We start from the raw sequence: 48,102 nt of genomic DNA on the forward strand, positions 1-48,102 counted from the left end.
TCTTTCCCAGCAGGCTCTGGTCTAGTTGCATTTGCTGCGGCTACGGGCGTTATGCCACTGGATATGCCTGAGTCTATCTTGGTACGCTTTAAAGGCGAGATGCAACCGGGTATCACGCTACGTGACCTTGTTCATGCCATCCCTTACTACGGCATCAAGCAAGGCCTGTTGACGGTTGAGAAGGCAGGTAAGATCAACGAATTCTCTGGTCGTATTCTAGAGATTGAAGGTGTTGAGCACCTAACAGTTGAGCAAGCGTTTGAGCTATCGGACGCATCCGCTGAACGTAGTGCAGCGGGTTGTACGGTCAAGCTGTCTCAAGACTCTATTTCTGAGTACCTAAGCTCGAACATCACTATGCTTAAGTGGATGATCTCTGAAGGCTATGGCGACCGCCGTACCATCGAGCGTCGTATCACTGGCATGGAAGAGTGGCTAGCAAACCCTGAGCTCATGACGGCTGACGGTGATGCAGAATACGCTCACGTGATTGAAATCGACTTGGCTGATGTGACAGAACCAATTCTGTGTGCGCCAAACGACCCAGATGATGCTCGTCTACTATCTGACGTTCAAGGTACTGAAATCAGTGAAGTATTCATTGGTTCATGTATGACGAACATCGGTCACTTCCGTGCGGCTGGGAAACTGTTAGAGAAGTACAACGGACAGCTTGATACCCGTCTATGGGTTGCACCTCCAACGAAGATGGACCGAGACCAGCTCACAGCAGAAGGTTACTACGGTATCTTCGGTCGTGCGGGAGTTCGTATTGAGACCCCGGGCTGTTCACTATGTATGGGTAATCAAGCTCGCGTAGCGGATGAAGCGACGGTTATGTCGACATCAACCCGTAACTTCCCGAACCGTCTAGGTACAGGTGCAAATGTATACCTAGCGTCTGCAGAGTTGTCTTCAGTCGGTGCGATTCTTGGTAAGATCCCAACGAAGGAAGAATACCTAGAATACATGAAGCAGATTGACCCAACAGCAGCGGATACTTACCGTTACCTAAACTTCCATCGCATGGCAGAGTACACGGAAAAAGCTGACACGGTGATTTTCCAAGAGCCTGCGTAATTTAGCTAGCAGTAAGCAATAAGCAATAAGCAGTAAAAAACCACGGTGATGACCGTGGTTTTTTTATGGCTTGAGTAACTGGCTTAGGCTCGGATTTGAGCGTAGCTAGCTGGTGAGAAGGCGCTGTAGTTTATCGCGCAGACTGATAATGTAGTCACGCTCTGGCCCTTGTTTATGGCAATGCTCTAGGATGTATTCTACTGAGCTTAAGACAGTGCGCCATCGTGGCGTTTTCGGCAGCGTCTCAAGGCGCAGGTACTTATCTAGTGTTCGAGTTTGAAGTGTGCTTCGGTCTAAGTAGACGCGCCACAATCCACTTTGCTCTGCAAAGGCAAACTTGCTTTGACCTGTGACACTTTCCCAGTAAGTTAGTGAAGTAGTCATGGTTTCGACAAGGATCTCGCGCATGATTTCCGGACGCGACTTTTCTTCACCTTCCGCTTTATCGGCTAAGCGAGTGAACTCACCACCGAGCTCTTTGAGTTCTTTAAGCTTGGCTTTGTCACCTTCAATAGCATAGGTAGATAGGGCGTCAATGGCCGTTTCGAGGTTCTTCACTCTGCTGGCATCGAGTGATACACCTTGTTCAAAGATATAAATACTTTTCAATCCAGAGCCTTCTGGCAGCATTAAGATGTCCGCATTGATATGCTTTCGGACATCGTCTACAAAGGTGTCAATCTCACCGAAGTAGTGCTCTTGGTTTAGATGAATAAACTTGGGAGCGACCAACTCTTCGATACTGACGCGTTTTAGCTGCTCAACCGAGCGCTTGAACAGTCGTCCGGCACTTTGGTTGGCAAACTGTACCTTGAGATCTTCTCGAATACATAAAATGGCCTCAGGGGCATTATCGAGTTGTTCAATCAAGCGACCTTGCGTTTCAAGCAAGCTAGCTTCAACCATGGCCCGTTGTTTGAGTTCGTACTTGAGGTTTTGGTTCTCTGCGCGGCGCTCTTCGGCTTTACTCGCCTGTAAGTGCGCAGCAATACGAGCCGCCAACTCTGGTTTACTAAATGGTTTTGCTAGATAGTCATTGGCACCCAGTTCAAAACCTCGTACTCGGTCTTCTGGTTGGTTAAGTGCGGTTAGCATGATGATAGGTAAAGCGGCATGATCATAAGTTTCACGTACTGACTCACACACTTCAAAGCCGCTCATACCCGGCATCATTATGTCGAGCAGTAGCAGTTCAGGTTTCTCTTTTTCTATCTGCTCTAACGCTTCAATGCCGTCTTTGGCCAGTCGCACCTGATAGCCTTCTAGTCGCAGGAAGCTTTCGAGGATACGCAGGTTCACTGGTTCATCGTCAGCAATAAGCAGAACTGGACCGTCGGGGTTTTCAGGAAGTACTTCGTCTTCGTCCAGCGCCAGTTCCACCGATTCAGAAATTTGAAAATGACTGACCGAACTTGTTTTTGATTGAGCTTCGATTTCTTGTTGGGTTGCCAGTGGCAATGTAAAGCTGAACGTTGTGCCGACGTGTGTCTGACTGCTGACGTAAAGCGAGCCGCCCATAAGTTCAATAAGCTGTCGACTAATTGAAAGACCCAGCCCTGCGCCTTGTCGATAATGACCAGAATCGTGACCAGCTTGTATCAGCGGCTCAAAAATATGTTCAAGCTGCTGAGCAGGGATGCCTTGGCCGGTATCAACTACCTGAACACGAATATGGTCGCTCATGGCGGTAGCGGAGAGCACAATTTTACCTTCGTTGGTGTACTTAATCGCGTTGCCAAGTAAGTTGTAAAGTACTTGCTCAAGGCGCTGCGGATCGGCAGAAATCAAAGGTAGTGGCTCTAACACTTGGTTAATAATGCGGATTTTTTTATCGCCAAGTAGATGGTTAGAGAGTTCGATCACCAATTGAGTCGTGCTGGTTAGGCTAAGAGCTTGACGTTCTATGTCTAGGCTGCCGTAGCGCATCTTGTGGTAATCGAGTAGATCATCGACCAAGCTCGCAAGGCGCTGGCCGCTATTGACGATGATATCCAATTGGTACTTGTGATTAGCGCCGATAGGTCCATTGGCGCCTGAGATCATCGCTTCGGCAATCCCTATCATGCCGTGCAGCGGCGTACGAAGCTCATGTGAAGTAGTAGCAAGAAACTCATCTTTGAGTTTATCGGCCAGCTGTAACTCTTCATTCTGCTTTTTAATGATGGCTAGGCTCTCTTCGAGCTCTTGGTTTTGGGTTTTGATAAGCTCAATTTTATCTTTAATCGAGCGGCGCATGCGTTCAAAGCTAAGAGCAAGGCGGCCTATTTCATCGGAACGTTCCAAACTAATAATCGAAGGGTCAAGATCGCCGCCAGAAGCGCGCTCCGCTGCCCAAGTGAGTTTGAGTAGCGGTGAGGTAATAAAGTTGGATAGGTAGTGTGAAGCGATAACTACGACGACAATCGCCGTCAGCATAGCGATGACAAACAGAGTCTCTAGTTGATTGACACTGGCAAACGCGATGGCTTCTGGGGTTTCTACAACCAGTGCCCAATGAGTTGTGTTAAGTTCGATTGGTGAAAATGCGGCGAAGTACTTTTCACCCAATGCACTTTGGTAGCGACTGACATCGGTGATGCCTGATAAGGCTTCGGAGATCGCGGTGTCACTATTGGCAATGGCTTCAGTGGTTAATCCAAGAATTTTTGCTGAGTGGTCGCTTCCGACTAAGAGTACGTTGATGTCTTGGGGTGTGCCATCGGAAATCAGTTTAGTGATGCCGCTAATTGGCAGCCGGAACATTGCGTAGCTGTGTAAGTAACCTTGCTGGATGATTGGCGCGCCCACCCATGCATATTGCTTACCTTCATATTCGGCAAAGTCTGAAACGATGACTGGTGTGTATTCCTCGTTTTCTTTGCGTTTTAGTTTTACTTCAGAGGCAAGGCGCGCAAAGGTCTCGCCTAATACGCGAGTTGAGTAGCTGCCTGTCTCGAGGTTAGTGCCGAAGTAATCATACTTATACACCGAGTAAGTTACGTTACCTGTTAAGTCGACCAAGATAATATCGTCGAAATCAGAACGCTTTAGATGTTCCATAAAGGCTCGATGATAACGCTTGTGGAGTAAGCGATAGCGTTCACTTCCCACGTAACTGCTCGAGTCTGGGAGGATAGTCGTCTTTACTTGGTCACCTGAACCATGGATGTAACGTTCTTGTGCATGTCGGCGAGCTTGTTCAATATCATCGCCGAGGCTTTGGAATGCATTGACTAGACCGTAGAAACGGCCGCCACTGGCATAAGCAAGCTCGGAGCGAACAAAGCCCATGACTTCGGACTCTTGGGCATTAAAATAATCGACGATCTGCTGCTTTTTAGTATCGCGCAGTGAAACAAGGTGAGAGGTGCTTTGGTCGCGAAGATCTTGGCTGTGTGCATTGAGAAAGAAAAGCGCAATGATAGTGAGTGGCGTGATGCTGAGCACCAAAAACGCCATCATTAGGGTATTTTGCAATCGTTTAAATTTCTGTTTGCGACGCAGCTTTAACATGGGGGAAAGATTCTCTCACTCAATCAACTAGACATTCTTAACCTTGCCAATTTATAGACTTATTTTTTATTGGCAAGTAAGTGACAGATAAAGCGTGTGTAGACACACAAAATTACCGTTTATTGGTTAGCTTTGTAAGAGGTTACCGAGACTTTAGCGAATTTTCGCGCTATTCAGTGCCCATTATTGAGGCTGAATGGCGCGATGAAACCTAATTGAGAGGGTTATTTTTCGGCGTGATAAATGGCAAATTTACGGTTTTTAGCCACCGTCTCACAATGACCAAACTTCTGCTCAATAATCGGTGGATATTTGAGGAAGCTGTTGGCGACAATCCAAAGTTGACCCTGTTTATTCAGATGGTTAGGGGCATCAGATAGCAGAGTTTCTGTCGCTGAATAGCTGGTGTCAAGCCCTGCATGAAAAGGCGGGTTGCTGACGATAAAATCAAAATCGCTGTCGATATCGGAATACACATCAGAGGCAAACACCTCACCCGATAATCCATTGGCAGCGAGGGTCTGCTTACTTGATTCAATCGCGAAAGCGTTGATATCACATAGGTTAAGCTTACTCGTTGGGTTCTTCAGCCCCATATAAGCGCCAATGATGCCCGCGCCACAACCAAAGTCGAGCACTTTGCCTGTTAGTTCTGGCAGGTTATTGAGTAGCAGTTGAGTGCCGTGGTCGAACTCACCGTGGCTAAATACCCCAGGTAGGCTCTTCACCGTGATGGCAATGCCATTGAGCTCCACATGGTAAGTTTTGAACTGACTTTGTAAATCAAACGAATCAGGAGCTTGTTGGCAAATTCCCCAATAAAATGAGCAGCGTCTAGCAGAGTCGTATTTGTTGATAGGGCCGTAGTCAGCAAACATCTTTTCAATGCTTTTTACGCCCGAGCGATTCTCACCTACCACCACTATTTCGGTCTCATTGCCAAGTGTTGCCAATGACATATGCAGTAGCATTCGAGCTTCAGCTTTCGCCTTTGGCCAATAGAGCAAGATCATATCGGCATCAATATCAGCAGGTAGCGACGCGCCGAACAGGGTGTCGACTTTCGAGGAAGATTGCAGTGAACGATAGGTAATATAGTTACTGGTGAACACCGTTACTTTGTCGCAATGGCGACTCAGTTCAATCGGGAAGCTATCTTCAATTTCGCCAATGACCAACACTCGTTTTCCGGCAAAATACTCTAGTTGTCGTTGTGCAATTTGACTGGGTGCGATGTAGCTTGCCATGGCGATGTTTCTCTCGAAATAAAAAGGGAGGCGATTCTCTCACAAACCCCTCCCTGAAAAAAGACTCTAGCTTCTATCTTGGCCATCGAGGAAATCTTTAAACTCCTCTTCATACATGTTGAACAGCACCATGGTAATCGCGAAGATCAGTGGGCCGTATATTAGGCCGATAAGACCAAACAAATGAATACCACCAAGTAGCGAGAAGAAGATCATCAGTGTGTTCATGCCTGCACTGCCTTGCATTAGCAATGGACGCAGTACGTTATCAATCGATCCAACGACGGCGATACTCCAGATAGCCAAGAATAAGCCCCAACCGGTCTCACCGGTGATCAGAAGATAAGCGGTAGCTGGGATCCAAATTAGCGCAGTACCAACAACAGGAATAAACGACGCAAAGCCCATCATAGTGCCCCAGAATAGCCCGGGGAAGCCGGCCATCCACATACCAAAACCGCCAGCAGCGCCTTGTGCAATTGCGGTTAAGAACGAGCCCATAACTGCTGACTTGGATACTTTTTCAATCTCACTTAGTAGTCGGTCTTCTTGGCTACGAGAAAAAGGCAAAATATGACGGATTGCTGAGATAAGTTTGTCGTGATCGCGCAGTAGGAAAAACAACACAAACAACATCAAGAAGAAGTTCATCAAGAAGTTAGTGGCATCGCCCAGTATTTTAGCGCTCATAGCGACGAGATTGGAGCCAAGAGACGTCGCAAATTCTGCCGCTTTTTGAGCAATGTCTTGTGGGTTTATCGCATCGAAAGGCAAGTACTCGTTGACGAAATCAAGGCCAGTAACGACCCACGGATGGGCGATAACTTCTTGGATGCCGCCACCTGTCACCCATTGGTACATGTTCTGGGAGAAGACTGAGCCCTGCTGAACGATAGCGCTAAAGACCAACATGAGTGGCATGACAATAATAAAGGTCAGTACGATACATGAGAGCAGGGCGACAACATTCTTGTGTTTAGGTAGCTTTCGTTCGATCCACTCATGGATAGGAAACATCAGCAGTGACAAGATAAATGCCATGACGATGGAGTTGATGTAAGGCTCCACCAAGAGATAGCAGGCAAACGCGGCAAAGAGCAGGGCGACAATCAGTACCCAATGGCTGGCCGTTACGTTCATTTTGTTGTTCACGAAGTTTCCTTTTCACTGGAAGTGTTGATAGTACATCGTCAATGTTCGACAAACGCTGACAGACATAAGCAGTGTTGGTCATATAATGGACGTAAATCCTTGACTGATCAATTTTAAATCGTGTCAGTTTAGGTGCGCTAGGAGAGTGAAATGGGCTGTTGCAACGGTGATAAAAACTGTGAGAAAAATAAGAAAAAAACACGACCAATCCCTTGGTTCTCAATCACTATTGGGGTTTTAGTGTTGCTGGTGATGTTTAACTGGCAGGCATAAAAAAGGGCTGATATGTTCAGCCCTATACAATATAACGTGAGACGTTAAAGCTTGATTATGCTTCTTGTGCAAGCATTGCGAAGCAGCGTTCTGCCGCTTCAAGTGTCGCATCGATCTCTTTCGAGCCGTGTGCTAGTGAGGTAAAGCTCGCTTCAAATGCTGAAGGCGCAAGGTACACACCGTGGTCTAGCATTAGGTGGAAGAAGCGCTTAAATCGCTCAACGTCGCACTTCGCGACATCTTCGTAACACGTGATGCTCTTTTGCTCAGTAAAGAAGAAGCCGAACATGCCGCCTACTTGGTTAACGACCAGTGGAATGCCGTGCTTGTCTGCTAGTGACTTGAAGCCATCGGCGAGCTGTTTAGTTTTTTGTGCAAGGCGTTTTTCGTTGCCTTCTTCTGACAATAGTGTCAGGCAAGCGTATCCCGCTGCCATTGCAATTGGGTTGCCAGACAAAGTGCCTGCTTGGTATACAGGACCCGTAGGTGCAATGTGTTGCATCACTTCCTTGCGGCCACCGAAGGCGCCCACCGGCATACCGCCACCAATGACTTTACCTAGTGTCGTTAGGTCTGGTTTGATGTTGTAGTAAGCCTGTGCGCCGCCTTGTGCAACACGGAAACCCGTCATCACTTCATCAAAAATAAGCAGTGCGCCTTCATCATCACAAATCTGACGTAGACCTTCGTGGAAGCCTTCGACCGGTGGGATGCAATTCATGTTGCCCGCGACAGGCTCAACGATGATACACGCGATTTCACCTTTGTTTGCTTCAAACAGCGCTTTTACAGACTCTAGGTCGTTGAAGCGTGCAGTTAATGTGTACTTAGCAAAGTCAGCTGGTACGCCTGGTGAGCTTGGCTGACCAAGTGTTAGTGCGCCAGAGCCTGCTTTTACTAGTAAGCTGTCAGCGTGGCCGTGGTAGCAACCTTCGAATTTGATGATCTTGTCACGACCTGTGTAGCCACGAGCGAGACGAATAGCACTCATGGTTGCTTCCGTACCTGAGCTCACCATGCGTAGCTGTTCCATGGAAGGCACCAGTTTGCGAACGAGCTCTGCCATGTTGATTTCCATTTCGGTTGGCGCACCGAAGCTAAGGCCGCGCTGAGCTGCATCGATCACAGCATCACGGATCACTGCGTGGTTGTGACCAAGGATCATCGGACCCCATGAACCTACGTAGTCGATGTAGGCTTTACCATCAGCATCAAACATCAATGGACCATCGGCACGTTCAACGAAAATAGGTGAGCCACCTACGCCGTTAAAGGCACGAACCGGAGAGTTAACACCACCAGGGATGGTCTGTTGCGCTTTTTCATACAGCTCTGCTGATTTGGTCATGGAAAGTTCCTCTTTGCTTGTTCGGACCAAGTGTGCTGCATTGTACATCTACAAATCGAATCGAGAAGTGTTTTGAGCACATTTTCTCATATTGATACGAGTTTTAGGTACATCTCTATTAATTTGGGTTTGTCTAATACTTGAACGAAGCACTCAGGTATTAGATAATCACCGACAATAACTTTACAAAATACAATGATGCTCGGCTAAGTATTGAGCGCTGTTAATTCATCGCCGCTTGTTTTGAACACTAGGGTTTGCAATGCTCTTGGTTGGAGCAAACAGGCGTGTGCGGCAGAGTAGCAAGAGAGGTTCCCGTGAGTGATGTAGCTATTCCATTAAATTTTTCTGAAGCAGCGGCGACGCGTGTTAATGCGTTGATCGCGGAAGAGGAAAACCCAGAGCTTAAGCTTCGTGTATACATCACCGGTGGTGGCTGTAGTGGTTTTCAGTACGGTTTTACCTTTGATGAGAGTGTTAACGACGGTGATACTACCATCGAAAAGTGTGGTGTGACTCTGGTTGTCGATCCAATGAGTTTGCAATACCTGGTTGGCGGTACCGTTGACTATACCGAAGGTCTTGAAGGTTCACGCTTCTTCGTTGATAACCCGAATGCGACCACAACCTGTGGTTGTGGTGCATCGTTCAGCGTGTAGCTTGAAACAGACACATAGAGAAAAAGGCGAACATTAGGTTCGCCTTTTTTAGATCTAAAGCACTAATGAAGTTAAAAAAACTTCACAGATAAGCAAAAACAATGTTATTTACCAAGGGGGTTTTTGTTACACTCAAATCGGTAGTCAGCGCGTAGTACCTGGCAGGAGATTGTCTTTTAGCGATTGATTATTAGTGGTTTTTAAACCGAATGCTGCACCTCCTCGTAGAAGGGTGGCAGTCTCAAATTACTATAATAGGGAAATTATTATGCCAACTACGCAACGTGGCAACTTTCTATCAAAACGTCCTTGGTTAATATCATTGGTGTGCGTTATCGCGCTATCCACTTGGCTTGGTCTGGGCGCATTAAAAGCCGAAGAAGCACCAAACCAGAAAGAAGAACAAACCATTCCTCTCGCTCGAGTCGTTTATCAAGAGTTCACCGCAGAAACGGTAGACAAGAAAATCGATCTATACGGCCGCACCGCACCTGATCGTACCGCAAAGCTAGGCGCAGAAATCGCAGGTAAGATCATTAACCTGAACGTCGAAAAAGGCGATGAGGTAAAGAAAGGCCAAGCTATTGCTCAAATTGATAAAGGCGATCTTAACATTCAGTTGGAACGCGCTCAGGCAATGCTTAATGTTAGACAGCAAGAGTTTAACGCTTCCAAATCGTTGAAAAGCAGAGGGCTGCAAGGAGAGGTAGCCTACTCAACAGCAGCAGCAAATTTGACGGAAGCGAAGGCGATGGTCAGTGCTGCGAAACTCGCCCTACGAAATACAACCGTCACGGCACCTTTTACTGGTATTGTTGACCACCTGTCGATCGAACTCGGCGATTTTGTTAGCGTCGGCGACCCAGTGGCAACGCTTATCGATTTAGACACGCTAGTGATTGAAGCGGATGTCAGTGAACGTCATATTCAGAAACTCACACTAAACCAAACCTCTACGATCCGTTTTGTTGGTGGTGAAGAGGTGACGGGGACACTGCGTTACATCTCTCGTGTCTCATCCTTTTCGACCAATACGTTTCCGATAGAAATTTCTGTGCCAAATCCAAATCAGCGTATCCCAGCTGGTGTCAGTGCTGAGGTAGAGTTAGCACTGGATGAGCAGCTTGCAATTAAAATTACACCGGCGATGCTGGCTTTGGATGAAATCGGAAATTTAGGCGTGAAAACACTTAAAAATGACCATGTGGACTTTGTACCGATACAGCTAGTAAAAGCAGAGCAAGACGGGGTTTGGCTGACTGGACTTGGCAGCAAGAGTAACATCATTGTCCTAGGGCAAGGGTTCGTTCGCCATGGCGATCAAGTCGAGGCCATCAGTGTGGCCGAGGCCAACCAAATCGCCGAACAGCAGCAATAGGGAGGTCGCATGTTTGCATTAATTGATGCGGCGCTGTCGCGCTCAAGGACCATGCTCAGCTTATTGGTTCTAGTGCTTATTGCCGGTGTTGTGACTTACAACACTATTCCTAAAGAATCGAGTCCAGATATCACCATCCCAATTATCTATGTGTCTGTTGGGCACCAAGGTATCTCGCCGGATGATAGTGAACGACTGCTTGTTAGACCGCTGGAAAAAGAGCTGCGCTCGATTGAAGGTGTTAAAGAAATGACGGCAGTAGCGTCGGAAGGCCATGCCTCGGTGACGCTTGAGTTTAATGTTGGAGTTGACCTCACTAAAGCGATGGCAGATGTCCGCGATGCGGTGGATCTGGCAAAGCCTAAGTTACCAGAAGACAGTGATGAGCCGACGGTCAACGAAGTGACCTTCGCCTCGCAGCAGCCGGTATTGTCTGTGGTGCTGTACGGTACCGTTCCTGAGCGCACTATCGTGCAGCTTGCTAGACAGCTTCGCGATAAGCTAGAAAGCTACCGTCAAGTATTGGAAGTAGACATAGCGGGTGATCGTGAAGACATCGTTGAGATTGTTGTCGACCCATTATTGATGGAAAGCTACGGCCTTGACCAAGGCGATATCTATAACTTGATTGCACTAAACAACCGTGTTGTAGCGGCGGGCTTTGTGGATACTGGTTATGGACGCTTCTCTGTGAAAGTCCCTTCGGTGTTCGATAGCCTAAAAGATGTATTGGAGCTGCCAGTTAAGGTTGATGGTAAGCAAGTCATCACCTTTGGGGACGTCGCAACGGTGCGTCGTGCTTTCCGTGATCCTGACAGTTTCGCTCGACTTGATGGTCGCTCTGCTGTGGTTCTTGACGTGAAAAAGCGTGCAGGTGAGAACATCATCGAAACGGTTTCTTTAGTCAAAGAAGTTTTGAGACAGGCTCAACTCCGTGATGAGTGGCCTAACAATCTTCAAGTGAAGTTCACTAAGGATGAGTCGAAAGATGTCAAGATCATGCTCAATGATCTGCAGAACAACATCCTATCGGCCATCATTTTGGTTGTCATTGTTATCATCGCCATTCTTGGTGTTCGCACTGCACTTTTGGTGGGTATTTCGATCCCAGGCTCATTCTTAACTGGCTTGCTTGTACTGTCGGTGTTTGGATTGACCGTCAACATTATTGTTCTGTTCTCGCTAATTATGGCGGTGGGCATGTTGGTGGATGGGGCCATCGTAGTGACAGAATTCGCCGATAGACGCATGCAAGAAGGGATGGAGAGAAAAGAGGCATATCGAGATGCCGCCAAACGCATGGCGTGGCCTATTACGGCATCGACCGCGACAACCTTAGCAGCGTTTGCCCCGCTATTGTTCTGGCCTGATATAACCGGTGAGTTTATGAAGTACTTACCGATGACGCTGATAGCAACATTGACGGCGTCACTAGTGATGGCACTGTTGTTTGTCCCAGTACTGGGTGGCTTGATTGGTAAACCGCAATATGTCTCTCCGGCTAAGCAAAAGAAAATGGTAGCGCTGCATGAAGGCGAGTTTGATAAAGCGACCGGTATAACCAAACTTTACTATCACACTTTAGATATTGCCCTAGGTCACCCGCTGAAAGTGCTTCTGCTGGCGATTGCGATGGCGATCGGTGTCGGTGTGGCGTACAACAAAGCCGGCCTTGGCGCCGAATTCTTCCCAGAGGTTGATCCGCCGTATTTCAACGTGAAGGTGCGCTCTCATGGTGACTTGTCTATTAATGAAAAAGACGAGGTGATGCGTGTCGTTGAAAAGGTGATGCTGGGTCATGATGAGTTTGAAAGCGTCTACACCAAAACCGGTGGTAAAGACGAAATCGGTGTGATTCAGGTGACTCCAGTCGACTGGCAGTATCGTCGCAAGGTGCCTGCAATTATCGAAGAGCTCAAGCAAACCACGGATAAGTTTGCCGGGGTAGAGATTGAGTACAAGTTTCCAGATGCTGGTCCACCGGTTGAGCACGATTTGGTGGTTGAGCTATCTGCTCGGATCCCTGACGGCTTGGATGCAGCGGCAAAAGAAATACGCCGATGGGCCGATGGCAATGAAAAGCTGACCAATGTCAGTGATACATCCAACAAACCCGGTATTGATTGGCAAATCGATATCAGCCGCGATGATGCTGCTCGCTTTGGTGCGGATGCGACATTGGTAGGTAACACGGTTCAGTTTGTCACAAACGGCCTGAAAATTGGTGACTATCTCCCCGATGATTCTACAGAAGAGGTCGATATCCTAGTGCGATTCCCAGAAGAGCATCGTGATATTGGACGCTTCGATGAGCTTCGTGTGAAAACGCCAGCTGGCTTGGTTCCAATTACCAACTTTGCTGAAATCACGCCAGAGCAGAAGCAAGACACAATCAACCGTTTAGACGGTGTCCGTGTTATCAATGTCAAAGCCGATATGGCTGATGGCTACAACTTAGCCGTCGAGCTACCGGGCTTTATTGAACAGTTGAGTCAGATAGAGCTGCCAAGCGGAGTTGAATTTGTTATCAAAGGTCAAAACGAAGAGCAGAAGAACTCATCAGAGTTCCTGCAAAGCGCCTTTATGGTCGCTCTCGCTGTTATGGCACTCATCTTGATTACTCAGTTCAATAGCTTCTATCAAGCCCTGTTGATTCTAAGTGCTGTTATTTTCTCAACCGTAGGCGTGTTTGCTGGTCTGTTGGTCTTCCAGCGTCCGTTTGGCATCATTATGTCGGGCATTGGCGTGATTGCACTGGCGGGAATAGTCGTCAACAACAACATCGTACTGATTGATACCTACAATCAGCTGATAAAGCGCGGTTTGGATAAACGTGAAGCGATCTTAAGAACTGGCGTACAGCGTTTGCGTCCGGTTATGCTCACAACGGTCACGACGATTTTAGGCTTAATGCCAATGGTGTTGGAGATGAACGTCGATCTTATCAATCAAAAAATAGAGTTTGGCGCACCAAGTACTCAATGGTGGTCGCAGTTGGCAACTGCGGTAGCGGGCGGCTTGGCCTTTGCCACAGTGCTGACTTTGGTATTAACGCCCTGTCTGTTGATGTTAGGTAAAACTGAACAGCAAAAACAACAACCTTCAATGTTGCGGCGCACGTTACGACGATTGAGGTCGAAACCTGTAAAAAAGCCCGTTAAAGCGGCCTAGCGAATCAAAGCCCCATTATTTATTAAAATATGGGGCTTTTTGATTATTTCTTCCTAGTGATTTCGAGTGACTAATCAGAATTGCTGATACGTTTTTGCCAGCTTTATGTAATTAATGCAGAATTTAACTCTGAATTTACAATAATGTTGGGTGATTGGTTTGGTTTTGTTTCTCTGAGTAAAACAAATGTTGGTAAACCTATCATTTCGAAGCTAAGTGTGTTTTTTGCAGCCTTTGTCGGGTTAGATCTTGTGCAAAGAAAGCGTTACAGTTGTTGCGTAAACATATTGCTTGTTATGACAAGCTATGTGACATAGCTGAAAAGTGAGTAGTTTCGATTTAGGCTACGAATAAGACCTAACTATGTAATGCCAGCTCAGCGACCACCTGTTTGCTGAGGTAACTGGTAAGGAGACAATATGGCAGATTCAACCCCAGAAATGCTATCTGGTGCAGAGATGATCGTTCAATCTTTGATTGACGAAGGTGTACAACAAATCTTTGGTTACCCAGGTGGTTCCGTTCTAGATATCTACGATGCGCTGCATGAAAAGCGCGAGAATATCCAACACGTCCTCGTTCGTCATGAACAAGCCGCGACACACATGGCTGATGGTTACGCACGTGCTACCGGTAAACCGGGTGTGGTACTTGTGTGTTCAGGCCCTGGTGCGACTAACACCATTACCGGTATCGCTACCGCTTACATGGACTCGATCCCTATGGTGGTGCTCTCTGGTAACGTACCGAACAATCTAATCGGTAATGATGCGTTCCAAGAGTGTGACATGGTCGGTGTGTCTCGTCCTGTGGTTAAGCACAGCTTCCTATTGCAACGTGCAGAAGATATCCCTGAAACGCTGAAAAAAGCCTTCTATATCGCATCGACTGGCCGACCTGGCCCGGTTGTGGTTGATATTCCGAAGGATGTCATGAATCCGCAGATCAAATTCCCTTATGAGTACCCTGAAACGGTTAAGATGCGCTCATACAACCCGACGACTTCGGGTCATAAAGGCCAAATTAAAAAAGCGCTAAAAGCGATTTTAGAAGCTAAGAAACCCGTTCTGTATGTGGGTGGTGGTGCCATCATGTCTGAGGCAGACCAACACATCATTAAGCTGGCCGAAACGTTGAACCTACCCGTCGTTAGCACGTTGATGGGTTTGGGTGCATTTCCTGGCACACATAAAAACGCATTAGGTATGCTGGGTATGCATGGTACTTACGAAGCCAACCTTGCGATGCATAATGCTGACCTTATTTTTGGTGTTGGTGTTCGCTTTGACGATCGTACTACCAATAACCTCGAGAAGTACTGCCCAGACGCAAAGGTTGTACACATAGATATCGATCCTTCTTCTATCTCGAAAAACGTGCGCGCTGATTTACCGATTGTTGGCTCTGCGGATGTGATTCTGGAGACCATGTTGAAACTTCTGGTAGAGCAGGGTGGCACCAATGACGAAGCAGCGCTCAATACTTGGTGGGATGATATTGCTTCTTGGAAAGAGCGTAACTGTCTTGGTTACGAAACTTCGGAAGAGCGTATTAAGCCACAGCAGGTCATTGAAGTGCTGCACAAGCTGACGGGCGGTGATGCGTTTGTGGCATCCGATGTGGGTCAGCACCAAATGTTTGCTGCGCTCTACTATCCGTTTAACAAGCCACGCCGCTGGATCAACTCAGGTGGCCTAGGCACTATGGGCTTTGGTTTCCCAGCAGCAATTGGGGTGAAATTTGCTTACCCAGATGAAGAGGTGGTGTGTGTCACTGGTGATGGCAGTATTCAGATGAATATTCAAGAACTGTCGACGGCGATGCAGTACGATGTGCCGGTTAAAATTATCAACCTCAACAACCGTTTCTTAGGGATGGTAAAACAGTGGCAGGATATTATTTACCAAGGCCGTCACTCAAACTCCTACATGGATTCGGTGCCTGACTTTGCTGCTATTGCTGAAGCTTATGGCCACGTAGGTGTTCGCATTTCTAACCCAAGTGAGCTTGAATCTGGCTTGAAAAAAGCGTTAGAGATGAAAGATCGCCTCGTGTTCGTTGATATCAATGTTGACGAAACAGAGCACGTTTACCCGATGCAAATCAAAGGGGAAGGCATGGACAAGATGTGGCTAAGCAAGACGGAGAGAACCTAATATGAGACATATCATTTCGCTACTTATGGAAAACCAACCGGGTGCTCTTTCTCGCGTGGTTGGCCTGTTCTCTCAGCGTGGCTACAACATCGAATCACTCAACGTGTCACCAACAGATGATGAGACGTTATCACGCCTTAATATCACCACAGAATCGGATGAAATGGAGCTTGAGCAGATCCAGAAGCAGCTTCACAAGCTGATTGATGTCCTCAAGGTTCAGGAAGTGACTGAGTTTGAGCACATTGAGCGTGAGCTGATGATGGTGAAAGTCAAAGCGAGCGGCTTTGCGCGTGCGGAAGTGAAACGCACAGCCGATATCTTCCGTGGTCAGATTGTTGATGTCACATCATCACAATACACCGTTCAACTCGCAGGTACAGCTGAAAAGCTTGACGCGTTTGTGTCAGCGCTCTCAGAAGTGACGGATGTGGTTGAAGTGGCGCGAAGCGGTATTGTGGGTATTGCTCGTGGTGAGCGTGCACTTAAGCCATAAGCCAATCGAGCTATTGATACAATTAGGCCAGTCAAGTGACTGGCCTTTTAGTTTTTACATGTATTTTTGACCTAGTTAGCCTTCGATTTCCACAAAAGGAGCTGGCTCTTCAATGATTGGCTTCATCTCCGCTTCTTGTTGAAGTTCTTCTGCTGTCGCTGGCTGCTCAGGTTCGACTTCTGTATTGAGCTTTTCTTGTTGTTCGCTGAATTGGAACGCACGGATAACCTGTTTTACGCCGGATACATTTCTGGCAATCTCTGTTGCCACATCGGCGTGCTCTTTAGACACATAACCAAGCAGAAACACTTCACTGTCTTCAGTGATCACTTTGACTTTTACGCCGTTGAGTCTCTCGTCGGTTAAAAGTGCTGACTTCACCTTAGTCGTCAACCAGCTGTCATTGCTGATTTGTGTGAAGCTAAGTGGCTGTTTTACGCGAACTTGGTTGTAGACAATTTTTACGCCACTAAGACCTTGAACTTGGTTTTCCAGCTGGCTACGAAGTGCTTCCGTATTCGCCTGTCCCATTAGGACGACGGTACCACGCTGTGAGCTGGCAACAACGCGAACATTGCCGACATAAGGGGCTTTGTTGCCCATGCCAGCTACTTCCGACTCCAGTGCACTGTCATTCCAAATCTCTTTTGCACTGCGCGTATCGGTGACTAGATTTACCGTCGTCGCCGCACCTGCCACAAATAGACCAGCACAGCCAGAAAGGAACATACTAGACATGAGCAGTGCCATTACTCTATACATTTTCATAATGTTACTCTTCGTGAGATGGGAATAGCACTTGGTCGATGAGATCGCATAAGCAGTGGAGTGTCACCATGTGTACTTCATGGATGCGTGCGGTGCGTTGTGAGGGAATGCGTATTTCCACATCGTTTTCGCCCAATAGGCCCGCCATTTCGCCGCCATCTTTGCCGGTAAAGGCGATAATGGTCATATCTCGAGTCACAGCTGCTTCCATCGCTTTAATCACGTTTTTGCTGTTGCCGCTGGTTGAAATCGCTAACAAGATATCGTTAGTTTGGCCGAAGGCACGCACTTGTTTAGCGAAGATGTCTTCAAAGTTGTAGTCGTTCGCCACGGCTGTCATGGTGGTGCTATCAGCCGTCAGTGTCATTGCTGGAAGACTTGGACGTTCGGTTTCAAACCGGTTCAGTAGGCATGAGACAAATTGCTGAGCGTTAGATGCTGATCCACCGTTACCACAGCAAAGAATTTTATTGCCATTGAGCAGTGTTGCGACCATTGCTTGTGCAGCGTGAGTGATGGCGTCCGGCAGCGCTTCCGCTGCAGCGATTTGAATTTGGATGCTTTCAGTAAAACTTTCTTTGATGCTATCGCGCATGGTTATCCTTGAGTGATGGCGTTTTTTATCCAGTTGATGTCATTGCCTTGTTCGTGAATGGCAACGACATCAAATCGAAATTCGGTCTCGTATGGCGATAGGCCATTTTTGAGAAGCCACAGTGTGGCGGCTTTTTCGAGCTTCTTAGCTTTGGCTCGCGTCACCATTTCTTGGGCGCTACCATAACATTGATTGCGTCGGTATTTGACCTCTACAAACACAATGCTCGACTTATCTTGCATGATCAGGTCAACTTCACCGCATTTTGCCGTAAAGTTTTCTGATAGAGGAACCAACCCCTGACGACCGAGATAGTCTTTGGCCAGCTCCTCATAACGTTTGCCAACGGCGCGTTTACTCGCTGATTGGCGCTTCCACGGCAGTAGTGTCATCGCTTGTCTCATCCTGAGTTTCGCTCGCTTCCTGATCTGTCACAGGCGGGTTTGCCGGTTGCTCACCGTATACACCCCAAGCAATCTGACGTTGAACCACACAGTTAGGGTCAATAGTCAGTGCACCTGTTTGCCCATCGACAGAGTAACCTTGTACCGCTTTCAGCTGAGGTAGTTCTTTTGTCAGCGTGTAAGCATCCATCCCCAGTGCTTGCAGACGTTTTTCGGCGTTAGAGCTCTTAGGCCAGAACTTGGTCATTTGCGCATCGAGTTCTGCATTCTGCTCTACTAGTAGCGGAATATCGCTGTAAACCACGCCGGTTAGGTCTTCATATTGACGTTTTTCTGTGTGGCTGTGGGAGTCAGCAAACAATTGAGGCTGTTTGGCATCTGGATTGATTGCTACTTCAATAAACGGCTTAATAAGTGTTAGATCGGCATTATTCGCGACGATGTATACAGAATCAATATCACGGCGGCTACGTGGTTGATTTTCAAGCTTCATGCCAGTAAGTGTTTCCATTTGTGCAATGCGCTGCTGACTTTCTTGCAGGCCAAACACATTGTTGATGGTTTTCTGTAACTGTGCTCGGTTGGCGTATTGTGCCACAGCAACTTTATTGTCACTCACTTTTGCCCACTCTGCTTCAAACGCTTTCGCTACGCGGTTACCCAGTGAGCCTTGCGGCGCAATGATGAGCGGATAAGCATATTGCTTAGCTGACAGGTGTTGGGCTGCTTGGGCAACTTCTTGCTCTGGAGATAGAGTGAGGTAACACATCATTTGTGTTGGCTCTATCTCATTGGGAATGTTCAATGCCAAGGCTGGAATTGGTGTCTTTGAGTCACGCTGAGCTTGTTGCAGCTTCTCGACGTTTTCTTTGACCAGTGGGCCAACGATGAAATCGACACCATTGGCTACGAGCTTCGCTTTGATATCTGCTGGGCTCGCTTCATTGGTGTCAATCACGGTGAAAATGGCTTCTGGGTCGCGCACCTCATCGTCCATCATCGCCATCATAAAGCCGTCGCGCACCAGTTGAGCTTGTTTTGCATATTTGCCAGAAAGTGGCAGCAGCAGTGCTGTGCTGTGTGGTGACGCGATCTCTAGGTTGAGAATATCGTAAATGCTTTGCGGCGTATAAATTGCTGCAGGGTGATTCGGGTTTTCAGCTAGCCAGTTGTTTAGCGTGTTTTGTAGCTGTGGCAAGCTGGCCGACATGCCTTTCATGTAGGTGGCAAGTTGTAACCAGCCATCCAGTACTTCTTCATTTGGCTGGGCAACCAAGGTTGATAGGTCTTGCGCGGAGTACTGGTTCATGTACTGCCAAATTTGCGCGTTGATCACCTCTTGCAGGTCTCTAGCACTAAAGCCTGCCTGAGCAATCAGTTCGCGGCTGGCGTCAAAGTAGTTACCCATGGCGGCAAGGCTTTGTGCGCGTAATTGATGGTAACGCTGCCATTGTTGTTGCGCCAGCGGCCACTCAACAGGGAAGCTCAGTTGGAGATACGCCTCTTCCGCTTTATTTTGCGCAAGGTTTAGCTCGGCGCGTGCAAGTTGCCACTCCGCTTGCTGAACCGTAGTGAGATTTTGTTTGGCGAGTCGATTAGAGAGTCTTTGAGCCTGCTCGTAGTTCCCTTCTTGAATCGATGCCTTAAATGCCAAGATCAACCATTCGTTTGCAAATCCATCTTGACCTGCGTCCGCACGCATCAAATAGGTTTCGGAGGAGGCACTCGGCGCTAGGGTGATATCAACGCTCGCCGGGGCGCTTGGTTGCGAAGAACAGGCGGCAATGGACAAAGCCAATGCAATTGGAGTCAGTAGGCGTGTTACACTATTTCTCTTTGGGTTCATCATTGCCATGAGCTCTTTAATCACTATTCGTGTAAAATCATTATATTAATCGTTGAAGTGCTGGTAAACAAATGACAAGCAACAAAACTACTTATATTGAGCAACCAACGCTCTTTATTGTACCGACACCGATTGGAAATCTCGGTGATATCACACAAAGAGCGCTGGATGTACTCCATAGCGTCGACATTATTGCTGCTGAAGATACGCGCCATACGGGTAAGCTTCTGTCTCACTTCAATATTCAAACTAGAACATTTGCGTTGCATGATCACAATGAACAGCAAAAAGCGCAAGTTTTAGTCGATAAACTGCTTGCGGGTGAATCCATCGCATTGGTCTCTGATGCTGGCACACCGCTTATCAGCGATCCAGGGTATCATTTGGTGACTCAATGTCGTCAGGCAGGCGTTAAAGTTGTGCCATTACCAGGGGCGTGTGCCGTGATTACAGCGCTTAGCGCATCTGGTTTACCCTCTGACCGATTTAGCTTTGAGGGCTTTTTGCCAGCGAAAAGCAAAGGCCGTAAAGATAAGTTCATGGAGATCGCGAAAGCTGAACGCACCTGTATCTTCTACGAATCACCACATCGAATTACCGAGTCTCTTGCCGATATGCTTGAAGTGCTGGGGCCTGAACGTGAGGTGGTATTGGCGCGCGAGCTGACCAAGACCTATGAAACCATTCAAGGTTTGCCACTCGGTGAGTTGATTGCGTGGATTGAAGAAGATGATAACCGCAAGCGCGGTGAGATGGTGCTATTGATTCACGGCCATCGCGAGCCTGTGAATGAAGAATTGCCAGATGAGGCGACACGTACACTGGCTATTTTGGTGAAAGATTTACCACTGAAAAAAGCGGCAGCAGCGACGGCTGAAATCTATAACCTCAAAAAGAATGCCCTGTATAAATGGGGTCTAGAAAACTTATCCTAGAAAAACATTGAGTAATCACGCTCGCTTAGTTACAATCCGCGCCCTGAAGTTGACTGGATAGTCGCTGCTTCGTTGACGTCCCCTTGAGCTTGTCTTGGGGGAGACTGACGGAGGGGAGGAACGTCCGGGCTCCACAGAGCAGGGTGCCAGGTAACGCCTGGGGGGCGCGAGCCCACGACAAGTGCAGCAGAGAGAAGACCGCCGATGGCTCCATTTCTTCGGAAGGAGCACAGGTAAGGGTGAAAGGGTGCGGTAAGAGCGCACCGGGCGACTAGCAATAGTTCGTTGCAAGGTAAACTCCACCCGGAGCAAGACCAAATAGGCCTCCACATTGCGTTGCTCGCGTATGGAGGCGGGTAGGTTGCTCGAGCCAGTGAGCGATTGCTGGCCTAGACGAATGGCTATCACCGCTTCGGCGGATACAGAACCCGGCGTACAGGTCAACTTCACCTATTATAGAAAAACCCATTACAAATTGATTTTGTGATGGGTTTTTTGCTTTTTTATCACCTATCTTTACGATAGGCTGAACTTAACCAGATGACGTTACTGAAGGAAATCAGTAAACTTGTCGTCTTTGCTAAGCAACTCTCGAGATCACCCATGAGCGAATCCTTTCAACACATTTCGGTACTACTTCACGAATCCATTGATGGTCTAGCGATCAAACCGGATGGAACTTACATTGATGGAACGTTCGGCCGCGGTGGTCACAGTCGTCAAATTCTTTCACAACTGGGTGAAAACGGTCGCCTATTTAGTATTGACCGCGATCCGACGGCGATTGAGGAAGCAAAAAAGATCGATGATCCGCGTTTTACCATCATCCATGGCCCATTTTCTGGCATGGCAGAATACGCAGAGCGTTATGATCTCGTAGGTAAAGTGGACGGTGTGTTGCTTGATTTAGGCGTTTCTTCGCCACAGCTTGATGATGCTGAGCGTGGCTTTAGCTTCATGAAAGATGGCCCGCTTGATATGCGTATGGATCCAACATCTGGAATGCCTGTCTCTGAGTGGTTAGCGCAAGCCGATCTTGATGACATTACTTGGGTGATCCGCGAGTTTGGTGAAGACAAACATGCTCGCCGTATTGCTAAAGCGATCGTGGCGCATCGTGAAGATGAAGAAAAAGAGCCGCTTACGCGTACCGGCCAGTTGGCAAAGCTGATCTCTGAAGCCGCACCTAAGAGCTTTAAAGAGAAAAAGCACCCAGCGACACGTGCTTTCCAAGCATTTCGAATCTACATCAACAGTGAGCTTGAAGAGATCGATACGGCGCTAAAAGGCGCGGCCAGTATTCTTGCCCCACAAGGTCGACTGTCAGTGATCAGCTTCCACTCGCTCGAAGATCGCATGGTGAAACACTTTATGCGTAAAGAGAGCAAAGGACCGCAAGTGCCACATGGGATCCCGATGACCGAAGATCAAATTCGAGCTCTGGGTAGTGCAAATCTAAAGACTATTGGTAAGGCGCTCAAGCCTTCGGGTCAAGAAGTGGAAATGAACGCTCGCTCACGCAGCTCAGTACTTCGTGTAGCGGAAAAACTGTAACGGATGACGGGATGTCTAACCAACCGACTCATAATCTCGCGAAACTGATTGCCTTAGATATCATCACGGTAGGCCGTATTCCGCTTATCGTGTTTTTGATGATATTTGCAACGGCGATGGGGGTGGTGTTTGCAACGCATCACACCCGCGAGGCTATCAATGAGAAAGATATCGCGCTTCAAGAGCGCGAACGACTTGATAATGAGTGGCGTAACCTGTTGCTTGAGGAAAATGCGCTGTCGGAACATAGCCGTGTTCAGGCTATGGCCAAACAAGAGTTAGAAATGACGCGCCCAGACGCAGACAAGGAAGTAGTGGTTTCCCTGAAATGAAAGGCAAAAAAGTCGTTAAGTCTTCCAATAAGAAACAATCTCAGCAAGCCGCAAGCCAACCTGCGCTTATCGCTTGGCGCTTTCGCCTCATTATGGGTGGCGTGCTGCTTATCTTTACCGCGTTAGTCGCGCGTATCGGTTATATCCAAGTCATCGAACCAGACAATTTGATTAAACAAGGTGACTTACGCTCTGTCCGTGTCAAAGCGTTGCCATCTGCACGCGGTATAATCTCCGATAAAAACGGTGAACCACTCGCCGTCAGTGTACCTGTTCAGGCAGTGTATGCTGATCCAGCCACTATTTTTAAAGATGATGGACTCAAGCAGCTAGACCGTTGGCATGCGCTTGCCGATGTACTTGGTGTCGAACGCGATGCGCTTATTGCCAAAATCAACAAAAACAAATCACGCCGATTTATTTACCTGCAGCGTCAAGTGAGCCCCGCGATGGCGAAGTACATCAAAGAGTTGAAACTATCTGGCGTAGGGCTGAAGGCGGAATCCAGACGTTACTATCCTGCTGGTGAGGTGAGTGCTCATTTAGTAGGGGTGACCGGTATCGATGGTCACGGTCTTGAAGGGGTTGAGCGCAGTTATGACAAATGGCTGACCGGCGAAGCAGGTAAGCGCATTATTCGTAAAGACCGCTATGGTCGCGTGGTGGAAAATATTTCTCTTGAAGACAGAGAAGAGGGTAAACCACTTGAACTTACCGTCGATCAAAGATTGCAAGCTATCGCTTATCGCGCCATCAAACAGGCTGTGGCAGATTACCGCGCCACGTCGGGCAGTGCCGTTATTATTGATGTGAAAACCGGTGGCGTATTGGCTATGGTGAACGCGCCGTCTTATAACCCGAATAATCGCTCGTCACGCCAGTCTTTTACGATGCGCAATCGCGTGATAACCGATGCGATGGAGCCGGGCTCCACGGTTAAGCCATTTGTGGTACTCGCAGCACTTGAGGCTGGTATTGCTGATGAAAACACCATTATCGATACCGGAAATGGCATCATGCAGATTGGTGGTAGCCGAGTACGTGATACTTCGAAAGTGGGGAAAGCGAACTTAGCCAAGATCTTGCAAAAGTCGAGTAACATCGGCGTGGCAAAGCTGGCTTTAGACATGCCACTAGAGGCACTACTCGGAATGTACAGCTCTATTGGTTATGGTCAGCTGTCTGGTCTTAATCTGGTCGGTGAGACAACGGGTATCTTCCCGAATCGTCGCCGTTGGTCGCAGTTTGAAATTGCGACACTCGCCTTTGGTTACGGTATCTCCATCACGCCTCTTCAGTTAGCACACGCGTACGCCACACTCGGCAACGGCGGTTTGTATCAGCCGGTGCATATTATTGAAAGCAATCAGCAGGACTTGTCCAAGCAGGTTATCGACCATGACTACGCAATGTCGGTTCTGCATATGCTTGAGGCAGTAACCCAGCCGGGCGGCACAGCAACAAGAGCAGCGGTTCCCGGGTATCGAGTTGCCGCGAAAACCGGTACCTCAAGAAAGGCCGCAGCGGGTGGTTACAGTGATGAATATGTAGCGATCACCTCAGGCGTTGCGCCGGTGAGTGACCCGCGTATTGCCTTAGTGGTGGTGATCAATGAGCCGCAAGGCGATCAGTACTATGGCGGTGCAGTGGCTGGGCCTGTCTTTTCCGAAATCATGAAAGGAGCGCTACAAATACTCAATGTCGCTCCTGACGAAAACCAATTTCAGCAATAGGTGAGAAACAATGTTGACCTCTTTGACATTGGCAAAGCTATTAAAACCATGGCTTGATGACAGCAGTAAGCTGATGGCAGATGACACGCTCGGTGCCATCAATGTGTCTAACTTGGAGCTTGATAGCCGTGCCATTAAGCAAGGCGATACGTTCGTGGCGATCATCGGCCATACGGTCGATGGGCGTCTGTTTATCGAGCGTGCGATTCAGTCTGGTGCTGATTCAGTGATTGCTCAGGCCGATGCTGAGCACAAACATGGCGAAGTGACTCTTGTTGATGGTGTGCCAGTTGTTCATATTTATCAGCTCGACACTTTGTTGTCGGTGATGGCCGCGCGTCTTTATCAATACAAGCAGCAAGTGATTGGCGTAACGGGGACGAATGGTAAAACCACCATCACCCAACTTATTGCGCAGTGGATTGAACTTGCCGGTGATAGAGCCGCCATCATGGGTACCACGGGCAACGGCTTCTTGAACGATTTGCAAGAAGCGAAAAATACCACGGGCAGCGCCATTGATGTGCAGCGTATTTTATCTCAGCTAGATGCTCAGGGCGCGCAATACACGGCCATGGAAGTTTCCTCCCATGGTCTGGTTCAGGGGCGTGTGGCCGCTGTACCATTCTCACTGGGTATTTTCACTAACCTCAGCCGAGACCACTTAGACTATCACGGCACGATGGAAGGTTATGAAGCAGCCAAGAAGCTTCTCTTTACCGGACACCACTGCGAACATGCGGTGCTGAATGTCGATGACGAAGTAGGTCGCCGCTGGCTTTCGGCGCGTAGCGATGCCATTGCTGTGTCCGTTGAAGGTCACCAGCATAATGAAAAGGGCGTTTGGGCAACATCGGTTGAGTACAGTGATGGTGGTATCTCTGTGGAGTTTGATGGTTGCTTTGGCAGCGGCAAACTCGATGCTCCACTGATTGGTCAGTTCAATGCGAGCAATGTTCTACTGGCGTTTTCAGCTCTACTCGCGCTTGGTTTTGACAAGCAAGCGCTGATGGATACAGCTTCCAAGCTACAACCTGTACTTGGTCGTATGGAACTGTTTCAGACGGATGATAAACCTAAACTAGTGGTTGATTACGCCCATACGCCAGATGCACTAGAGAAAGCCTTGCAGGCTCTTCGCGTGCATTGTGATGGTCAGCTTTGGGTTGTTGTCGGCTGCGGTGGTGACCGAGACAAAGGCAAACGCCCAATGATGGCCTCTATCGCTGAACAGTTAGCGGACAAGGTGATCTTGAGCGATGACAACCCACGCAGTGAAGATCCTAGAGCCATCGTCGAAGACATGCTGGCGGGAATGAGTGCGCCGGAGGCGGCGTTTGTTGAGCATCAGCGTTTCAATGCAGCGCAGTTAGCGGTGAAGCACGCAACAGCTTCTGACATTATTCTACTTGCCGGCAAAGGACACGAAGATTACCAAGTGATTGGAATTGAAAGTATCCACTATTCAGACCGTGAAACCGCGGCGCAGCTATTAGGATTGACGTTATGATTGAGCTTAAGTTAACGGACATCGCGGCCATTGTTGACGGCCAGTTGGTGGGCGAAGATATGTGTATCACTGATGTCACCACAGACACTCGCGCCATAGAACCCGGCGCACTGTTTATTGCTCTGGTTGGTGAGCGTTTTGATGCTCATGACTTTGCTGAGCAAGCGGCAGAGAAGGGCGCAGCAGCGCTGATAGTGGAGCGAGAGTTGGATGTCGCCATCGCTCAAGTCGTGGTTGCTGATAGCAAGCAAGCTTTAGGCAAACTAGGGGCAGAAGTTCATAAGCGCTGCCAAACCAAGACGATTGCCATTACCGGTAGCTGCGGTAAAACGACAGTCAAAGAGATGATTGCCAGCATTTTGTTGACCAAAGGTCAGGTGCTGTATACCGCGGGTAACTTTAATAACGATATTGGCGTGCCATTGACTTTGCTGCGCTCCACACCGCAAGACGACTTTGCCGTGATTGAACTGGGTGCGAACCATATTGGTGAAATAGCTTACACAACAGCACTTGTTCAGCCAGATGTTGCGCTGGTGAACAATGTGGCCGAGGCGCATCTAGAAGGTTTTGGCTCTCTTGATGGTGTCAAACAGGCTAAGGGTGAAATCTATCAAGGACTGCCAGCCGGTGGTATCGCACTCGTGAATCTTGATAGTGAAGGCGGAGACTACTGGCAATCGGTACTGAGTGACAAACTGGTCGTGCGCATCGCCAAACAAAATGTTCACGCAGACTTTTACGCCTCTGACATAACCTTGTCATCTCTTGGTAGTCCGTTGTTTACACTCCACACCCCAGCAGGCAACATCTCGATTGAGTTAACGATCATCGGTGAGCACAATGTGGCAAACGCAGTGGCCGCAGCTGCTTTGGCAACGCAAGTTGGTGCAACTCTCGAGCAAATTCAACACGGTTTACAATCATTAAGTAAGGTGAAGCGTCGTGTTGATGTTGAAAAGCTTAGCGACTCGATCACTTTGATTGATGATAGCTACAACGCCAGCGTGCCAGCAATGAAGGCGGCGGTTGATCTATTGGGACAGTTTACCCAAACTCAGCGCTGGTTGATTTTGGGCAACATGGCAGAATTAGGGCATGAAAGTCTTGCACTTCACAAAGAAGTCGGACAACATGCTGCACCTTTCGCATTTGAACACGTTTTGACCTATGGTGAGGATGCGAAAGCCATCAGTGACCTTTGCGGTGGACAGCATTTTAAAAGTCACGACGATATGCTCGCGCATATCGAACACACATTAACACAGTTAAACCAGACCTCTCATACCTTACTGGTGAAAGGGGCGCTAAGTGCAGGCATGTTTACTATCGCTAACGCACTGAAGGAGAAATACACATGATCATTTGGCTTGCAGAATTACTACAGCCATACTTTTCTTTTTTTCGTCTGTTTGAATATTTGTCATTCAGAGCCATTGTCAGTGTATTAACTGCGTTAGGTATTTCTTTGTGGATGGGACCAAAAATGATTGCCCGTCTACAAATGTTGCAAATTGGGCAAGTTGTTCGAAATGAAGGTCCAGAGTCGCACTTTAGTAAACGTGGTACCCCGACGATGGGTGGCGTGATGATTCTATCGGCGATTTCTATTACCGTTTTGCTTTGGGCAGACTTGAGTAACCCATATATTTGGGCCGTCCTTGCCGTGCTGCTTGGTTATGGTGCCGTAGGCTTTGTGGATGACTATCGTAAAGTCGTGCGCAAAAACACCGATGGTCTGATTGCTCGTTGGAAGTATTTTTGGCAGTCATTGATTGCCTTAATCGTGGCATTTGCGCTTTATGCTCACGGTCAAGACACGGCAGCTACACAGCTTGTCGTACCCTTCTTTAAAGACGTGATGCCGCAAATGGGGCTGTTCTACATTGTCTTCACCTACTTTGTGATTGTTGGTACCAGTAATGCGGTGAACCTGACCGATGGTCTTGATGGCTTGGCGATTATGCCAACAGTATTGGTGGCTGCAGGTTTCGCGGTGATTGCTTGGGCAACAGGCAACGTTAACTTCGCGGCATACTTGCACATTCCATACATTCCATATACCTCTGAGCTTGTGGTGTTCTGTACCGCGATGGTCGGTGCGGGGCTTGGTTTCCTTTGGTTTAACACATACCCTGCGCAAGTCTTTATGGGTGATGTGGGCTCGTTAGCTCTTGGTGGCGCATTGGGTGTGATTGCCGTGTTGGTACGTCAAGAATTCGTACTGGTGATCATGGGCGGTGTATTTGTAATGGAAACACTGTCGGTAATCCTTCAGGTTGGCTCTTACAAGTTGCGTGGTCAGCGTATCTTCCGTATGGCCCCTATTCACCATCACTATGAACTCAAAGGCTGGCCGGAGCCGCGCGTTATCGTTCGCTTCTGGATTATTTCAATCGTATTGGTACTTATCGGTCTAGCAACGCTTAAAGTACGTTAATCAACAGGCTAGGGATCCTTGTTCATGGAACGTTGGCAAGACATTCAGCAAGTGGTCGTCGTAGGGCTCGGTATTACCGGGCTCTCCGTCGTTAATCACCTTCGTAAAACTCATCCTACATTGACCATTCAAGTCATGGACAGTCGAGACAATCCGCCGGGGGCTGAACAATTGCCACAAGGCGTTGCCCTACATACCGGCAGTTTTGAAGCAGACTGGTTGATGCAGGCTGACTTGGTAGTGTGTAATCCGGGTATTGCTCTGGCGACGCCAGAAATTAACGCTGCCATGGCAAACGGCGTTTCTGTCATCGGTGATATTGAGCTGTTTGCTTGGGCTAACGACAAACCCGTGATTGCGATTACCGGGTCAAACGGCAAAAGTACCGTGACTGACCTAACGGGTGAGATGGCTAAGGCGACTGGGCTGAATGTCGGAGTGGGCGGCAACATTGGTGTCCCTGCGCTCGATTTACTCGAGCTCGATGCCGATCTCTATGTGCTTGAGCTCTCCAGCTTCCAACTGGAAACGACGTCGTCACTAAAAACGCAAGTCTCGACGTTTTTAAATCTTTCAGAAGACCACATGGACCGCTACGAAGGTATGGCGGATTATGCTGAAGCTAAGCGCCGAATCTTCTTACATGCTGAACATGTGTTGGTAAATCGCGACGAACCTGAAACTTACCCAACGGAGTCGCACCCAGCAATATCGACGTTTGGCTTTGATGCTAGGCAGTTCGGTATGCAGGTCTTTGGTGGGCGCACGTGGCTGGTGGACGGCGACGAAAAAATCCTTGCGGTGGATGAGCTGAGCATCGTTGGTAAGCACAATTGGTCAAATGCTTTAGTGGCATGTGCGCTACTTAAGCTTGCGAATATCGATTATCGCTTGGCATTGGAATGTCTAAAATCTTATCGAGGGTTAACCCATCGCTGCCAGGTGGTGGCCGAGCAAGCGAACGTGAGATGGGTCAATGACTCCAAAGCCACCAATGTGGCAAGTACGCTTGCGGCTCTGTCTGGTCTAATGCTTGAAGGAACGCTGTACTTGCTTGTTGGTGGTGTGGGTAAAGGTGCTGATTTTTCTGAGCTAGCCAAACCACTTGGACAACTCAATGTTCAACTGTGCTGTTTTGGTCGCGATGGAGAGGAATTTATGCCGCTTCACGATAGTGCACGCTACTTTGCATCAATGGACGATATATTGGCTGAGATCACGCCAAAATTGGAGCAAGGTGATATGGTCATGCTGTCGCCAGCGTGCGCCAGCTTTGATCAGTTTGCCAACTTTATGGCTCGCGGTGATCACTTTACCGATCTGGCGCAGCGTTATTCAGCGCAAGTTAGTTAACACGGATTCGTCACTATGTTTCATCAAATTCGACAACGCACCATGGGATGGATGACCCACAGTGCCCCAGATACGCTTTATGACCGACAACTGGTTTGGTTGGCGTTTGGGTTGATGGTGACGGGACTGGTGATGGTAACTTCAGCCTCGTTTCCGATCAGTTCTCGACTGACGGATCAGCCATTCCACTTTATGTTTCGCCATGCCATCTTTTTGGTGTTGGCGCTTGGCACATCGGCTGTGGTTCTACAAATCCCTATCGCTAAATGGTTCAAATACAGTACTTATTTACTAGCGATATCCATTTTCTTGCTGATCGTTGTACTCGTCGTCGGTAAGTCCGTTAACGGTGCCTCTCGCTGGATCCCCCTTGGGCTGTTTAACCTTCAGCCTGCTGAGGTGGCGAAACTGTCGCTGTTCATCTTTATGTCCGGCTACTTGGTGAGAAAGCAAGACGAAGTCAGGCAGTCGTTTTTTGGCGGCTTTATTAAACCTATTATGGTATTCACCACATTTGCCATCCTATTGTTGGGACAGCCTGACTTAGGTACCGTGGTGGTAATGTTGGTCACTCTATTTGGCTTGTTGTTTATTGCCGGTGCCAAACTCTCTCAGTTTATCGCTTTGTTCGTAGCTGGCGTAAGTGCGGTGATTGCGCTTATTTTGGTCGAGCCATACCGCGTTAGACGTGTGACGTCGTTTTTAGACCCTTGGGAAGACCCATTTGGCAGCGGCTATCAGCTCACACAATCACTTATGGCATTTGGTCGCGGTAACTGGATGGGACAAGGGCTTGGTAACTCGGTACAAAAATTGGAGTACTTGCCAGAAGCGCATACCGACTTTGTATTCGCAGTGCTTGCCGAAGAGCTTGGGTTTGTTGGTGTCGTCTTAGTATTGATGTTGGTATTTGCACTGGTGATTAAAGCCCTGTATATCGGTAAGCGTGCGTTTGAAAAACAGCAGTTTTTTGGCGGCTATTTGTGTTTTGCCATCGGTATTTGGTTTGCGTTTCAAACCTTAGTTAACGTTGGCGCAGCAGCGGGTATGGTGCCAACTAAAGGTCTAACATTGCCGCTGATAAGTTATGGTGGCTCCAGTTTGATCATTATGTCAGTGGCGGTATCGATCCTGCTGCGAGTGGATCATGAATGTCGACTACTTCCAGACATTGAGCCCGAACCTGCACCGAGCAGCGAGCCTGAAACAGATAAGAAACAGAAACAAGATGAAGAAAAATAAACGCTTAATGGTGATGGCTGGTGGAACTGGCGGTCACGTATTTCCAGGACTGGCTGTTGCAAAACGCCTGCAAGAGCAAGGCTGGGAGGTCCGCTGGCTTGGCACTGCAGACAGAATGGAAGCAGACTTGGTGCCAAAACACGGGATTGAAATTGATTTTATTAAAGTGAAGGGGTTGCGCGGTCAAGGCATTGCTAAACTGATTAAAGCACCGTTTCAGATCATTAGTGCGATTTTCCAAGCGCGCCAGCATTTAAAGCGCTGGCAACCTGATGCTGTGCTCGGCATGGGTGGCTATGTCAGTGGTCCCGGTGGCGTTGCGGCTTGGACTATGGGTATCCCTGTTGTCCTCCACGAGCAAAATGGCGTCGCGGGGCTGACCAACCAGTGGCTTTCCAAAATTGCCAAAAAGGTGTTCCAGGCATTTCCGGGCGCTTTTGCCGATGCCGAAGTCGTTGGCAACCCAGTGCGCCAAGACTTATTAGACATTGAAGCGCCAGAAACACGACTCAACGACCGTGATGGTGACATTCGAATTTTAGTGATGGGGGGCAGCCAAGGGGCTCGCATCCTTAATCACACGCTGCCGCCAGTCATGGCTGCACTGGGTGAAGGTTACACGATTCGCCATCAAGCAGGTAAAGGCAGTCAACAAGAAGTGGCAGAGCTTTACCAGCAGAACCAAGTTAGCAAGGCTGAGGTGATGGAGTTTATTGATGACGTAGCCGAGGCGTACCAATGGGCAGATCTTGTGGTTTGTCGTTCAGGTGCGCTGACGGTTTCGGAGCTAGCGGCCGCCGGAGTTGGCGCTATCTTTATTCCATTTATGCACAAAGATCGCCAGCAAGCGCTCAATGGTGACCACTTAGTCGACTGTCAAGCAGCGTATATGATTGAGCAGCCTCAATTGAGTGTAGAAAAACTGACAGAACAGATAAGTAGCTTAGACCGAGCACAGTTAAAAACGCTGGCCATTAATGCCCGAAAAGCGGCTAAGCTTGATGCGGATACACGCGTCGCGAAAGAAATTATCGAATTAACAAAATAGATTAACGAGACAGACTCATGACACAGCAACAAACACCAGACTTAGCGCAGATCCGTGCCCTGATACCTGAAATGAGACGTGTGAAGTGTATTCACTTTGTCGGTATCGGCGGTGCGGGTATGAGTGGCATCGCAGAGGTGCTACTTAACGAGGGGTATCAAATTACCGGCTCTGATATTGCTGAGAATGCTGTGACAGCGCGCCTTACGCAAAAAGGGGCGACCGTCTTTATTGGTCATGCAGCAAGTAACATTGATCTTGCAAGTGTGGTCGTGGTGTCTACCGCGATTGACCCTGAAAACCCTGAGCTGGTTGCGGCAAAAGAGCTGCGAATCCCAGTGGTACGTCGTGCTGAAATGTTGGCTGAACTGATGCGCTTTAGACACGGTATTGCCGTTGCGGGGACGCACGGCAAAACCACGACCACAGCGTTGGTTACGCAAATTTATTCAGAAGCGGGCATGGACCCAACCTTCGTTAACGGTGGTCTGGTGAAAAGTGCTGGCACCAATGCACGTTTAGGATCAAGCCGTATATTGATTGCGGAAGCCGATGAAAGTGATGCGTCTTTCCTACACCTTCAACCAATGGTTAGTATCGTCACTAATATCGAAGCCGACCACATGGATACCTATGGCGGTGACTTCGATACGCTCAAGCAAACCTTTATCGATTTTCTCCATAACCTACCGTTTTACGGACAAGCTGTGATGTGTGTTGACGATCCCGTGGTTCGTGAGCTGATTCCAAGTGTAAGTCGTCAAGTGATCACCTACGGTTTTTCAGAGGATGCGGACGTACGTATTGAGAATTATCGCCAAGAAGGGCAGCAAGGTAAGTTTACCGTTGTCAGAAAAGGCCGAGATAACCTTGAGATTACCCTGAATATTCCTGGTAAACATAACGCATTGAATGCGTCTGCCGCTATTGCCGTCGCGACCGAAGATAACATTAGTGACGAGGCTATCGTTAAGGCGATGCTAGGCACCGAAGGGACAGGGCGCCGTTTTGAGCATCTAGGTGAATTTGAAACGGGTAACGGCCGTGTCATGCTGGTCGATGATTATGGTCACCACCCAACAGAAGTGGATGTCACCATCAAAGCCGCGCGTGATGGTTGGGCGGATAAGCGATTGGTCATGGTGTTCCAACCACACCGTTATAGCCGTACTCGTGACCTTTACGATGATTTTGCCAATGTGCTGGAGCAGGTAGATGTACTGGTCATGCTGGACGTGTATTCGGCCGGAGAAGCCCCAATTGCTGGCGCTGATGGTCGTTCACTGTGTCGTACCATTCGTACTCGCGGTAAGCTTGATCCAGTTTTTGTTCCAGAAATGAGTGGTTTACCATCAGTTTTATCCAATCTTTTGCAAGACGGCGACTTAGTCTTGACGCAAGGTGCGGGTGATATTGGTAAAGTGGCTAAGCAGCTTGAGAAGATGAAGCTAGACATCCAAGTGATGCAAAATAGCTAGTTTCTCGATTTTCGAGAGTATTGAATAATTTATGAGTTCGAATGAGCGATGTAGTGAATTGATCGTCCATTCGAACTTTTTTGTTGTTTCAGTGCGCAAAAGCCCAGTTTTCTTGGGTTGAGTGTTTGATAGTTTGATATTGATTAGTATAATCGTTAGGTTAAGACCATTAGATTAGACTCTTATTCCACTATCTTAAGGAAAGGCGAAGAGAAGTTAATAAGGGACCAAAGAGTTTGACTGAAACTTCAGACAGCAGTGTAGAGCAAACGCGTCGAGCTTCCATGTTTTCACAACACGGGATCGGGGCGATTTTTTTATTTGCAGTGATCGCAGTCATCGGTTCAACACTTTATTCCACCATTAGCTGGATGTGGGACGACCAGCGCCTTCCCTTATCTAAGATAGTGCTACAAGGGGATCTAACCCATGTAAGTGCTAAAGATGTGCAGCACGCTTTTGCCAATTTGGAACATATCGGGACCTTCATGTCTCAAGATATCGATGTTCTGCAGCAAAGTGTTGAGCAAATTCCATGGGTCTCGCAAGCATCGGTACGTAAACAATGGCCAGACACTGTGAAGGTGTTTTTAACCGAGTACGAAGCGAGTGCGATCTGGAATGGCATCGATATGCTTGATATACATGGTGTTGTGTTCAGCGGTGATGTGTCTGTGATTGAAGAGCAGAAAGTGAAGCTATATGGTCCAATGGGCACTGAACGTTTCGTGTTGGATACTTATCGTGACAGCAATGCCAAGCTAGCAAGCTTAGGGCTAGCGATATCTTCACTAGTGTTGAATGAGCGCCGTGCATGGCAAGTGATCCTCGATAACGGGATCCGTTTAGAGCTAGGCAAAGATGCACTCGATGAGCGCTTGCAGCGTTTTATCTCTCTGTATCGTGACTTGGGTGACAAGGTATCTCAAATCAGCTATATCGATTTGCGATACGACACGGGAGCAGCCGTCGGTTGGTTCCCTGCTGAAACGACAGCAGAGGGCACGGCAGTTGAATCTGCAGGGTAACTGGTTTTATGTATCGATAGGCTCTCGCGTATCGATACTTAAGTTCAGTTAGGAATTGGGCAACCCAAGTGCGTTGTTCTCTGGGATTTGAGATAGCAAAATATAAGAGAGTACAGATGACGAAGACCACGGATGACAATATTATTGTCGGTCTTGATATTGGCACTGCGACCGTATCTGCGCTAGTCGGCGAGGTTTTGCCGGATGGGCAGGTCAATATCATTGGTGCAGGTTCTAGTCCTTCTCGCGGAATGGACAAAGGTGGCGTTAACGACCTTGAGTCAGTGGTTAAATCCGTGCAACGTGCTGTCGATCAGGCTGAGCTGATGGCGGAGTGCCAGATCAGTAGCGTGTTTATCTCTCTTTCTGGTAAGCATATTGCGAGTCGAATTGAAAAAGGCATGGGAACCATTTCTGAGGAAGAGGTGTCACAAGATGATATGGACAGGGCGATTCATACCGCTAAATCCATAAAAATTGGTGATGAACAGCGTATTCTTCATGTGATTCCTCAGGAGTTTACCATAGACTATCAAGAGGGTATAAAAAACCCACTTGGACTGTCTGGGGTTCGAATGGAAGTCAGCGTTCATTTGATCTCTTGTCATAACGACATGGCAAGAAACATCATTAAAGCGGTAGAACGCTGTGGACTCAAAGTCGAACAACTGGTTTTCTCTGGCCTGGCATCAAGCAATGCAGTGATCACCGAAGACGAGCGTGAGCTCGGTGTTTGTGTGGTTGACATTGGCGCTGGCACTATGGATATTTCTATCTGGACAGGCGGAGCACTGAGACACACAGAGGTGTTCTCTTATGCTGGCAATGCGGTGACCAGTGATATCGCTTTTGCTTTCGGTACACCTTTGAGTGATGCTGAAGAGATCAAAGTGAAATATGGCTGTGCACTGAGTGAACTAGTGAGTAAAGACGATACAGTGAACGTTCCGAGCGTTGGCGGCCGTCCATCACGCAGTTTACAGCGCCAAACATTGGCAGAAGTGATAGAACCTCGCTACACAGAATTAATGGGACTTGTTAATCAAACCATTGATAATGTTCAAGCGAAACTCAGAGAGAGCGGTGTGAAGCACCATCTCGCAGCAGGTGTCGTCTTAACTGGCGGTGCAGCACAAATTGAAGGGGTTGTGGAGTGCGCTGAGCGTGTATTTCGTAACCAGGTTCGTGTAGGTAAGCCTCTAGAGGTGAGTGGCCTGACGGACTATGTAAAAGAGCCGTATCATTCTACGGCCGTTGGATTACTTCATTACGCAAGAGACAGTCAGGATAATGACGACAATGATTATAACGAGCCAAAGCGTCAATCGGTGTCGACAATCTTTGGTAAGTTGCGTAATTGGATACAAAAAGAGTTTTAACCTGAGTTGCAGGAAAACGGAGATAACAAATGTTTGAACCGATGATGGAAATGTCTGACGAAGCTGTCATTAAAGTAGTGGGTGTAGGCGGTGGCGGTGGTAACGCTGTAGAACACATGGTACGTGAGTCAATCGAAGGGGTTGATTTCATTAGTGTTAATACTGATGCTCAAGCATTGCGTAAAACGAGCATCAACCACGTTATTCAAATTGGCGGCGATATCACAAAAGGCTTGGGTGCGGGTGCAAACCCTCAAGTTGGGCGTGATGCAGCTCTTGAAGACAAAGAAAGAATTAAAGAAAGCATTACTGGTGCCGATATGGTGTTTATCGCAGCTGGTATGGGCGGAGGTACCGGAACCGGTGCTGCTCCAGTAATTGCTGAAGTCGCGAAAGAGTTAGGCATTCTTACAGTCGCAGTGGTCACGAAACCATTTAGCTTTGAAGGTAAAAAGCGTCTTTTATTCGCGGAGCAAGGTATTGAAGAGTTATCAAAGCACGTTGACTCTTTGATCACGATTCCAAACGAAAAGCTTCTGAAAGTACTAGGCCGTGGCGTTACGCTACTGGAAGCGTTTGCAAGTGCAAACGACGTACTGAAGAATGCGGTTCAAGGTATCGCTGAACTGATTACTCGCCCAGGTATGATTAACGTCGACTTTGCGGACGTACGTACCGTGATGTCGGAAATGGGTCATGCAATGATGGGTAGCGGTGTCGCTAAAGGTGAAGATCGTGCAGAAGAAGCAGCAGAGATGGCAATTTCTAGCCCACTTCTAGAAGACATCGATCTAGCAGGTGCACGCGGTGTGCTTGTGAACATCACTGCTGGTCTTGATATGCGTCTAGACGAATTCGAGACCGTTGGTAACACAGTGAAAGCCTTTGCATCTGACAACGCAACGGTTGTTATTGGTACTTCTCTAGACCCAGACATGAGCGATGAAATTCGCGTGACTGTGGTTGCGACGGGTATCGGCAACGAGCGTAAGCCAGATATTACGTTAGTCGCAGGTGGTAAAACGCCAGTGACTACAAGTCAGGCTCCTCAGCCAACTCAAGCGCCAGCTGCAAAAGTAGAGGACAAAGTGGCACAATCTTTGCCTGTAAATAATCAGGAGAAGGTTGAGGTTAACACGCCAAATACTGCAAGCTCTGCACCTGTGTCGAGCGGCAATACCAGCGCAGCACCTAAGCCTGAGAAGGAAAGTGGCTACTTAGACATTCCAGCATTTTTGCGTCGTCAGGCAGATTGATAATCTGCGTGAATTTGACATAGCTCAAAATTCTGGTAGGATTCGCGGTTGGTTACATAATCAACCGTGATATGTAGCGTAGAATAAGAGGTTTGTAGATGATCAGACAACGTACGCTTAAAGAAATAGTGACTACTGTAGGGGTGGGTCTCCACTCTGGCCGTAAAGTAACACTAACTTTGCGTCCTGCGGCTGCTAATACTGGTGTTATATATCGTCGTACTGACGTGAATCCGCCTGTGGATTTTCCTGCGGATCCTCTTTCTGTACGTGACACTATGCTATGTACTGCGCTTGTTAACGATGAAGGCATCCGTATTTCTACGGTTGAGCACCTAAATGCCGCTTTAGCCGGCATGGGTATTGATAATATTATTGTTGAGGTTGATGCACCTGAGATCCCAATTATGGATGGTAGCGCGAGCCCATTCGTATACCTGCTACAACAAGCGGGCATTGAGACTCAAAATGCACCAAAACGATTCATTCGTATTAAGAAAACGGTGCGTTTTGAAGACGGTGACAAATGGGCAGAGTTCCGTCCATTTAACGGCTTCCGCATGGATTTCGAGATCGACTTCAATCATCCTGCAATTGATGCAGATGAGCAGCACTTATTGTTCGATTTCTCTTCACAAGGCTTTGTGAAAGAGATCTCTCGTGCACGAACGTTTGGTTTCATGCGTGACATCGAATACTTGCAGTCTAAGAATCTTGCGCTTGGCGGAAGTTTTGACAATGCAATCGTACTTGATGATTACCGCATCCTTAACGAAGATGGCCTTCGTTTTGACAATGAGTTTGTGACTCATAAAGTGCTAGATGCGATTGGCGACCTTTACATGGTAGGTCATGCCATCATTGGTGAGTTCGCTGCTTACAAATCTGGCCACGGCTTGAACAACCAACTGCTTCGTGCGGTACTGGCTGATCAAGAAGCGTGGGAGTGGACAACTTTTGAAGAAAAAGAAGGTTCTCCAGTTGCGTTTGCAGATCCGAGCATGGTATTGGCATAATCCGATCCTCCTCATTGTGAAAAATCAGGCCTAGCGCCTGATTTTTTGTATCTGTGATTTGGCTTTTTTAGTTTGAATCGCTTTTGCAAATTGAGAGTCAATTAGGTGGCAAAAACTTGCCAAGCACGTTCAGGATCGTGACGATCTCTTGCCGATCATAGAGATCTTTGTTTGATATTTACCTCACCCACTTCGACGAAATACCAGAGTAGGCGGCGTTTGCGCAGTTTAAGTTTGCAAATTTGAGTCGCGCTACGTTTATCAAATGCTGTACTTTTCAGCGACAATATCCACCTTGTCGCGGGTTTATTCCTCAAAACTTCCAAACACATCAAACTAATTGCGGTTAGTTTCGATAGATGCTTGGTTGTTGGGGCAAAAATTCCTTAAACTATGTGCCATTAATTGGTATGTCTGCCTTGAATTCTAGCCGCTTGAACTCAATATCAGTTGGTATAGATTTTATCTCAGTTAGGTCGCTTGGCCTTAGTAGAGACGGAAGGCAATTTTAATAGGTCGAAATGATCTAATGGTAGAGAGAACAAAAATACAATGATTACTAACCTACTGACAAAGGTCATTGGTAGTCGCAACGACAGAACACTGCGTCGACTAAGAAAAATCGTTAAACAGATCAATAACTACGAGCCTCAGTTCGAAGCGTTATCTGACGAAGAACTGAAAGCGAAGACAGTGGAATTTCGTGAGCGCTTGGACAAAGGTGAAAACCTAGACCAAATCCTACCGGAAGCATTCGCAACCGTTCGCGAAGCATCTAAGCGTGTGTTTGGCATGCGTCACTTCGATGTTCAGCTTATCGGTGGTATGGTTCTTAACTCTGGCCAAATCGCAGAGATGCGTACTGGTGAAGGTAAAACGCTAACAGCGACACTACCTGCGTACCTAAACGCTCTACCAGGCAAAGGTGTTCACATCGTTACGGTGAACGACTATCTTGCTAAGCGTGATGCGGAGACCAACCGTGCACTATTCGAATTTCTAGGTATGACCGTTGGCATTAACGTGCCAAATATGCACCCTCAAGAGAAGAAAGACGCATACCAAGCCGATATTTTATACGGAACAAACAACGAGTTTGGTTTCGACTACCTACGTGACAACATGGCTTTCCGTGTTGAAGATCGAGTTCAACGTGAACGTTTCTTTGCTGTTGTCGATGAAGTTGACTCGATCCTAATCGATGAAGCGCGTACACCGCTAATTATCTCTGGCCCAGCCGAAGATAGCTCTGATCTTTATACTCGCATCAACACCTTGATTCCTCACCTTGAGCAACAAGATCAAGAAGATTCAGAAGAGTACCGCGGTGACGGTCACTACACAGTGGATGAGAAGTCTAAGCAAGTGCACCTAACTGAGACCGGTCAGGAGTTTGTTGAAGAGCTACTTATCAAAAATGGCTTGATGGAAGAGGGCGATACACTTTACTCGCCAACCAACATCAGCTTACTGCACCATGTGAATGCAGCACTTCGTGCCCACGTTCTGTTTGAGAAAAACGTTGACTACATCGTTAACGAAGACGGCGAAGTGGTTATCGTTGATGAACACACCGGTCGTACTATGCCGGGTCGTCGTTGGTCTGAAGGCCTTCACCAAGCGGTTGAAGCAAAAGAAGGCGTTAAGATCCAAAACGAAAACCAAACGTTGGCATCGATTACTTTCCAGAACTACTTCCGTCTATACGACAAGCTGTCTGGTATGACAGGTACCGCTGATACTGAAGCATTCGAATTCCAATCTATCTACGGCCTAGAGACTGTGGTTATCCCAACCAACAAGCCTATGGTTCGTAACGATATGCCGGATGTGGTTTATCGTACTGAGGTTGAAAAATTCAACGCCATTATTGAAGACATTAAAGAGCGCGCGGCAAACGGTCAGCCAAGTCTAGTGGGTACGGTATCGATTGAGAAATCAGAGCTACTGTCTAACGCTCTTAAGCAAGCGAAGATCAAGCACAACGTACTGAACGCGAAGTTCCACGAAAGAGAAGCGGAAATCGTAGCTGAAGCGGGTACGCCAGGCGCGGTAACAATCGCGACCAACATGGCAGGTCGTGGTACCGATATCGTGCTAGGTGGTAGCTGGCAAGCGAAGGTTGAGCAGCTTGACAACCCATCACAAGAGCAAATTGATGCAATCAAAGCGGAATGGAAAGTGGTTCATGACCAAGTGCTAGAAGCAGGTGGTCTACACATCATCGGTACGGAACGTCACGAATCTCGCCGTATCGATAACCAGCTTCGTGGTCGTTCTGGTCGTCAGGGTGATGCGGGTTCTTCACGCTTCTACCTGTCTATGGAAGACCAACTATTACGTATCTTTACCTCTGATCGTATGGCAAGCCTAATCCAAAGTGGTATGGATGAGGGTGAAGCGATTGAAAGTAAGATGTTGTCTCGCTCAATCGAAAAAGCACAGCGTAAAGTGGAAGGTCGTAACTTCGACATCCGTAAACAGCTTCTTGAATTCGATGACGTGGCGAACGACCAACGTAAAGTGGTTTACGAGCTGCGTGATGAACTGATGACTGCTGAAGATATCAGCGAGATGCTAGAGCAAAACCGCAGTGATGTGTTCACGTCTGTTATTGATGAATACATTGCACCGCAATCGCTAGAAGATATGTGGGATATCGAAGGTCTTCAGGAGCGTCTTAAGAATGACTTTGACCTTGATTTACCGATCAAGTCTTGGTTGGAAGAAGACGATAAGCTATACGAAGAAGCGCTTCGTGAGAAGATCTTGGATACTGCAGTAACGGTTTACCAGCAGAAAGAAGAGACGGTTGGTGCGCAAGTGCTGCGTAACTTTGAGAAATCAGTGATGCTACAAACGCTAGACACGCTTTGGAAAGAGCACCTAGCGGCGATGGATCACCTACGTCAAGGTATCCACCTACGTGGCTATGCTCAGAAGAACCCGAAACAAGAGTACAAGCGTGAGTCGTTTGAACTGTTCGAGCAACTGCTAGATTCTCTGAAATTCGATGTGATCACGATTCTTTCTAAAGTACGCGTACAGCAGCAAGAAGAAGTGGAGCGTATGGAAGCTCAGCGCCAAGCTCAAGCGGAAGCCGCAGCAGCAAAAGCGCAAGCACAACACGCGAATGCTGAAAACCAACTAGCTGATAACTCAGAGCAAGCGGAGGATGGTTCACAACAACCTATGGTGCGTGAAGAGCGTAAAGTAGGCCGTAACGAACCATGCCCATGTGGTAGCGGCAAGAAGTACAAGCAATGTCATGGTAAGATCAACTAAGCCATGATGCTGATAATGAAGAGTCGCACTATGCGGCTCTTTTTTTATGCATAGATTCTTTTCTATGCTCAGCTTCTGCGCGAGTAACAAAAATAATAATGAGGAAAGTAGAGTGAAACGTATCCATATCGTTGCCGCAATCATTTTCAATCAAGACAAGTCTCAAATCTACATTACTAAAAGACCGGACAATCTGCATAAAGGCGGTTTTTGGGAGTTCCCTGGCGGTAAAGTTGAAGCCGGAGAAACCATTAGCGAGGCTATCATTCGTGAGCTGTACGAAGAGATTGATATCACAGTGACCGAGCAAGCAGTATTTGAGCATCTGATTCACGACTACCCAGAGAAATCACTGGAGTTCGACTTTATCTCGGTCACTGCCTTCGAAGGTACTCCGTTTGGAAAAGAAGGACAGGAAGGTCGATGGGTAACCATCGGTGAACTGGCTGACTATGCCTTCCCTGAAGCCAACGTTCCAGTGTTGAATAAAGTGATAGAAAAATTCAGCTAAATCCCTTTAGATGCTAGCAGCCCCAAAGGCTTTACGTTACATTGGTAGCAACACAAAACAACGGAGAATAGCGCAATGGTAAGAATTGCGATTGCAGGAGCAGCGGGCCGTATGGGTCGCAACCTAGTAAAAGCAACATTTCACAACAAACAAGCGACCGTGGGAGCGGGCTCAGAGCGTCCTGAGTCTTCACTCGTTGGTGTTGATGTTGGCGAACTATGTGGTGAAGGGCGTTTTGATGTCGCGCTTGTAGACGATTTAACAAAGTCGATTGAAGACTTCGATGTGATCATCGACTTTACCGCACCAAAAAGTACCCTTGCGAACCTCGAGCTGTGTAAACAACACGGCAAAAAAATGGTGATTGGTACCACTGGCTTTAGCGATGAAGAGAAACAACTGATCGACGAAGCGGCCAAGATGGTTCCTGTGGTGATGGCGCCAAACTACAGCGTCGGTGTTAACCTCGTTTTCAAATTGCTAGAGAAAGCGGCGAAAGTGATGGGTGATTACTGCGACATTGAAATTGTTGAAGCACATCACCGCCATAAGGTTGACGCGCCATCTGGCACTGCGATTGGCATGGGGGAAGCGATTGCTGGCGCCATGGGTAATGAGTTAAATGATGTGGCGGTTTATGCTCGTGAAGGCATTACTGGCGAGCGAACTCGTGATGAAATCGGCTTTGCGACCATCCGTGCTGGTGACATCATCGGTGAGCACACCGCAATGTTTGCTGATATCGGCGAGCGTGTTGAGATTACTCACAAAGCGACCGATCGTATGACCTTTGCCAATGGTGCAGTGAAAGCTGCTGTGTGGCTCAACGACAAGCCCGCTGGTTTTTACACCATGACCGAAGTACTCGGGTTAGACAGTATTTAGAGAAAAGCGCCAGTTTGGCGCTTTTTTTTATACCCTAAATCGACGCCAGGATTAACGGCGAGAAATACATAAATATTCTAGGAATGATAGCCTGAGTCACTATAAGCGCTTTTCCTTTCAGTTTCTATGAATGGATGGAAAGTGTACTGAAATTGCAGTTTTTACCTGTTCTTATGGGGCTTTTTTGTTGTTTTTTAAATTAAACCCCTATTTTTGTGTGTTTTGTCTGTTTGGCTATCGTTTGCGCAAATAGTTGTTGCAAATTTTATAGTGTGACGGTGAGATTCGGCGTCGAAAAACTATGCTTGCCGTTAACTGATTGAATTTGTCTTTGTAAATGTACATTTTTGGCGGTTTAAAACAAAAAAATCGCCAGTGACTATAAAATTTGGATTTATTTTTCCATGCTTGTTGACACAAATCGTCGGCATCATTAGAATACCGCCAATTTGTCTGAACTACCTAAAACCGCTTATTTATGGCGAAGAGGAAGGCAGATTTGCAATTTAATTTAAAATTTATGCATTTTTATTCTGGAGGTTGTCTTGAGTAAATCAGCACTGTTAGTCCTAGAAGATGGGACAGTGTTCCGCGGTGTTTCCATTGGAGCAGATGGTTTATCCGTTGGTGAAGTTGTTTTTAATACCTCGATGACGGGGTACCAAGAAATCCTCACTGATCCTTCCTATTCTCAACAGATTGTCACCCTAACTTATCCTCATATTGGCAATACTGGTACTAATAAAGAAGACGAAGAGTCTTCAGCAATCCACGCACAAGGCCTTGTGATCCGCGATCTTCCTCTTATCGCTTCTAACTTCCGTAATGAGCAGTCACTTTCTGACTACCTAAAGTCTCAAAACATTGTTGGTATCGCAGATATTGATACACGTAAACTGACTCGCCTTCTTCGTGAAAAAGGCGCTCAGAACGGTTGTATCGTTGCGGGTGATAACCTAGACGAAGCGCTAGCTCTGGCGAAAGCGAAAGAGTTCCCTGGCTTGAAAGGTATGGATCTTGCGAAAGAAGTAACAACGCAAGAAACGTATCAATGGAAACAGGGTTCGTGGACGCTTGAAGGTGGCCTTCCTGAAGCGAAAGACGACAGCGAGCTGCCATATCACGTTGTTGCTTACGACTTCGGTGCAAAACGCAACATCCTACGCATGCTTGTAGACCGCGGCTGCCGCCTAACAGTGGTTCCAGCGCAAACTTCTGCTGAAGATGTACTTGCACTTAACCCAGATGGCGTATTCCTATCAAACGGCCCTGGTGACCCAGCGCCATGTACTTACGCTATCGAAGCAACGAAAGTATTCCTAGACAAAGGCCTACCAATCTTCGGTATCTGCCTTGGTCACCAAATCTTGGCTCTAGCGTCTGGTGCGCAAACAGTGAAGATGAAGTTTGGCCACCACGGTGCAAACCACCCAGTTAAAGACCTAGATCGTGATGTAGTAATGATTACTTCACAGAACCACGGCTTTGCTGCGGATGAAGAGACGCTTCCAGAGAATCTACGTGCAACGCACAAGTCTCTGTTTGACGGCACACTTCAAGGTATCCACCGTACCGATAAGCCAGCGTTCAGCTTCCAAGGTCACCCTGAAGCGAGCCCAGGTCCACACGATGCAGCGCCATTGTTTGACCACTTCATCGAACTTATTAAAGAACATAAAGCGTAATTCGGAGTAGTTGAGAATGCCAAAACGTACTGACTTAAAAAGTATTCTAATTCTTGGTGCTGGCCCGATTGTTATCGGTCAGGCTTGTGAGTTTGACTACTCTGGTGCTCAAGCGTGTAAAGCGCTACGTGAAGAAGGTTACCGAGTTATCCTTGTGAACTCGAACCCTGCAACTATCATGACTGACCCAGACATGGCAGATGCAACTTACATCGAGCCTATCCAATGGGAAGTGGTTCGTAACATCATCGAGAAAGAGCGTCCAGATGCAGTACTGCCTACTATGGGTGGTCAGACTGCACTTAACTGTGCTCTAGACTTAGAAAAACACGGCGTACTAGCAGAGTTCGGTGTAGAGATGATCGGCGCAACGGCTGATGCTATCGATAAAGCAGAAGACCGTTCTCGCTTTGATAAAGCGATGAAGTCAATCGGCCTAGAGTGTCCACGTGCTGACACGGCTAAGACTATGGAAGAAGCTTACGGCGTTCTTGATATGGTTGGCTTCCCTTGTATCATTCGCCCTTCTTTCACTATGGGTGGTACCGGTGGCGGTATCGCATATAACAAAGAAGAGTTCGAAGAAATCTGTCGTCGTGGTTTAGACCTGTCTCCAACAAACGAACTTCTTATCGATGAATCTCTTATCGGTTGGAAAGAGTATGAGATGGAAGTGGTTCGCGACAAAGCGGACAACTGCATCATCGTTTGTGCGATTGAAAACTTCGACCCAATGGGTATTCACACTGGTGACTCAATCACAGTGGCACCAGCACAAACGCTGACAGACAAAGAATACCAGCTGATGCGTAACGCATCTCTAGCGGTACTTCGTGAAATTGGTGTAGAAACAGGTGGTTCAAACGTACAGTTTGGTATCAACCCGAAAGATGGCCGTATGGTTATCATCGAGATGAACCCACGTGTATCTCGCTCTTCAGCGCTAGCGTCTAAAGCAACAGGTTTCCCAATCGCGAAGATTGCCGCGAAACTGGCTGTTGGCTTCACGCTAGACGAGCTAATGAACGACATCACTGGCGGCGCAACCCCAGCATCGTTCGAACCAACTATCGACTACGTAGTCACTAAGATCCCTCGCTTTAACTTTGAGAAGTTCGCGGGTGCTAACGACCGCTTGACTACTCAGATGAAGTCAGTAGGTGAGGTGATGGCAATTGGTCGTAACCAACAAGAATCACTGCAAAAAGCACTTCGTGGTCTAGAAGTAGGTGCAACTGGTTTTGACGAAATGGTCGACCTAGATGCTCCTGATGCACTGTCTAAAATCCGTCACGAGCTTAAGGAAGCGGGCGCTGAGCGTATTTGGTATGTTGCCGATGCATTCCGTGCTGGCCTATCTGTTGATGGCGTGTTCAACCTAACGCAAATCGACCGTTGGTTCCTAGTTCAAATCGAAGAGATTGTTAAGCTTGAGCAAGAGCTAAAAGCGAAAGGCTTTGCAGGTCTTGATAAGCAAGAGCTAAACAAACTAAAACGCAAAGGTTTTGCTGACGCACGCCTATCTAAAATCCTAGGTGTGGCAGAGAGCGAAATCCGTCGTCTACGTGACCAATACGATATCCACCCAGTGTACAAGCGTGTTGATACCTGTGCGGCTGAGTTCTCTTCTGATACGGCTTACATGTACTCATCTTACGATGACGAATGTGAAGCGAACCCAACAGAAAAAGACAAGATCATGATCCTAGGTGGCGGTCCAAACCGTATCGGCCAAGGTATTGAATTTGACTACTGCTGTGTACACGCATCACTAGCACTGCGTGAAGACGGTTACGAGACCATTATGGTTAACTGTAACCCAGAAACAGTGTCTACTGACTACGATACGTCTGACCGTCTGTACTTCGAACCAGTAACTCTGGAAGATGTATTGGCTATCGCTCGCGTAGAGAAGCCAAAAGGCGTTATCGTTCAGTACGGTGGTCAAACGCCACTGAAACTGGCTCGTGCTTTAGAAGCAGCTGGCGTGCCAATCATTGGTACTAGCCCAGACGCTATCGACCGTGCAGAAGACCGTGAGCGTTTCCAAGTGGCTGTTGACCGTCTTGGTCTTCTACAGCCAGAGAACGCGACAGTAACAACGATGGAGCAAGCGGTAGAGAAATCTCGTGAAATCGGCTTCCCATTGGTTGTTCGCCCATCTTATGTACTGGGTGGTCGTGCGATGGAAATCGTATACGACGAGCAAGATCTACGTCGCTACTTCAACGAAGCAGTAAGCGTATCTAACGAATCGCCAGTACTTCTAGATAGCTTCCTAGATGACGCGGTAGAAGTTGATATCGATGCTATCTGTGACGGTGAGCGTGTGGTTATCGGCGGTATCATGGAGCATATCGAGCAAGCAGGTGTTCACTCAGGTGACTCAGCATGTTCACTTCCAGCGTACACGCTTAGCCAAGAAATCCAAGACACTATGCGTGAGCAAGTTGAAAAGCTGGCATTCGAGCTAGGTGTTCGTGGTCTAATGAACACGCAGTTTGCGGTTAAGAACAACAAGGTTTACTTGATTGAAGTTAACCCACGTGCTGCACGTACTGTACCGTTTGTATCGAAAGCAACTGGCGCGCCTATTGCTAAGATTGCCGCTCGAGTGATGGCTGGTCAATCTCTAGAAGCTCAAGGCTTCACGAAAGAGATCATTCCTCCATACTACTCAGTGAAAGAAGTCGTACTGCCGTTCAACAAATTCCCTGGTGTTGATCCACTATTGGGCCCAGAGATGCGTTCTACTGGTGAAGTGATGGGTGTTGGTGCAACGTTTGCTGAAGCTTACGCGAAAGCAGAACTAGGTTGTGGCAATGTTTACCCAGAAGGTGGTCGTGCACTGCTTTCAGTTCGTGAAGGTGACAAAGAGCGCGTTGTAGACCTAGCGTCTAAGCTAACTAAGCTAGGCTACCAGCTAGATGCAACACACGGTACTGCAGTCATTCTTGGTGAAGCGGGCATTAACCCTCGCCTTGTTAACAAGGTACACGAAGGTCGCCCACACATTCTAGACCGCATCAAGAACAACGAGTACACCTACATCGTTAACACGGCTGCTGGCCGTCAAGCGATTGAAGACTCGAAGGTTCTACGTCGTGGCGCGTTGGCAGAGAAGGTGAACTACACCACGACGCTAAACGCAGCATTTGCAACATGTATGTCTCACACTGCTGACGCGAAATCGACAGTAACATCAGTACAAGAGCTTCATGCGCAAGTAAAAAACGCGTAATAGATAAAAACTAATAAGCAGGCCTCGCGCCTGCCTTTTAGACAACCTCATTGCCCGCTCATTTGAGCGGGCTTTTTTGTTTGCCCAGCGAAGCTGGCAAACCCGTCAGGTTGAAAGAAACCTGAA

General features: G+C 47.8%; 34 protein-coding genes and 1 other RNA gene (1 of these 35 running past the window's edge). 27 read left to right on the forward strand and 8 right to left on the reverse strand.

The window, feature by feature from the left end; all coding sequences use genetic code 11:
* On the forward strand, nucleotides 1-1,080 hold the end of the coding sequence (acnB, locus tag ACJB0T_RS09165; protein ID WP_479288750.1) for a bifunctional aconitate hydratase 2/2-methylisocitrate dehydratase. The gene continues 1,518 nt to the left of window position 1, outside the view; only the last 1,080 of its 2,598 coding nucleotides appear in the window; its start codon lies off the left edge, out of view; its stop codon occupies nucleotides 1,078-1,080.
* 105 nt (nucleotides 1,081-1,185) lie between these two features.
* Here the strand turns inward: acnB and ACJB0T_RS09170 are convergent, their stop codons facing one another.
* From ACJB0T_RS09170 to hemL, 4 genes are all read right to left on the reverse strand, one after another.
* Nucleotides 1,186-4,572 (reverse strand): response regulator, encoded by a 3,387-nt coding sequence (locus ACJB0T_RS09170; RefSeq protein ID WP_479288751.1) that lies wholly within the window; start codon nucleotides 4,570-4,572, stop codon nucleotides 1,186-1,188.
* A gap of 224 nt (nucleotides 4,573-4,796) precedes the next feature.
* Nucleotides 4,797-5,819 (reverse strand): 16S rRNA (guanine(1207)-N(2))-methyltransferase RsmC, encoded by a 1,023-nt coding sequence (rsmC, locus tag ACJB0T_RS09175; protein WP_479288752.1) that lies wholly within the window; start codon nucleotides 5,817-5,819, stop codon nucleotides 4,797-4,799.
* A 66-nt stretch (nucleotides 5,820-5,885) separates the two neighbouring features.
* The gene (locus ACJB0T_RS09180; RefSeq protein ID WP_479292185.1) at nucleotides 5,886-6,959 is read right to left on the reverse strand and encodes an AI-2E family transporter; all 1,074 of its coding nucleotides are present in this window, start codon (nucleotides 6,957-6,959) and stop codon (nucleotides 5,886-5,888) included.
* Nucleotides 6,960-7,299: 340 nt separating this feature from the next.
* A complete protein-coding gene (gene hemL / locus ACJB0T_RS09185) occupies nucleotides 7,300-8,592 on the reverse strand; it encodes a glutamate-1-semialdehyde 2,1-aminomutase (RefSeq protein WP_479288753.1) in 1,293 nt (430 codons plus the stop codon).
* A gap of 317 nt (nucleotides 8,593-8,909) precedes the next feature.
* On the opposite strand from hemL, the gene erpA reads away from it, so the two are divergent.
* From erpA to ilvN, 5 genes are all read left to right on the forward strand, one after another.
* A complete protein-coding gene (erpA, locus tag ACJB0T_RS09190) occupies nucleotides 8,910-9,251 on the forward strand; it encodes an iron-sulfur cluster insertion protein ErpA (RefSeq protein ID WP_042501206.1) in 342 nt (113 codons plus the stop codon).
* Nucleotides 9,252-9,519: 268 nt separating this feature from the next.
* Nucleotides 9,520-10,629, forward strand: coding sequence for an efflux RND transporter periplasmic adaptor subunit (locus tag ACJB0T_RS09195; protein ID WP_479288754.1), 1,110 nt, complete (start codon nucleotides 9,520-9,522; stop codon nucleotides 10,627-10,629).
* A 9-nt stretch (nucleotides 10,630-10,638) separates the two neighbouring features.
* On the forward strand, nucleotides 10,639-13,800 hold the full coding sequence (locus tag ACJB0T_RS09200) for an efflux RND transporter permease subunit (RefSeq protein WP_479288755.1): 3,162 nt from the start codon (nucleotides 10,639-10,641) through the stop codon (nucleotides 13,798-13,800).
* Nucleotides 13,801-14,219: 419 nt separating this feature from the next.
* Nucleotides 14,220-15,956, forward strand: coding sequence for an acetolactate synthase 3 large subunit (locus tag ACJB0T_RS09205; protein WP_479288756.1), 1,737 nt, complete (start codon nucleotides 14,220-14,222; stop codon nucleotides 15,954-15,956).
* Between the two features lies 1 nt (nucleotide 15,957).
* Nucleotides 15,958-16,452 (forward strand): acetolactate synthase small subunit, encoded by a 495-nt coding sequence (gene ilvN / locus ACJB0T_RS09210; RefSeq protein ID WP_042501212.1) that lies wholly within the window; start codon nucleotides 15,958-15,960, stop codon nucleotides 16,450-16,452.
* A 75-nt stretch (nucleotides 16,453-16,527) separates the two neighbouring features.
* Here the strand turns inward: ilvN and ACJB0T_RS09215 are convergent, their stop codons facing one another.
* Genes ACJB0T_RS09215 through ACJB0T_RS09230 form a run of 4 tightly spaced genes read right to left on the reverse strand, consistent with a single transcriptional unit; the run spans nucleotide 16,528 to nucleotide 20,074 of the window.
* Nucleotides 16,528-17,214, reverse strand: coding sequence for a BON domain-containing protein (locus tag ACJB0T_RS09215; protein WP_479292187.1), 687 nt, complete (start codon nucleotides 17,212-17,214; stop codon nucleotides 16,528-16,530).
* Between the two features lie 10 nt (nucleotides 17,215-17,224).
* On the reverse strand, nucleotides 17,225-17,815 hold the full coding sequence (locus ACJB0T_RS09220) for a phosphoheptose isomerase (protein ID WP_042501218.1): 591 nt from the start codon (nucleotides 17,813-17,815) through the stop codon (nucleotides 17,225-17,227).
* A 2-nt stretch (nucleotides 17,816-17,817) separates the two neighbouring features.
* Nucleotides 17,818-18,207 (reverse strand): YraN family protein, encoded by a 390-nt coding sequence (locus ACJB0T_RS09225; protein WP_479288757.1) that lies wholly within the window; start codon nucleotides 18,205-18,207, stop codon nucleotides 17,818-17,820.
* Nucleotides 18,170-20,074 carry a penicillin-binding protein activator gene (locus tag ACJB0T_RS09230; protein ID WP_479288758.1) on the reverse strand — a complete coding sequence of 635 codons (1,905 nt, stop codon included), beginning with the start codon at nucleotides 20,072-20,074 and terminating at the stop codon, nucleotides 18,170-18,172. The genes ACJB0T_RS09225 and ACJB0T_RS09230 overlap by 38 nt, the downstream gene beginning before the upstream one ends.
* 62 nt (nucleotides 20,075-20,136) lie before the next feature.
* Here ACJB0T_RS09230 and rsmI point away from each other — a divergent pair, with 62 nt between their 5' ends.
* From rsmI to carB, 21 genes are all read left to right on the forward strand, one after another.
* Complete coding sequence (gene rsmI, locus ACJB0T_RS09235) at nucleotides 20,137-21,000, forward strand: 16S rRNA (cytidine(1402)-2'-O)-methyltransferase (protein ID WP_112459863.1); 864 nt, start codon at nucleotides 20,137-20,139, stop codon at nucleotides 20,998-21,000.
* Nucleotides 21,001-21,045: 45 nt separating this feature from the next.
* Nucleotides 21,046-21,452, forward strand: an RNA gene (rnpB, locus tag ACJB0T_RS09240) — RNase P RNA component class A.
* Nucleotides 21,453-21,603: 151 nt separating this feature from the next.
* Nucleotides 21,604-22,554, forward strand: a complete 951-nt coding sequence (rsmH, locus tag ACJB0T_RS09245) for a 16S rRNA (cytosine(1402)-N(4))-methyltransferase RsmH (protein ID WP_479288759.1) — start codon at nucleotides 21,604-21,606, stop codon at nucleotides 22,552-22,554.
* An 11-nt stretch (nucleotides 22,555-22,565) separates the two neighbouring features.
* Nucleotides 22,566-22,886, forward strand: coding sequence for a cell division protein FtsL (gene ftsL, locus ACJB0T_RS09250; RefSeq protein ID WP_042501227.1), 321 nt, complete (start codon nucleotides 22,566-22,568; stop codon nucleotides 22,884-22,886).
* Nucleotides 22,883-24,619 (forward strand): penicillin-binding transpeptidase domain-containing protein, encoded by a 1,737-nt coding sequence (locus tag ACJB0T_RS09255; RefSeq protein WP_479288760.1) that lies wholly within the window; start codon nucleotides 22,883-22,885, stop codon nucleotides 24,617-24,619. The genes ftsL and ACJB0T_RS09255 overlap by 4 nt, the downstream gene beginning before the upstream one ends.
* A gap of 10 nt (nucleotides 24,620-24,629) precedes the next feature.
* Nucleotides 24,630-26,129, forward strand: coding sequence for a UDP-N-acetylmuramoyl-L-alanyl-D-glutamate--2,6-diaminopimelate ligase (gene murE / locus ACJB0T_RS09260; protein WP_479288761.1), 1,500 nt, complete (start codon nucleotides 24,630-24,632; stop codon nucleotides 26,127-26,129).
* Nucleotides 26,126-27,490 (forward strand): UDP-N-acetylmuramoyl-tripeptide--D-alanyl-D-alanine ligase, encoded by a 1,365-nt coding sequence (locus ACJB0T_RS09265; protein ID WP_479288762.1) that lies wholly within the window; start codon nucleotides 26,126-26,128, stop codon nucleotides 27,488-27,490. The genes murE and ACJB0T_RS09265 overlap by 4 nt, the downstream gene beginning before the upstream one ends.
* Nucleotides 27,487-28,569 carry a phospho-N-acetylmuramoyl-pentapeptide-transferase gene (gene mraY, locus ACJB0T_RS09270; protein ID WP_479288763.1) on the forward strand — a complete coding sequence of 361 codons (1,083 nt, stop codon included), beginning with the start codon at nucleotides 27,487-27,489 and terminating at the stop codon, nucleotides 28,567-28,569. The genes ACJB0T_RS09265 and mraY overlap by 4 nt, the downstream gene beginning before the upstream one ends.
* A gap of 24 nt (nucleotides 28,570-28,593) precedes the next feature.
* Entirely contained in the window at nucleotides 28,594-29,922 is a 1,329-nt protein-coding gene (murD, locus tag ACJB0T_RS09275) for a UDP-N-acetylmuramoyl-L-alanine--D-glutamate ligase (RefSeq protein ID WP_479288764.1), read from the forward strand.
* 15 nt (nucleotides 29,923-29,937) lie between these two features.
* Entirely contained in the window at nucleotides 29,938-31,164 is a 1,227-nt protein-coding gene (ftsW, locus tag ACJB0T_RS09280) for a cell division protein FtsW (RefSeq protein WP_479288765.1), read from the forward strand.
* Complete coding sequence (gene murG, locus ACJB0T_RS09285; protein ID WP_479288766.1) at nucleotides 31,151-32,212, forward strand: undecaprenyldiphospho-muramoylpentapeptide beta-N-acetylglucosaminyltransferase; 1,062 nt, start codon at nucleotides 31,151-31,153, stop codon at nucleotides 32,210-32,212. The genes ftsW and murG overlap by 14 nt, the downstream gene beginning before the upstream one ends.
* A 17-nt stretch (nucleotides 32,213-32,229) precedes the next feature.
* A complete protein-coding gene (murC, locus tag ACJB0T_RS09290) occupies nucleotides 32,230-33,690 on the forward strand; it encodes a UDP-N-acetylmuramate--L-alanine ligase (RefSeq protein ID WP_479288767.1) in 1,461 nt (486 codons plus the stop codon).
* A 284-nt stretch (nucleotides 33,691-33,974) separates the two neighbouring features.
* On the forward strand, nucleotides 33,975-34,718 hold the full coding sequence (locus ACJB0T_RS09295) for a cell division protein FtsQ/DivIB (RefSeq protein WP_479292189.1): 744 nt from the start codon (nucleotides 33,975-33,977) through the stop codon (nucleotides 34,716-34,718).
* A 116-nt stretch (nucleotides 34,719-34,834) separates the two neighbouring features.
* Nucleotides 34,835-36,097: a cell division protein FtsA gene (gene ftsA / locus ACJB0T_RS09300; RefSeq protein ID WP_112480104.1), complete on the forward strand. Its 1,263-nt coding sequence runs from the start codon at nucleotides 34,835-34,837 to the stop codon at nucleotides 36,095-36,097.
* A gap of 29 nt (nucleotides 36,098-36,126) precedes the next feature.
* Entirely contained in the window at nucleotides 36,127-37,353 is a 1,227-nt protein-coding gene (gene ftsZ, locus ACJB0T_RS09305) for a cell division protein FtsZ (RefSeq protein WP_479288768.1), read from the forward strand.
* Nucleotides 37,354-37,451: 98 nt separating this feature from the next.
* Nucleotides 37,452-38,369 (forward strand): UDP-3-O-acyl-N-acetylglucosamine deacetylase, encoded by a 918-nt coding sequence (gene lpxC / locus ACJB0T_RS09310; RefSeq protein ID WP_479288769.1) that lies wholly within the window; start codon nucleotides 37,452-37,454, stop codon nucleotides 38,367-38,369.
* A 552-nt stretch (nucleotides 38,370-38,921) separates the two neighbouring features.
* Entirely contained in the window at nucleotides 38,922-41,654 is a 2,733-nt protein-coding gene (gene secA / locus ACJB0T_RS09315; protein ID WP_479288770.1) for a preprotein translocase subunit SecA, read from the forward strand.
* A 112-nt stretch (nucleotides 41,655-41,766) separates the two neighbouring features.
* Nucleotides 41,767-42,165, forward strand: a complete 399-nt coding sequence (gene mutT, locus ACJB0T_RS09320) for an 8-oxo-dGTP diphosphatase MutT (protein ID WP_112459869.1) — start codon at nucleotides 41,767-41,769, stop codon at nucleotides 42,163-42,165.
* Nucleotides 42,166-42,240: 75 nt separating this feature from the next.
* Nucleotides 42,241-43,050, forward strand: a complete 810-nt coding sequence (gene dapB / locus ACJB0T_RS09325; protein WP_479288771.1) for a 4-hydroxy-tetrahydrodipicolinate reductase — start codon at nucleotides 42,241-42,243, stop codon at nucleotides 43,048-43,050.
* Between the two features lie 545 nt (nucleotides 43,051-43,595).
* Nucleotides 43,596-44,735, forward strand: coding sequence for a glutamine-hydrolyzing carbamoyl-phosphate synthase small subunit (gene carA / locus ACJB0T_RS09330; RefSeq protein WP_479288772.1), 1,140 nt, complete (start codon nucleotides 43,596-43,598; stop codon nucleotides 44,733-44,735).
* A gap of 16 nt (nucleotides 44,736-44,751) precedes the next feature.
* Nucleotides 44,752-47,976: a carbamoyl-phosphate synthase large subunit gene (carB, locus tag ACJB0T_RS09335; RefSeq protein ID WP_479288773.1), complete on the forward strand. Its 3,225-nt coding sequence runs from the start codon at nucleotides 44,752-44,754 to the stop codon at nucleotides 47,974-47,976.
* The last annotated feature ends 126 nt before the right edge of the window (nucleotides 47,977-48,102 follow it).

The organism is Vibrio sp. CB1-5 (genome assembly GCF_059412285.1).

Excerpts from the sequence above, each read along its gene's own strand:
- ACJB0T_RS09170 (WP_479288751.1), bottom strand. The coding sequence starts at position 4,572 with ATGTTAAAGCTGCGTCGCAAACAGAAATTTAAACGATTGCAAAATACC.
- rsmC (WP_479288752.1), bottom strand. The coding sequence starts at position 5,819 with ATGGCAAGCTACATCGCACCCAGTCAAATTGCACAACGACAACTAGAG.
- ACJB0T_RS09180 (WP_479292185.1), bottom strand. The coding sequence starts at position 6,959 with ATGAACGTAACGGCCAGCCATTGGGTACTGATTGTCGCCCTGCTCTTT.
- hemL (WP_479288753.1), bottom strand. The coding sequence starts at position 8,592 with ATGACCAAATCAGCAGAGCTGTATGAAAAAGCGCAACAGACCATCCCT.
- ACJB0T_RS09195 (WP_479288754.1), top strand. The coding sequence starts at position 9,520 with ATGCCAACTACGCAACGTGGCAACTTTCTATCAAAACGTCCTTGGTTA.
- ACJB0T_RS09200 (WP_479288755.1), top strand. The coding sequence starts at position 10,639 with ATGTTTGCATTAATTGATGCGGCGCTGTCGCGCTCAAGGACCATGCTC.
- ACJB0T_RS09205 (WP_479288756.1), top strand. The coding sequence starts at position 14,220 with ATGGCAGATTCAACCCCAGAAATGCTATCTGGTGCAGAGATGATCGTT.
- ilvN (WP_042501212.1), top strand. The coding sequence starts at position 15,958 with ATGAGACATATCATTTCGCTACTTATGGAAAACCAACCGGGTGCTCTT.
- ACJB0T_RS09215 (WP_479292187.1), bottom strand. The coding sequence starts at position 17,214 with ATGTATAGAGTAATGGCACTGCTCATGTCTAGTATGTTCCTTTCTGGC.
- ACJB0T_RS09220 (WP_042501218.1), bottom strand. The coding sequence starts at position 17,815 with ATGCGCGATAGCATCAAAGAAAGTTTTACTGAAAGCATCCAAATTCAA.
- ACJB0T_RS09225 (WP_479288757.1), bottom strand. The coding sequence starts at position 18,207 with ATGACACTACTGCCGTGGAAGCGCCAATCAGCGAGTAAACGCGCCGTT.
- ACJB0T_RS09230 (WP_479288758.1), bottom strand. The coding sequence starts at position 20,074 with ATGGCAATGATGAACCCAAAGAGAAATAGTGTAACACGCCTACTGACT.
- rsmI (WP_112459863.1), top strand. The coding sequence starts at position 20,137 with ATGACAAGCAACAAAACTACTTATATTGAGCAACCAACGCTCTTTATT.
- rsmH (WP_479288759.1), top strand. The coding sequence starts at position 21,604 with ATGAGCGAATCCTTTCAACACATTTCGGTACTACTTCACGAATCCATT.
- ftsL (WP_042501227.1), top strand. The coding sequence starts at position 22,566 with ATGTCTAACCAACCGACTCATAATCTCGCGAAACTGATTGCCTTAGAT.
- ACJB0T_RS09255 (WP_479288760.1), top strand. The coding sequence starts at position 22,883 with ATGAAAGGCAAAAAAGTCGTTAAGTCTTCCAATAAGAAACAATCTCAG.
- murE (WP_479288761.1), top strand. The coding sequence starts at position 24,630 with ATGTTGACCTCTTTGACATTGGCAAAGCTATTAAAACCATGGCTTGAT.
- ACJB0T_RS09265 (WP_479288762.1), top strand. The coding sequence starts at position 26,126 with ATGATTGAGCTTAAGTTAACGGACATCGCGGCCATTGTTGACGGCCAG.
- mraY (WP_479288763.1), top strand. The coding sequence starts at position 27,487 with ATGATCATTTGGCTTGCAGAATTACTACAGCCATACTTTTCTTTTTTT.
- murD (WP_479288764.1), top strand. The coding sequence starts at position 28,594 with ATGGAACGTTGGCAAGACATTCAGCAAGTGGTCGTCGTAGGGCTCGGT.
- ftsW (WP_479288765.1), top strand. The coding sequence starts at position 29,938 with ATGTTTCATCAAATTCGACAACGCACCATGGGATGGATGACCCACAGT.
- murG (WP_479288766.1), top strand. The coding sequence starts at position 31,151 with ATGAAGAAAAATAAACGCTTAATGGTGATGGCTGGTGGAACTGGCGGT.
- murC (WP_479288767.1), top strand. The coding sequence starts at position 32,230 with ATGACACAGCAACAAACACCAGACTTAGCGCAGATCCGTGCCCTGATA.
- ACJB0T_RS09295 (WP_479292189.1), top strand. The coding sequence starts at position 33,975 with ATGTTTTCACAACACGGGATCGGGGCGATTTTTTTATTTGCAGTGATC.
- ftsA (WP_112480104.1), top strand. The coding sequence starts at position 34,835 with ATGACGAAGACCACGGATGACAATATTATTGTCGGTCTTGATATTGGC.
- ftsZ (WP_479288768.1), top strand. The coding sequence starts at position 36,127 with ATGTTTGAACCGATGATGGAAATGTCTGACGAAGCTGTCATTAAAGTA.
- lpxC (WP_479288769.1), top strand. The coding sequence starts at position 37,452 with ATGATCAGACAACGTACGCTTAAAGAAATAGTGACTACTGTAGGGGTG.
- secA (WP_479288770.1), top strand. The coding sequence starts at position 38,922 with ATGATTACTAACCTACTGACAAAGGTCATTGGTAGTCGCAACGACAGA.
- dapB (WP_479288771.1), top strand. The coding sequence starts at position 42,241 with ATGGTAAGAATTGCGATTGCAGGAGCAGCGGGCCGTATGGGTCGCAAC.
- carB (WP_479288773.1), top strand. The coding sequence starts at position 44,752 with ATGCCAAAACGTACTGACTTAAAAAGTATTCTAATTCTTGGTGCTGGC.